The 57,671-nt window shown below is 47.3% G+C and carries 51 protein-coding genes (2 of these 51 cut by a window edge); 29 read left to right on the top strand and 22 right to left on the bottom strand.

Features of this window, described 5'->3' with window-relative positions; genetic code table 11:
• From MoGM_RS08515 to MoGM_RS08570, 12 genes are all read left to right on the top strand, one after another.
• On the top strand, positions 1-1,112 hold the 3' portion of the coding sequence (locus MoGM_RS08515; protein ID WP_371410521.1) for a calcineurin-like phosphoesterase C-terminal domain-containing protein. It extends 241 nt beyond the left edge of the window; the window shows 1,112 of its 1,353 coding nt (coding positions 242-1,353); its start codon lies off the left edge, out of view; its stop codon occupies positions 1,110-1,112.
• 19 nt (positions 1,113-1,131) lie between these two features.
• Positions 1,132-2,478, top strand: coding sequence for a Gfo/Idh/MocA family oxidoreductase (locus MoGM_RS08520; RefSeq protein WP_104369652.1), 1,347 nt, complete (start codon positions 1,132-1,134; stop codon positions 2,476-2,478).
• Positions 2,479-2,503: 25 nt separating this feature from the next.
• Positions 2,504-3,328 (top strand): phosphorylcholine transferase LicD, encoded by an 825-nt coding sequence (locus MoGM_RS08525; RefSeq protein WP_158249586.1) that lies wholly within the window; start codon positions 2,504-2,506, stop codon positions 3,326-3,328.
• Between the two features lie 5 nt (positions 3,329-3,333).
• Positions 3,334-4,068, top strand: a complete 735-nt coding sequence (locus MoGM_RS08530) for an SDR family oxidoreductase (RefSeq protein ID WP_104369654.1) — start codon at positions 3,334-3,336, stop codon at positions 4,066-4,068.
• A gap of 20 nt (positions 4,069-4,088) precedes the next feature.
• Complete coding sequence (locus MoGM_RS08535) at positions 4,089-5,273, top strand: CDP-glycerol glycerophosphotransferase family protein (RefSeq protein WP_104369655.1); 1,185 nt, start codon at positions 4,089-4,091, stop codon at positions 5,271-5,273.
• A gap of 60 nt (positions 5,274-5,333) precedes the next feature.
• Positions 5,334-6,302 carry an acyltransferase gene (locus tag MoGM_RS08540; RefSeq protein WP_104369656.1) on the top strand — a complete coding sequence of 323 codons (969 nt, stop codon included), beginning with the start codon at positions 5,334-5,336 and terminating at the stop codon, positions 6,300-6,302.
• A 3-nt stretch (positions 6,303-6,305) separates the two neighbouring features.
• Positions 6,306-7,064 (top strand): WecB/TagA/CpsF family glycosyltransferase, encoded by a 759-nt coding sequence (locus MoGM_RS08545; RefSeq protein WP_104369657.1) that lies wholly within the window; start codon positions 6,306-6,308, stop codon positions 7,062-7,064.
• Positions 7,065-7,393: 329 nt separating this feature from the next.
• Entirely contained in the window at positions 7,394-8,545 is a 1,152-nt protein-coding gene (locus MoGM_RS08550; RefSeq protein ID WP_104369658.1) for a nucleotidyltransferase family protein, read from the top strand.
• Between the two features lie 131 nt (positions 8,546-8,676).
• The gene (locus tag MoGM_RS08555; RefSeq protein ID WP_104369659.1) at positions 8,677-10,959 is read left to right on the top strand and encodes a DEAD/DEAH box helicase; all 2,283 of its coding nucleotides are present in this window, start codon (positions 8,677-8,679) and stop codon (positions 10,957-10,959) included.
• Positions 10,960-11,318: 359 nt separating this feature from the next.
• A complete protein-coding gene (locus tag MoGM_RS08560) occupies positions 11,319-11,783 on the top strand; it encodes a peroxiredoxin (RefSeq protein ID WP_104369660.1) in 465 nt (154 codons plus the stop codon).
• A 118-nt stretch (positions 11,784-11,901) separates the two neighbouring features.
• Positions 11,902-12,660, top strand: a complete 759-nt coding sequence (locus MoGM_RS08565) for a ZIP family metal transporter (protein ID WP_104369661.1) — start codon at positions 11,902-11,904, stop codon at positions 12,658-12,660.
• A gap of 69 nt (positions 12,661-12,729) precedes the next feature.
• Positions 12,730-13,122, top strand: coding sequence for a C-GCAxxG-C-C family protein (locus MoGM_RS08570; RefSeq protein WP_104369662.1), 393 nt, complete (start codon positions 12,730-12,732; stop codon positions 13,120-13,122).
• A 79-nt stretch (positions 13,123-13,201) separates the two neighbouring features.
• Here the strand turns inward: MoGM_RS08570 and MoGM_RS08575 are convergent, their stop codons facing one another.
• Entirely contained in the window at positions 13,202-14,218 is a 1,017-nt protein-coding gene (locus MoGM_RS08575) for a hypothetical protein (RefSeq protein WP_104369663.1), read from the bottom strand.
• Positions 14,219-15,240: 1,022 nt separating this feature from the next.
• Between MoGM_RS08575 and MoGM_RS08590 the strand changes: the two genes are divergently transcribed.
• From MoGM_RS08590 to MoGM_RS08605, 4 genes are all read left to right on the top strand, one after another.
• Entirely contained in the window at positions 15,241-16,110 is an 870-nt protein-coding gene (locus tag MoGM_RS08590) for an electron transfer flavoprotein subunit beta/FixA family protein (RefSeq protein ID WP_104369666.1), read from the top strand.
• A 24-nt stretch (positions 16,111-16,134) separates the two neighbouring features.
• The gene (locus MoGM_RS08595; RefSeq protein ID WP_104369707.1) at positions 16,135-17,157 is read left to right on the top strand and encodes an electron transfer flavoprotein subunit alpha/FixB family protein; all 1,023 of its coding nucleotides are present in this window, start codon (positions 16,135-16,137) and stop codon (positions 17,155-17,157) included.
• A gap of 82 nt (positions 17,158-17,239) precedes the next feature.
• Complete coding sequence (locus MoGM_RS08600) at positions 17,240-17,626, top strand: four helix bundle protein (RefSeq protein ID WP_104369667.1); 387 nt, start codon at positions 17,240-17,242, stop codon at positions 17,624-17,626.
• A 68-nt stretch (positions 17,627-17,694) separates the two neighbouring features.
• The gene (locus tag MoGM_RS08605) at positions 17,695-19,422 is read left to right on the top strand and encodes an acyl-CoA dehydrogenase family protein (RefSeq protein WP_104369668.1); all 1,728 of its coding nucleotides are present in this window, start codon (positions 17,695-17,697) and stop codon (positions 19,420-19,422) included.
• 125 nt (positions 19,423-19,547) lie between these two features.
• Here MoGM_RS08605 and MoGM_RS08610 read toward each other — a convergent pair whose 3' ends face one another.
• Complete coding sequence (locus MoGM_RS08610; RefSeq protein ID WP_104369669.1) at positions 19,548-20,720, bottom strand: mechanosensitive ion channel family protein; 1,173 nt, start codon at positions 20,718-20,720, stop codon at positions 19,548-19,550.
• A 78-nt stretch (positions 20,721-20,798) separates the two neighbouring features.
• The gene (dacB, locus tag MoGM_RS08615) at positions 20,799-22,064 is read right to left on the bottom strand and encodes a D-alanyl-D-alanine carboxypeptidase/D-alanyl-D-alanine-endopeptidase (protein WP_104369670.1); all 1,266 of its coding nucleotides are present in this window, start codon (positions 22,062-22,064) and stop codon (positions 20,799-20,801) included.
• A 423-nt stretch (positions 22,065-22,487) separates the two neighbouring features.
• Between dacB and nadB the strand changes: the two genes are divergently transcribed.
• Positions 22,488-24,077, top strand: a complete 1,590-nt coding sequence (gene nadB / locus MoGM_RS08620; RefSeq protein ID WP_104369671.1) for an L-aspartate oxidase — start codon at positions 22,488-22,490, stop codon at positions 24,075-24,077.
• A gap of 105 nt (positions 24,078-24,182) precedes the next feature.
• Here nadB and MoGM_RS08625 read toward each other — a convergent pair whose 3' ends face one another.
• Positions 24,183-25,193, bottom strand: a complete 1,011-nt coding sequence (locus MoGM_RS08625) for a hypothetical protein (protein WP_104369672.1) — start codon at positions 25,191-25,193, stop codon at positions 24,183-24,185.
• 253 nt (positions 25,194-25,446) lie between these two features.
• The gene (locus MoGM_RS08630; protein ID WP_146078695.1) at positions 25,447-25,695 is read right to left on the bottom strand and encodes a hypothetical protein; all 249 of its coding nucleotides are present in this window, start codon (positions 25,693-25,695) and stop codon (positions 25,447-25,449) included.
• Positions 25,696-26,116: 421 nt separating this feature from the next.
• Between MoGM_RS08630 and MoGM_RS08640 the strand changes: the two genes are divergently transcribed.
• From MoGM_RS08640 to cls, 5 genes are all read left to right on the top strand, one after another.
• Positions 26,117-27,736 (top strand): rhamnogalacturonan acetylesterase, encoded by a 1,620-nt coding sequence (locus MoGM_RS08640; protein ID WP_104369675.1) that lies wholly within the window; start codon positions 26,117-26,119, stop codon positions 27,734-27,736.
• A gap of 77 nt (positions 27,737-27,813) precedes the next feature.
• Positions 27,814-29,790, top strand: coding sequence for a DNA primase (gene dnaG, locus MoGM_RS08645; protein WP_104369676.1), 1,977 nt, complete (start codon positions 27,814-27,816; stop codon positions 29,788-29,790).
• A 113-nt stretch (positions 29,791-29,903) separates the two neighbouring features.
• Positions 29,904-30,236: a 6-carboxytetrahydropterin synthase gene (locus tag MoGM_RS08650; RefSeq protein ID WP_104369708.1), complete on the top strand. Its 333-nt coding sequence runs from the start codon at positions 29,904-29,906 to the stop codon at positions 30,234-30,236.
• Positions 30,237-30,298: 62 nt separating this feature from the next.
• A complete protein-coding gene (locus MoGM_RS08655) occupies positions 30,299-30,925 on the top strand; it encodes a 7-carboxy-7-deazaguanine synthase QueE (protein ID WP_104369709.1) in 627 nt (208 codons plus the stop codon).
• An 86-nt stretch (positions 30,926-31,011) separates the two neighbouring features.
• Positions 31,012-32,436 carry a cardiolipin synthase gene (cls, locus tag MoGM_RS08660; protein ID WP_104369677.1) on the top strand — a complete coding sequence of 475 codons (1,425 nt, stop codon included), beginning with the start codon at positions 31,012-31,014 and terminating at the stop codon, positions 32,434-32,436.
• On the opposite strand, the gene rsmD is transcribed toward cls, so the two are convergent.
• The 4 genes from rsmD to MoGM_RS08680 are packed head-to-tail and all read right to left on the bottom strand — an operon-like array spanning position 32,408 to position 34,854.
• Positions 32,408-32,959, bottom strand: a complete 552-nt coding sequence (gene rsmD / locus MoGM_RS08665; RefSeq protein ID WP_104369678.1) for a 16S rRNA (guanine(966)-N(2))-methyltransferase RsmD — start codon at positions 32,957-32,959, stop codon at positions 32,408-32,410. The genes cls and rsmD overlap by 29 nt on opposite strands.
• A gap of 27 nt (positions 32,960-32,986) precedes the next feature.
• Complete coding sequence (locus MoGM_RS08670) at positions 32,987-33,808, bottom strand: DUF3822 family protein (RefSeq protein ID WP_104369679.1); 822 nt, start codon at positions 33,806-33,808, stop codon at positions 32,987-32,989.
• A 31-nt stretch (positions 33,809-33,839) separates the two neighbouring features.
• Positions 33,840-34,334: a hypothetical protein gene (locus MoGM_RS08675; RefSeq protein ID WP_104369680.1), complete on the bottom strand. Its 495-nt coding sequence runs from the start codon at positions 34,332-34,334 to the stop codon at positions 33,840-33,842.
• A 37-nt stretch (positions 34,335-34,371) separates the two neighbouring features.
• Positions 34,372-34,854: a hypothetical protein gene (locus tag MoGM_RS08680; RefSeq protein ID WP_104369681.1), complete on the bottom strand. Its 483-nt coding sequence runs from the start codon at positions 34,852-34,854 to the stop codon at positions 34,372-34,374.
• 870 nt (positions 34,855-35,724) lie between these two features.
• Between MoGM_RS08680 and MoGM_RS08690 the strand changes: the two genes are divergently transcribed.
• The 4 genes from MoGM_RS08690 (at position 35,725) to dinB (ending at position 40,535) form a co-directional block, all read left to right on the top strand.
• Positions 35,725-37,149, top strand: coding sequence for an ATP-dependent RecD-like DNA helicase (locus MoGM_RS08690; protein ID WP_104369683.1), 1,425 nt, complete (start codon positions 35,725-35,727; stop codon positions 37,147-37,149).
• 84 nt (positions 37,150-37,233) lie between these two features.
• Positions 37,234-37,839 carry a 4'-phosphopantetheinyl transferase superfamily protein gene (locus tag MoGM_RS08695; protein WP_104369684.1) on the top strand — a complete coding sequence of 202 codons (606 nt, stop codon included), beginning with the start codon at positions 37,234-37,236 and terminating at the stop codon, positions 37,837-37,839.
• Positions 37,840-37,899: 60 nt separating this feature from the next.
• On the top strand, positions 37,900-39,261 hold the full coding sequence (rmuC, locus tag MoGM_RS08700; RefSeq protein WP_233210224.1) for a DNA recombination protein RmuC: 1,362 nt from the start codon (positions 37,900-37,902) through the stop codon (positions 39,259-39,261).
• Between the two features lie 146 nt (positions 39,262-39,407).
• Complete coding sequence (dinB, locus tag MoGM_RS08705; protein ID WP_233210227.1) at positions 39,408-40,535, top strand: DNA polymerase IV; 1,128 nt, start codon at positions 39,408-39,410, stop codon at positions 40,533-40,535.
• Positions 40,536-40,843: 308 nt separating this feature from the next.
• Here the strand turns inward: dinB and MoGM_RS08710 are convergent, their stop codons facing one another.
• The 13 genes from MoGM_RS08710 to MoGM_RS12800 all read right to left on the bottom strand — a co-directional run bounded on the left by MoGM_RS08710 (position 40,844) and on the right by MoGM_RS12800 (position 53,725).
• Complete coding sequence (locus MoGM_RS08710; RefSeq protein WP_104369686.1) at positions 40,844-41,335, bottom strand: hypothetical protein; 492 nt, start codon at positions 41,333-41,335, stop codon at positions 40,844-40,846.
• A 391-nt stretch (positions 41,336-41,726) separates the two neighbouring features.
• Positions 41,727-42,896, bottom strand: a complete 1,170-nt coding sequence (locus MoGM_RS08715) for an ATP-binding protein (protein WP_104369687.1) — start codon at positions 42,894-42,896, stop codon at positions 41,727-41,729.
• 206 nt (positions 42,897-43,102) lie between these two features.
• Positions 43,103-44,071: a hypothetical protein gene (locus MoGM_RS08720; RefSeq protein ID WP_104369688.1), complete on the bottom strand. Its 969-nt coding sequence runs from the start codon at positions 44,069-44,071 to the stop codon at positions 43,103-43,105.
• A gap of 218 nt (positions 44,072-44,289) precedes the next feature.
• Positions 44,290-44,814, bottom strand: a complete 525-nt coding sequence (locus MoGM_RS08725; RefSeq protein ID WP_146078696.1) for a hypothetical protein — start codon at positions 44,812-44,814, stop codon at positions 44,290-44,292.
• Positions 44,801-45,160 (bottom strand): hypothetical protein, encoded by a 360-nt coding sequence (locus MoGM_RS08730; protein WP_104369690.1) that lies wholly within the window; start codon positions 45,158-45,160, stop codon positions 44,801-44,803. Before MoGM_RS08730 ends, MoGM_RS08725 begins: the two co-directional genes overlap by 14 nt.
• 42 nt (positions 45,161-45,202) lie before the next feature.
• Positions 45,203-46,423: a hypothetical protein gene (locus tag MoGM_RS08735; protein ID WP_146078697.1), complete on the bottom strand. Its 1,221-nt coding sequence runs from the start codon at positions 46,421-46,423 to the stop codon at positions 45,203-45,205.
• A gap of 57 nt (positions 46,424-46,480) precedes the next feature.
• The gene (locus MoGM_RS13510) at positions 46,481-46,804 is read right to left on the bottom strand and encodes a DUF6804 family protein (protein ID WP_371410519.1); all 324 of its coding nucleotides are present in this window, start codon (positions 46,802-46,804) and stop codon (positions 46,481-46,483) included.
• A gap of 1,041 nt (positions 46,805-47,845) precedes the next feature.
• Positions 47,846-50,467 carry an alanine--tRNA ligase gene (gene alaS, locus MoGM_RS08750; RefSeq protein ID WP_104369712.1) on the bottom strand — a complete coding sequence of 874 codons (2,622 nt, stop codon included), beginning with the start codon at positions 50,465-50,467 and terminating at the stop codon, positions 47,846-47,848.
• Between the two features lie 424 nt (positions 50,468-50,891).
• Positions 50,892-52,073, bottom strand: a complete 1,182-nt coding sequence (locus MoGM_RS08755; RefSeq protein ID WP_104369693.1) for a hypothetical protein — start codon at positions 52,071-52,073, stop codon at positions 50,892-50,894.
• A gap of 68 nt (positions 52,074-52,141) precedes the next feature.
• On the bottom strand, positions 52,142-52,351 hold the full coding sequence (locus MoGM_RS08760; protein ID WP_104369694.1) for a hypothetical protein: 210 nt from the start codon (positions 52,349-52,351) through the stop codon (positions 52,142-52,144).
• A gap of 42 nt (positions 52,352-52,393) precedes the next feature.
• On the bottom strand, positions 52,394-52,684 hold the full coding sequence (locus MoGM_RS08765) for a DUF6804 family protein (protein WP_104369695.1): 291 nt from the start codon (positions 52,682-52,684) through the stop codon (positions 52,394-52,396).
• Positions 52,681-53,115 carry a hypothetical protein gene (locus tag MoGM_RS08770; protein WP_104369696.1) on the bottom strand — a complete coding sequence of 145 codons (435 nt, stop codon included), beginning with the start codon at positions 53,113-53,115 and terminating at the stop codon, positions 52,681-52,683. Before MoGM_RS08770 ends, MoGM_RS08765 begins: the two co-directional genes overlap by 4 nt.
• A 313-nt stretch (positions 53,116-53,428) precedes the next feature.
• Complete coding sequence (locus MoGM_RS12800) at positions 53,429-53,725, bottom strand: hypothetical protein (RefSeq protein ID WP_146078698.1); 297 nt, start codon at positions 53,723-53,725, stop codon at positions 53,429-53,431.
• A 455-nt stretch (positions 53,726-54,180) separates the two neighbouring features.
• Here MoGM_RS12800 and MoGM_RS08775 point away from each other — a divergent pair, with 455 nt between their 5' ends.
• The 3 genes from MoGM_RS08775 to MoGM_RS08785 all read left to right on the top strand — a co-directional run.
• A complete protein-coding gene (locus tag MoGM_RS08775) occupies positions 54,181-54,531 on the top strand; it encodes a MerR family transcriptional regulator (RefSeq protein ID WP_104369713.1) in 351 nt (116 codons plus the stop codon).
• A gap of 42 nt (positions 54,532-54,573) precedes the next feature.
• The gene (locus MoGM_RS08780; RefSeq protein ID WP_104369697.1) at positions 54,574-55,518 is read left to right on the top strand and encodes a DMT family transporter; all 945 of its coding nucleotides are present in this window, start codon (positions 54,574-54,576) and stop codon (positions 55,516-55,518) included.
• Between the two features lie 94 nt (positions 55,519-55,612).
• Positions 55,613-57,671: the 5' portion of a S9 family peptidase gene (locus tag MoGM_RS08785; protein ID WP_104369714.1), read on the top strand. It continues 182 nt past the right edge of the window; 2,059 of the gene's 2,241 nt are visible here — the first part of the coding sequence; the start codon lies at positions 55,613-55,615; its stop codon lies beyond the right edge, outside the window.

Below are 57,671 nucleotides of genomic sequence, written 5' to 3' on the forward strand. Positions count from 1 at the left end.
TAAAGAAATGGAAACAAGCGGATAAGAAATATCAATTATTGGCGATTGCAGATCCTCAACCTAAAGGAGATTTGGCTTTTAAAAGATTTAAGGACGAGGCCTTACCGGATATACGAAAATCAATGTCAACCAATAGGCCGGCTTTTGCCTTGTTTTTAGGAGATTTGCTTTGGGACAATCTGGATGAATACGAACGTTTGAAAAAGCTTCTGGCACAAATGGGAATGCCATATTATACGGTGATTGGTAACCATGATCATGATGCAAACATTGCTGATGACAATTTAAGCACTTCTACCTATCAGAAACATTTTGGACCGACTAATTATGCCTTTAATGTAGGAAAAGACTATTTTATCGTATTGGATAATATCATATATGGCGGTAACAAGAAATATACCTGTGGTTTTTCCACACAAACATTGAATTGGTTAAGTGGTTATTTGAAATACCTGCCTAAAGGAGCACATCTGTTTATAGCAATGCATGCTCCCGCTCATTATTATCAAAGCAATTATAAACTGCGTAATGCAGATAGGTTTATGGAGTTGTTGGAAGATTTTCAGGTAGACATTCTTAGCGGACATATGCATATACAGTCAAACTTTCTTATAAAACCCAATATAAGAGAATATAATATTGCTTCAATCGGAGGAGCATGGTGGTTATGGGACTGTAAATTGTGTAAAGACGGGACTCCTTATGGTTATCAAATTTTTGAGTCATCCGATAAAGGATTATTTCATTTTTACCATTCGGTTGGCAAGCCTGACACATTCCAATTCAAAATACTACCGTCTGGTTCGATAAAAAAATATGAGGATAAGTTATGTATTAAGGTATGGAACTGGGATGAGCGTTGGAAAGTAGAGTGGATCGAAGATGGCGTTCTTAAAGGTGAAATGCATCCGTTTAAGGCGACGGATCCTGAATACGGTTCATATCTGAATAAGAAATATGCGCAAGGCAAACATAAAGTTGATAAATTCAGACAGCCGGTCAATAATGTATATTTCTTCTTTTACGCACCGGTTACCAAAGGTACAAAACAGGTGGAGATAATGGTGACAGACGCTTACGGCCGGAAATACAGACAACACATAAATCTATAAATAAGAACTCATATTCCAAATGAAAAAGGTTATAACTTACGGGACATACGATCTTTTGCACCAGGGGCATATCAATCTATTGCATAGAGCGAAAGAATTGGGAGATTTTCTTATAGTGGGAGTCACCAATGACAATTTCGATCGTGAGCGTGGAAAACTCAATGTACGGAATAATGTATTGGAGCGTGTCGAGTCTGTAAAAGCTACCGGATTGGCAGATAAGGTAATCATCGAAGACTATATAGGGCAAAAGATTGACGATATACAAAAATACGGAGTTGATATCTTTGCTATCGGTAGTGACTGGAAAGGAAAATTCGATTACCTGAATGAGTTTTGCCAAGTTGTGTATCTTCCGCGTACTGAGGGGATTAGTTCAACCATGCTAAGGGCAGAGTCGCAAGAGACGGTAAGGATGGGTATTGTCGGAGTAGGACGGATTGCCCCACGTTTTGTTTCTGAGTCTTCGAATGTAAGCGGAATACATATAACATCTGTCTATGATATCGACTTTGCGAAAGCGGCATCTTTCGTTGTGGAACATAAGATATCGGATGTTTATCGGGAATATGGCAAAATGCTGGATAATATTGACGCTGTATATATAGCAACTCCCCACCTGACTCATTACCCGTTGATCAAACAGGCATTACTTTCCAATAAGCATGTTCTTTGTGAGACCCCGATGGTACTTGACGGTGATGAGGCACGTGAGTTATACGCATTGGCAGAGAAACAGGGAGTGGTTCTGATGGAGGCCAATAAAACCGCCCATTGTCCGGCGTTCAACCACTTGATGGTCATGATAAAAAGTGGGATAATCGGAGACGTCGTAGATGTGGAGGCGTCGCTTTCCAAGGTCTGGAACGATAAGTCTTTAAGGGAGTTCGATCACAAACAGGCCGGTGGCTCGCTGTTTGAATTGGGAAGCTATCCGCTATTGCCCATCGTGAAACTGATGGGATGTAATTATGAGAACCTGAACATCTACTCACGCATGGAGAATGGGGTTGATATTTATACCAAAGGGGTTTTCCGATTTCCAAATGCAGTATGTTCATTCAAAGTCGGTCTTGGCGTAAAGACAGAAGGCAATCTTGTAATATCGGGAACAAAAGGATATGCGTATGTGCACAGTCCTTGGTGGAAAACAGATTTTTTCGAGATCCGGTATGAGAATCAGAATGATAACAAGAAATTCTTTTATAAATGGGATGGAGCGGGACTCAGGTATGAAATCCAGGAGTTCATATCATGCGTGATAAACCATCGTTTTTCGTCAGCGCATTTACGACGGAGAGAAAGTGTTTTCATGGCCGAAGTCATGCAGCGGTTCAATGAGCGCAAGAACTTTATGGAGATATGAATTCGAACAAGTACAAAAGATGGATATGAAATTATTGAGTTTAAAAGAAATCCAGTCTGTCAGCCTTGAAATACTGAGAGACGTTCATGATTTCTGTGACAAGAATAATATAAAGTACACACTTCAAGGCGGAACGCTTTTGGGAGCCATCCGTCATAAGGGATTTATTCCTTGGGATGACGACCTTGATATCGCCATGCCACGTCCTGACTATGACAGATTTATAAAGACCTATAAATCACCCCATGGATTTAAGGTCTTTTCAAGAGAACAGCAAAAAGGTGGGAATGTATATATCGCGTATGCAAGAGTTTGCGACATGGACAGGACATTTGTCGACACGGCAACCATCCCATGGAATGATTGTCCTACCGGGCTGTGGATAGATGTCTTCCCTCTTGACGGAGCAGAAGATGACAGGAATAGTGTCGTTAAAAGAATAAGGAAAATGAATTTCTATTGGCTGGCAAGTCGTTATTTCAGAAGAAGCAAAGCCGGTTTTTCCAATGAGACAAGTATTGCTGGCAAGTTGAAGTTAGGGATTATTAAAATGTTTGCTTTCTTTTTGAACGAAAATATTATAGATACTCACATAGGTATGTGCAAGCAATGTGACTACCGAGATGCTGGTAAATACTGTAATTTCTCTTTAATTGAATATGGTATCAGGGAATACCACAGTAAATCAGTATTGGAAAAAGTCATATCGGTTCCTTTTGAGAACCATAATTTTTATATCATGGCGGGTTACGACGAGGCTCTTAAAGAAAAATATGGGGAATACATGAGACTTCCTCCTGTCGAGGAGCGTGTACAAAAGCATGGTTATAACACTGTTTACTGGAAATAATATATATGAAAAGGATTTTAGTCGTGGGCGGTGCGAACGGTATTGGCCTGAGCATAGCGGTAGAGCTGGCAGCCCGTAAAGAATGCGAGAAAGTATACATCGTTGATAAAGAACGGTTGGCAGATGAATATAATAGCCCGAAGATTGAAAGTCTCCAATTTGACTTGACATCATCCGATTATGGCTTTTTTGATAGATTTACTGACATAGACAGCCTTGTTATAACGGCAGGATTTGGAAAACTCTCTTTATTTAAAAATATAGAGGAGCAGCATATAATTGACAGTTTTCAGGTGAATACTATTTCTGTATTAAGGCTTATAAAACGTTTTTATGACAAATTGGAATCCTCAAAGGATTTCTATTGTGGAGTGATGGTAAGTATTTCCGGTTTTATGTCGTCTCCGTTTTTTTCTGTCTATGGAGCGACAAAGGCCGCTTTAAAAATATTTATAGAGAGTGTCAATGTCGAATTGGAGAAAGCCGGTACAGGAAACAGAATACTTAATGTAAGTCCCGGTTCATTGAAAGGTACCAGCTTTACGAAAGGAAAGACAGATTTAAGCCTTACGGCTCCGATGGCTAATGAGATTATCAGGCACATAGAACGAAAGGAAGACTTGTTTATCCCTCAATACGATGAAATTTTCAAAAAAGTTCTTGAACGATATCATAATGATTTTCGTGAGGAAGGCCGGCATTCTTATGAATATAAATTGTCAAGTGGTAGAATTAATTAAATCTAAATAGTTTTCTTTTAATGAATAGAAGGAAATGGGCATTGCCCATAAATATTATAATCTTTAATTTATCCAGGCTTATACCTTTCCGTAATAAGCGTTTATGGATTTATGGAGCCCGCGAGGGTGATAAATATGATGATAATTCTAAGTACATGTTTGAATACATGAATGAAAAGTATTCAGACGAAATCAGGTCTGTTTGGTTTACAGATAATGACGATACGTTTAATTTACTATGTGATAAAGGTTATGAGGTATATTTTAACAGCTCATGGAAAGGAAAGCTAATTCAAATGAGAGCGGGTGTCGCATTATATTGTCATGGGCTTATGGATTTTGGCAGTATTCCTTTGGTTGGAGGAACGGAGCTTGTCGCATTATGGCATGGATTAGGATTTAAAAGAATTTATAATGGTAAGTATTCAGGAATTAAATTAGGACTGAAGAAATTTTTAGATCGTTTTTTCTCATGGACTTATAGAACATTAACACCTGTAACATCTGAATATGCGAAAGAATGGAGTAATAGGATGTTTACGTTACGATATAACGAAATTAAAATAACGGGGCAACCACGTAATGATGCGTTTAAAAGCCTTTCGAGAAAGAATATATTAAATTCAATAAATATATCTACACACAAAAATGTAATCATTTATATGCCTACATATAGGATGGCATCATTAGGAAAAAATGCTATTAAAAATATTGTGGTAGATTTGTACAATAATAAATCCTTAGATAGAATATTGACAAGAACCAACTCTGTTTTTTTGGTAAAACTGCATCCATTAACTCCCCATATAGAGTTGCCTGTTAGAGAAAATTTTATCATATTTGATTATGCTGCGGTTGAGTCGAATCATGAATTAATGGGTGTTTGTGATATGCTTGTTACAGATTATTCAAGTTGTTTTGTAGACTATGCATTATTAAACAGACCAATTATCTTTTATACACCTGATGAGAAAGATTTTTTGACTAATTCAGAAAAAATGGAAAGAGATTTCTTTACTATTAGTGCACTTAATAAAGCTGTTACACCAGAAGAGCTTGCTGGTAAAATAGAAAATCCATCTTTGGATGTTGTAAAGGTCACTAATGATTTTTTTGAAGATCAATCAATAAAAGGGACATGTTATTCCGAAAATGTATATCGTGTTATTTCCAATAAAATAGGATTGAACAAATATACGAAATAATTTGAGGAAATAAGGAAAAGATTATAATAAAGAATGGTTATCGTATAAAACAATTTTAATATGACAAAACAGCTTGACATAGTGAATTTCCTTCGTGGATTTTCTATTACAACTATCGTGATAATGCACCTGTTACAGGGATTTGATTTATCCGATTTAATGATGAAAGCAACATCTTTTGGTGGTGCAGGCGCACATGTATTCATTCTTTGTTCCGGGTTTGGGCTGTATTTGTCATATCTTCATAAGCCGTCAGGATATAAAGAATTCTTGAAGCGTAGGTTCGGACGTATTTATTGGCCAATGGCTATTATTTGTATTCTCACCGCATTTTGGATGACATTTCAAGGCAAGGATGTTATGATGCCATTGCTTGGTAATCTGTTACTATTTAAGATGTTTGTGCCTGAGCTTGAGAATTCTATGGGTTGCCAAATGTGGTTTGTATCCACAATCATTCAGTTTTATATGGCATGGCCGTTGATAATCAGGCTGGTACGAATTCGGGGGGGGTATTGTAAGGCTCTTATTATCAGCTTGTTATGGTCTTCTCTTATTGGGATTATGGGTTATGCTGACGAGCGGGTTTGGAATAGTTTCTTCTTACAATATTTGTGGGAGTTTTGTCTCGGCATGAAGTTGGCGGAAGTGTATGTCAATCGCGGTGCGGATTTAAGTATTCCTAAATACAAGTATTTGTTGCTTGCATGTATTGTGGGAATGGCTGCAACCGGTGTCATGGGATGGATGGGATTTCCGTGGAAATTATACAATGACATTCCGTCATTGTTCGGCTATTGCTCATTTGCGCTGATAATATATAAATTAGGTATAAATTGGCTCAACAGTTTTTGGTGTTATACAAACAGGCTCTCATACGAATGGTACTTGGTGCATATCCTTGTTTTTCAGATAGTCATGTTTTTATTAAAGAGCATGATCCCTACCATAATTTTAATCATCATCTGCCTTACGATGTCATATTTTGTGGCGATGGGGTATGCCCGACTATGGAATAAGAAAAAATAAAAAATGGAACGAATTAAGATTCTTAATGCTGAGATACAGAACATAACCTCTTCCGAACTGCTTATGTCGTTAGAGCGCGGTGTACTTATAACACCGAATGTAGATCAATTGATAAAATTACAGAACGACAGAGCCTTTTACGATATAATCAAAAAAGCCGATTGGGTGGTTTGTGACAGCAAAATACTCTATCTCTTCTCCAAGATGTTGAAGCGTCCGTTGAGAGAGGCAATTCCTGGCAGCGGTTTCTTTCCTGATTTCTACATGTATCATAAGGATGATGAGAATTGCCGGATATTTCTGCTCGGGGCAATGGACGGTGTTGCCGTGAAGGCGATGGAGAATATAAATCGTAAGGCAGGCAGTGAGATTGTCGTAGGAGCATATTCTCCTACATACGGTTTCGAGAAGAAACAGGAAGAGAATGAAGCTATCCATAAGATGATAAATGATAGCGGAGCCAACGTCGTGTTGGTAGGTGTAGGATGTCCCAAGCAGGAGAAGTGGATTTTCGACCATAAGGACAATATGCCGAATGTCGACATTTGGATGGCTCTTGGCGCTACAATTGATTTTGAGGCAGGTAATGTTAAACGTGCTCCCATGATATTTCAGAAATTGGCTATGGAGTGGTTTTATCGTTTTCTTATGGAACCGAAAAGGATGTTCCGGCGTTATTTTGTTGACGATGTAAGGTTCTTTTGGTATTTCGGTAAGCAGTTACTCGGACTTTATAAAAATCCGTTTGAGGAAACTGTATAAAAGATTTAAGATTAGCAGGGGGATACTGATAAGTAATGTGAGTATCCATACAATGGCATTGATTGAAAGAAGTAAATATCCTTTGAGACGGTTCATGATGGCAAAGGTACATTTTTTTGATGAAAGACACGAAAAACAACTGTTTTACTTTGTGATATTGAAGTGACAGCGCCATTTATGGTAAAGGTAATAAGGATAGTTCCGTATCATTGATATTGTCGGATGTCAATTTATTTTATCGGTATCATTACGTATGGAGATACTATGTGGTGTGGTAAAAATCATGATATATAGTACGTCTGATGCCAAAAATATCCTATCGGTGAAGTATGCCGGACAGTCGTTTCTTTGATTTTTTACAATTGGCGGTGGGTCAAACCGCCATCTTCCCGTACTCCCTTATAGAGGAAGATTGGCAAAATCTGTTTGATCTGTGTAGAAAGCATGCTTTAATCGGTATAGGCTTTTGTGCCGTTGAGAGACTGCATGGCCTCGGGGTTGAGTGTCCTTATGCGTTAAAGATTCGGTGGATGTCGCTTGTGATACAGATCGAGCGAAAGAACGGATACATGAATGCCGCTTGCGGGAAAGTATCTGCGAGATTTGTCAGGGACGGTTTTGATTGCTGTGTGCTGAAAGGTCAAGGTAATCTGTTGAATTATCCTAAGTGTTTGGCATGCAGGAGGCAGGCCGGTGATATTGATTTATGGGTAATGCCACATTGCGGTCGTAATATCGTAAAACCGGTAATATCCTATGTACGTAAGTGTTCGAAGCAATACCAAAGGGCAGTCTGGCATCATATAGACATGGCTTTTCCGGATATGGATATTGATTTGGAGATACATTATCGGCCGGGTTATCTTAGGTCTTTTATCCGTGACATGCGTATGCGGCGTTGGTTCCGTAAAAGAGCGGATGAGTGTATGGGTAATAATACATCGTTGGGATTTGCCGTTCCTACTTATTCTGTGAATGTTGTGTATCAAATGTCACATGTCTTCTCACATGTTTTTGAAGAGGGGGTAGGCCTGCGGCAACTCGTGGACTATTACTTCGTCTTGCTGTCATGGGATAATGCGCGCAAGGAGAAATGTATGCTTCGTGGTGCCGGTGATGAGAACACAGACTGCCGCATTCTCCAGGCAGATGAAATAATGCGTGTTGTAAGCAGCTTCGGCATGGCCAAATTCGCCGCTGCGGTGATGTATGTATTGCAACAAGTGTTTGCCATGCCCGACGACCGGCTGTTATGTGCTCCCGACGAGAAGCGGGGCAAGCATTTGCTTGACGAAATAATGCTGGCCGGAAATTTCGGACAATACGACCGTCGTGATGAGAAAATGAGATATGGCGGAACTTTCTCGCACGGAATGTGGAAGTTGAAACGGGTAATGCGGTTGTTGGAATACTATCCTGAAGAAGCTTTGTGTGAGCCGTTTTTCCGTGTGTGGCATTGGGGCTGGCGGTGTTTCCATTGACGGTATCGGCGCTTTCGCCGGAGGTATATAAAAGAATTTTGTTGATATATCCGGTCGTCAACTTTTGATGACAAATGGGCGGCATGTAGCCTTTGTCTTAAATCATATATAATTTCCCAAATACGATTGGTATGGCGGTTCCTGTTCGTCTGCACGACTATCAGAAAGATATTAAATCGCGTCTTTTTGAGGCGTGGCGTGTTCATCGCAGCGTGATGATGCAGATGCCGACAGGCACGGGCAAGACGCATGTGCTGGCTGCCGTTGTGCGTGATTTTATCACAGCCGGTAATGGTACGGTATGGATTATAGCCCATCGCCGCGAGTTGGTGGCGCAAGCCGAGGAGACCATTGCGCGCTATGGGATAGATAAGACCGACGGCCGTGTTAGGGTGTTGGCAATCCAGTGGCTATCACGGCATTGGGATGATGAGATTTCACGGCCGTCGCTGGTTGTCATTGACGAGGCGCATCATGCGCGGGCGAAAACCTATCGTGTGCTTTGGGACAGATGCCCCGGAGCTAAGTTCCTCGGTCTTACGGCCACTCCATGCCGCATGAGCCGCAACGGATTTACCGACCTGTTCGATACCTTAATCACGTCGTGGAGCATCGCCGGGTTTATAGAGAAAGGCTTCCTGTCTTCTTTCGATTACATATCCATACGTCAGGACAGTAGCGAACAGCTGTTGATTGACAGTCTGGAGAAACGCGGTGCCGACGGCGATTATCAGATAAAGGAGATGAACGATGTTCTCAACAGGCGTCCGAGTATAGAACGGCTTTATGCAAGCATACGGAAATTCGCCGCCAATAAGAAAGGCATAGTCTATGCCATAAGCATCGGCCATGCAAGGGCGATAGCCGGGTATTACGGCATGCAAGGGGTGAATGCCGTGGCTATTGACAGCAAGACACCGATGGCCGTGCGTAAGCGGTTGGTTGAGGCTTTCAAGGCGGGTGAGATACAGGTCCTTGTGAATGTGGATGTGTTCAGCGAGGGATTCGACTGTCCTGATGTCGAGTTCGTTCAGATGGCTCGTCCCACGCTGTCTTTATCCAAATATTTGCAGCAGGCGGGACGTGGACTGCGGAAATCGGAAGGCAAGAGCGCTTGCACTCTTATAGACAATGTCGGCCTTTACCGTGTGTTCGGTCTTCCTACCGTGTCATGGGATTGGGAGTCGATGTTCCGCGGATATGAGACCGGCAGGGGGTACCGTGCAGGCCGTATTCAGGGCGAGGCGCGTTCTGTCGTTTCTTCATCGGAAATCACTGTGCGTGACAGCGATATGGAGGTGGTTGTGTCTCACGATAATCTCCTTTCCGCTCTTTCGAAACAGAAAATATCGCAACCTCAACCTATGCACGCTTCGGTTAAAACCGAATTAAAGGCATGGAAGGATGGGGGCACCGGTCTTTGGGGGCTTAGGCGGGGGCGCCGACATATTACCGGGGCACAGTATATCACGGTGTTCGATATTCGTAATGATATGGCGGCTGTCAGGTTTGCGGATAACAGTTGCGGATTGATAGACGACAGCGGCGGGACAATCTGGAAGAGGAGACATTGTAAAGCGATGAAATTCGGCAGAAATCATTTTCTTACCGTTACATCCTCTACCGGACATGCTTCTTATCTGGATCTGCACAGCTTGCGGACGTATGACTGTAAGCCTGAGATTAAGCGCTTTGGAGATATCGAACTGTTGAAGTCCGGCAACGTTTATTACAGCCGGACAAGGGTGGTATATACAAACAACAGTAATATGACCGCGGATTGCATCTTCAATTGTAAGTCTTATATCGTGATTTTCGATTATCATGCCCATGCTCCTTTCTTCGGAGAAGCAACGGATATGCGTGACAGTACATCCGGATATGTCTGCATTCTCCGTGATGATTACGATAGTTTCTATCATATTTATAAACGACTTGCTGACAGAAGCCTCATAGTATATGATGGCGACAAGCGGTTTTACCATGTCGCGGAGGGATGTGGGAAAAGGTATATAGGCTGTCGCTCTACGGATTCCGATGCGGCCGATGTCGAAAATGAGATAGACCTGCTGGACCGGGACGCTTCGAGGCAATACTTGGTGTCTCGGGCGGAGGCGGAGCGGAAGAGGCAGTTGATGCTTGATGATTTCAGGAACGCCATGCCGTTCAAGGCCGGGCGGAAATGGGGACTGAAAAAAGGAGACCGCGTCACCATACCTCCGATATACAGAAACGTGATGCCTCCGGTCGGCAAATATTGTGCCGTTGAGAAAAATTACAGCCAGTGGGGAGTGTTTGCCGTTGACGGTACGGTGTTGGTAGAGCCTCTGTATCCTAATGTGGAGATTGGCGAGCACGGTGTGGTTACGGTCACAAAGGTTACCGGAAACAAGGAATACATGAAGTTGCCGTGACGTATTGCCGACAGCGTCGCATGGTCTCCTGTGCGGCTTGCAGTCAGAATAGCCGGTATGCAGGAACTTCTTTTTTAGATTAAAAAAACGGGACATGTATGTTGAATCAACTGCATGTCCCGTTTTTTTGTATAGGCATTTGTGTCTTGCATATAGTTTAAAGACTTTCGGACGGTTTGTGTGTTTGTTATTTTCATATCAATATCCATTTAAACCGCGGCGTCCTTCGCTATTTTTTCGTAAATGCGGCTAATAATAGTAAAAAAATATCCGATGAATATACATAAATAAGTAACTTTGTCTGCCGTAGGTAAAAAACGGAAAATAACTATAAACCGAATATAAAATAAATTACGATTATGACAGTAGGAGACAGAATTCCCGATGTTCTCGGCACAGACCAGAACGGTAATGAGATAAAGAGCGGCGACTATCGCGGTCGCAAACTGGTGCTTTACAGCTATCCGCGCGCCAATACTTCAGGATGCACGGCTGAGGCCTGTTCGTTGCAGGCTCACAAGTCTGAACTTGAGGCGGCCGGCTATGCTGTTGTAGGTGTGAGCAAAGACAAGCAGGCGGCGCAGAAAAAGTTTGCCGACGCACACGGTCTCGATTTCCCGTTGATTGCCGACACAGAGACCACGTTGCAGCAGGCTCTCGGTTGCTGGGGCGAGAAGGTGGCCTGCGGGCGCCGTACCATAGGTACGCTTCGCACCACATATCTGGTTAACGAGGATGGTGTCATCGAAAAGATATTCACTCCAAAAGAGATAAAGACCAAGATACACGCCGAGCAGATACTCGACTATATCAACGGTAAGTAAGGCCCATGTCGGGTTGCCGTGGCGTGATGGCATTTAAAAGTGCTTGCGGTGTGGTATCGTAATGCCTGTATCGTGGATACAGGCGGCTTGTAGACAACATTAAAATAAGGATAACGGGATGACACAAGTATGGATAAGTGCCGCCGGACTGTGCGGCGCGTCGATTTTCGGAGCCATATTGGGCTTCTTGTTCAAGGAGTTGCCCCGCAAGTGGAATGACACCGTGCTGGGCTATTGCGCAGGCGTGATGCTTGCCGCCTCCACGCTCGGGCTGATAGTGCCTGCGTTCGATATGTGCGGTGCGGGCAGTTGCTGGGTGGTGGTTGCCGGTGTCATGGGCGGGGCGTTGTTTCTCAATGTGCTTGACCTTGTGACCCCTCACATGCACCATATCACGGGGCTTTCGCCCGAGGAGCATACCAGCAACAAGCGGCTTAAAAACATATTGCTCTTCGTCATGGCCATTGCCATACACAAACTGCCCGAGGGTATAGCGGCCGGAGTGAGTCTCAGCGATATGTCAGACGGCACGTCGTGGACAGTATCGTTTGGAATTGCTTTGCAGAACGTACCCGAAGGCATGGTCATCATAGCCCCGTTGCTCGTGGCCGGTGTTACCCGGTTGCGCACTTTCGCCATATCCGTTGCCATCGGTCTGCTCGAAGTGGCGGGTGTTTGGCTCGGGTTTGCTCTCGGCAGCGTGTCTGAGGTTTTTCTTCCGGTCATGCTCGGTTTTGCGGGTGGTGCCATGCTGTATGTCACTTCCGACGAGATGATACCGGAGGTACACGCCAACGGTTGCCAGAAGCAGGCCACATACGCTTTGCTTCTCGGTTTCATGACTATGATTGTGCTTGAAAAGATTTTCGATTTATAATCTCTTTAACGTTATGGTGACAGTTTTTTCCGGGCGGCATGTTACCGGGAATTTTTTAATAAAAGACAGATGAAAACAAAGATAGGACAGGCCGTGGAGCGAAAGGCTTCCGGCAAGTACAATTGTGCGCAGGCCGTGGCCTGCACTTACTGTGGGGAGGCCGGCATTGATGAGGTTGTCATGCGGGATGTCACAAACGCTTTCGGCGTTGGTATGGGCAATATGGAAGGCACTTGCGGCGCTATTGTGGGTGCGGGTGTGGTTCTGGGGTTGAGATATGGCGATCGTGCGAAGTCGATGAAAGCCATGAAGCGGATTATGAACAGGTTTCAGCACCGTAACGGCTCTACCGTCTGCAAGATGTTGAAAGGAACGGAAAACAAGTGCGTGCTCCGTGAATGCAATGACTGCGTGGCTGATGCCGCTGAGTTTTTGGAGGAGGCTCTCGAAGCGAGTGAGTGAACGGCCGCAGGCCTGATGCCGGTGTGATAGACGGATCCGACGCCTTTATGGCGGTATGCCGCCATGATGTCGGCCGGTGTCAGAACGGTATGGAATAACCTATGCCTGCGTCAATACATTTTTCCGTTTCGCATCCCGATAAGTGCCTCAGGCCGTATTCGGCCTTTATAGTCAGGTTGCTTATCGGCGATATGTTTATTCCGAATGTCCATTTTGCCATATCCGGTTCGGCGGTGTGGGCTGTCCTGTCGTGGCGCACAAACGGTATTGCCGATATCCGTTCCGCTGTCATCAGGCTGCCGATGTCGTAACCTATTTCCGCTCCAAACGAGCGTCCGCCGTCAGCACTTCGGTATATAAGCGACCCGTCGGCCGTGATGCCGTTGTTTTCGTAGTCGGCAGACAGGGCGCAATAGAATGTCGTGCCGTTCTGCCGGTCGAAACAGTCGGCAAAGGCGTGTATCATGCCGTGGTGCGGTTTTCCAGCAAATCCTCCGATGCCTATGCGCAAACCGTCGGCCGGCCGTAAGTCAGCCGTGACGGCCGAACCTAACATTGTGGTGTTGCTCAACGTGAAGTCGGAGTATGCCAGCAGGGCCACCGACCATGACACGTTCTTATACTGTCCGTGTAGAGCCGCTCCAGCCTCATGCCATGTCATGGGCATTATCCTTGATTCGCTTTCCGGATCGTATATGGTCAGCGCCGGACCGCCGGCGTTCGTTATTCCTATTGGAATGTCCACTATTCCGAACTTGATGTTCAGCGCGTCGCTCCATCGCTTATTGACATACAGTTTGTTGGACGAGAAATTGTCTTTCAGGTCGTTGCACCATTCTCCGTCTTCATGGATGCGCTCGTATTCCAGTTCAACCTCAATGCTCCACCCGCGGCCAAACTCAGCCGTGGCCGCACCCACGATGTGCGGAAAGTCCCATATCGTGCGTTCGTTTCCGTAGTATCTGTGGCCGTGGTTCACCTCGGTATATATTTCTCCCGATAACCTTTTGCTGTCTGTGATGTCTTGTCCGGCCGCTGTTGTCGCGACGGCCATGTTAATGACGCAACTTGCAATGATGGTTTCTATTCTTTTCATCTGTAACTGTCGAAATCTTGTTTGGGCATGCAAAGATACGGAATTTATTTATATTTCCGTTTTATCCGGGTTTGTGGTATGTCTGTCCAAGGGCATGTGGCAGTTTGTGGATGTGTTGTGCTTTGTAAATAAAATATCATGCGTGTTTGTGTGCGGCAGGATGGCCGGCCGTGTGATTATTGCCGGCCTTGCGGTGGTGAAAACTTTGAATTATGATACGTTTCGGGGCGGTTTGCCGTCTTTTATGCGTTTGTTCGTTCGCTTTGTCGCAACGGGATACCCGTTGGGTTCCATTTAGCCGCTAAACGGAATGCGTTTAGCGGCTAAATGCAATGCGTTTAGTATCCCGTCGCATTGTAACGGGTATCCTAATGCAGACGCAAAAAAGGCTTCCGATGTTGTTTTCGGAAGCCTTTTTGCGAGTTCGTGGTATCAGGATGTGCCGGTGTGTGCCGGCTGTGTATGCAAACATCACATGCGGATGGTTTGCATTGCGGATGTCGCCACCGCATATTGGTATTTATCCGGTATGTATAATGCCGGGAAATACTATACATACCATATAGTGAAGCCTTGTTTTTCGATGCGAATTTGATGATGGTTGCGGCATGTTGAAGTCCCGGATGTCAAAAAGTGATGTTTCGAGACGTCTTTTTTTCTTGTGCTGTGAGTGGATTGTAGTATGGGTATTGTATGTTGTTTTGTAAAATATTATCATGGTATTTGTGCTCTGTTATGGTTTTGTCTTTCACAAAGTTATGTTTTAAACCGCCATGTCGCAAGCGTTACCGCGATACACTTTACTATACATCAGTCGATATTTTACGGCATATAAACTCTTTGTCGTACCGGCGTTTGTATCTTTTTGTATGCACATTAAATCAGGAAATGCGCAATTTTAATGCTTTTTTCTTTGTCATGAGCGAGAAAAAGATTACTTTTGCATATATTACTATGGTGTGCCCCGCCGCCCTGTGGTGACGGGGCACATTCTGACTGACTAACAATACAATATAATTTTTATGAGTTTGAAAATCGTAGTACTTGCAAAGCAAGTTCCTGACACACGAAATGTGGGCAAGGATGCGATGACAGCCGAAGGCACGGTCAATCGCGCTGCGCTGCCCGCAATCTTTAACCCCGAAGATCTGAACGCTCTCGAACAGGCGCTGCGCCTCAAAGAGCAAAATCCCGGCTCTACGGTCGGAATACTGACTATGGGCCCGCCCCGCGCTGCCGAAATCATACGGCAGGGGCTTTATCGAGGCGCCGACACCGGATGGCTGCTTACCGACCGCCTGTTTGCCGGAGCGGATACGCTGGCCACATCGTATGCGCTGGCCACGGCGATAAAGAAAATCGGTGATGTGGACGTGGTTATCGGAGGCCGTCAGGCCATCGACGGAGACACGGCCCAGGTGGGTCCCCAGGTGGCCCAGAAGCTCGGTCTCAACCAGGTGACATACGCCGAGGAGATATTGAAATGCGAAGACGGCAAGCTGACTATCCGCCGGCAGATAGACGGAGGAGTGGAGACAGTGGAGACACCGATGCCCGTAGTGGTGACGGTGAACGGAAGCGCGGCTCCATGCCGCCCGTGCAACGCCAAGCTTGTGATGAAATTCAAGCGCGCCACGGCTCCGATGGAACGTACCGACGACATGCCTTACAAGGAACTGTATGCCGAGCGTCCGTATCTGACGCTCAACCAGTGGTCGGTGGCCGATGTGGACGGCGATCCGCAGCAGTGCGGACTGAGCGGTTCGCCCACTAAGGTGAAGGCCGTGAAGAACATCGTGTTCCAGGCCAAGGAGTGCAAGACCCTCACGGGAGGCGACGCAGACATCGAGTGCATGATAAAAGAACTGCTCGACGAGAAGATTATCGGATAATTACGAATAATGACAGACGAAATTATGAATAACGTTTTTGTTTATATAGAAATAGAAGGCATTGAGGTGCAGGAAGTCTCTCAGGAGCTGCTCACCAAAGGCCGCAAGCTGGCTGACGAACTGGGTGTGGAGCTGCATGCCGTCGTTGCCGGAACAGGAATCAAGGGAGCTGTTGAGGAACAGATACTGCCGTATGGCGTGGACAAACTCTTTGTCTTCGACGCCGAGGGGCTGTTCCCGTACACATCCGCCCCGCATACTGATATTCTCGTAAACCTTTTCAAGGAGGAGAACCCGCAGATATGCCTCATGGGCGCCACGGTGATAGGCCGTGATCTCGGGCCACGCGTGTCGTCGTCGCTTACCAGCGGACTGACGGCCGACTGCACAGAGCTTGAAATAGGCTCGTATGAAGACAAGAAGAGCGGCAGGACATTCGAGAACCTGCTCTACCAGATACGTCCGGCGTTCGGTGGAAATATCGTTGCTACCATCGTGAATCCCGAGCACCGTCCGCAGATGGCAACTGTGCGCAGCGGCGTGATGCAGAAAGCCGTATATGAGGGCGACTGCCGCAAGGAAGTTGTATATCCCGAGGTCGGCAAATATGTATCGCCGGAAGCTTTCGTCGTGAAAGTTCTCGACCGCCACGTGGAGGCGGCCAAGCACAATCTCAAAGGTGCTCCCATCGTGGTGGCCGGCGGTTATGGCGTTGGCAGCAAGGAAGGGTTCGACCTTCTCTTCAAGCTTGCCAAGGAACTGCATGGTGAGGTCGGCGCGAGCCGCGCCGCGGTGGATGCCGGTTGGGCGGATCATGACCGCCAGATAGGGCAGACCGGTGTCACCGTTCACCCGAAAGTGTACATCGCCTGCGGTATCAGCGGACAGATACAGCATATCGCCGGCATGCAGGACTCTGGCATCATCATCTCTGTGAACAGCGATCCGGAGGCACCAATCAACAAAATCGCCGACTATGTGATCACCGGTACGGTGGAAGAGGTGGTGCCGAAGCTGATAAAGTATTACAAGGCGAATAACAAGTGATTGTAGAACAGGAGTTGAGAATAAGAAACTTAGGAAGTTAAAGAAGTTAGGGGAAGTCAAGGAAGTTAAAGGACAATACCTCATGACATATAGCTTTGAGAATATTATAGCCTGGCAGAAAGCACATGCGTTTGTGTTGTCGGTATACAGAGTGACCCGTCATTTCCCGGAAGACGAGAAGTACGGACTGATATCACAGTTTCGCAGAGCGGCCGTTTCGATAGAAGCGAATATCGCTGAAGGCTATAAGCGATTGGGAAAAGTTGATAAATTGAGGTTCTTCAATATCTCACAGGGCAGTCTTGAAGAGTGCAGATCATATAATCTTCTTTCAAGAGACCTTGGACTTTTGCGTCCGGGAGAGTTCGAATTGCTGCACAGCAGCATAGAGGAAACAAGTAAATTCCTTAACTCATATTGCAGGGCGATAGTCAATGACAACGCCATGAGGGATGAAAAGAGTAAGTAAAGGTATTGTCCTTTAACTTCCTTAACTTCCCGTAACTTCTTTAACTTCCGTAAAAAATAAAGAATAAAATGGCAAATTATTATAGCGATCATCCGGAACTTGAGTTCCATCTTCATCATCCTTTGATGAAGCGTATAGTTGAATTGAAAGAGCGCGGCTATGCGGATAAAGATAAATTTGAAGACGCGCCGGTCGACTATGAGGATGCGATAGAGAACTACAAGCGCATTCTCGATATAACCGGTGATGTGGCGGCGAACATCCTCGAGCCTAATTCGGAGAGTGTGGACCTTGAAGGTCCTCATCTGGAAAACGGCCGTATGATTTACGCCTCGAAGACAGTTGAGAACATGGATGCCACCCGCAAGGCCGGGCTATGGGGCATAAGCATGCCCCGCAGGTATGGCGGACTGAACCTGCCGAACACCACATTCTCGATGCTCAGCGAGGTGATAGCCGCCGCTGACGCCGGTTTCCAGAATATATGGAGCCTCCAGTCATGCATAGACACGCTCTATGAGTTCGGCAGCGAAGAGCAGCGAGAAAAATACATACCCCGTATATGTGCGGGCGAGACCATGAGCATGGACCTCACCGAGCCTGATGCCGGTTCGGATTTGCAGCGTGTGATGCTCAAAGCCACATACTCGGAGAAAGACGGTTGCTGGCTTCTCAACGGAGTGAAGCGCTTTATAACAAACGGTGACAGCGACATACACCTTGTGCTGGCACGTTCCGAAGAGGGCACACACGACGGCCGCGGACTGTCGATGTTTATCTACGACAAGCGTCAGGGCGGTGTGGACGTGCGCCACATAGAGCACAAACTCGGCATACACGGCTCGCCGACATGTGAGCTTACATACAAGAACGCCAAAGCGGAACTTTGCGGAAGTACCCGTATGGGACTTATAAAGTATGTCATGGCTCTTATGAACGGCGCCCGTCTGGGCATCGCCGCACAGAGTGTTGGTGTGGAGCAGGAAGCGTACAACGAGGCTCTGGCATACGCCAAGGACCGTGCCCAGTTCGGACAGAAGATCATCGATTTTCCGGCGGTATACGATATGCTCAGCCGCATGAAGGCCAAACTCGACGCGGGACGCTCGCTTCTCTATCAGACAGCACGCTATGTAGATATCTACAAGGCTCTCGAAGATATTGCCCGCGACCGTAAGCTCACTCCCGAGGAGCGTGCGGAGCTGAAGAAATACACGCGTCTGGCAGATGCCTTCACGCCGCTTGCAAAGGGTATGAACTCCGAATATGCCAACCAGAACGCATACGACGCAATCTCGGTGCATGGCGGTTCGGGCTTCATCATGGAGTACAAGTGCCAGCGTCTGTTCCGCGACGCCCGCATATTCTCTATATATGAGGGTACGACGCAGCTCCAGGTGGTGGCAGCTATCCGCTATATAACCAACGGTACGTGCCTTGCTATCATTAAGGAAATGCTCGAAAATGCCGTGGCTCCCGAGTTGCAGGCTCTCAAAGAGCGTGTCGTTCCGATGGTTGCGAAGCTCGAGGGGGCCATCGAGACCGTCAAGGCGGCCGACAACCAGTGTGTGCTCGACTTCCTTGCACGCCGTCTGTATGAGATGACGGCCGACATAATAATGTCTCTTCTCATACTCGATGACGCCACACGCGCTCCCGAACTCTTCACAAAGAGTGCCAACGTGTACGTGCGTCATGCCGAGGCCGAGGTCGAGGGACACTTCGGTTTCATTAAGAACTTCCGTCCGGAAGACATCGAGTACTACATCGCACAGCAGAAAGCGGCAGAGGAATAAGCCGCTGTTCGAGATACGACAAAAAAGAGGCAGACGCTCGTCAGCGAGCGTCTGCCTCTTTTTTGTCCCATTTCCTTGACGGTTATATCGTATTCGGCATTTCTTTGCGTTGCATTCGGGTATTGTCACGCCTCTCTGCCGATGTACTGCTGATATATTTTCAGGCCGAAATCAGGCGTTATGGCATATATGTATTCGAAAATGTCGTCACGGTTATGCTCGTAGTTCAGCCACTCCTTGTCGCTCAGGAAGAAATAGAACTCCACGGGAAGTCCCAACGATGCCGGCTCAAGCTGGTGCACCATTATGGTCATCGAGCTGTTGACCTCAGGATGTCCGGCAAGGTATCGTTCGGCATATCGGCGGAAAAGGGTCAGGTTCACAGTGTCGGGCGTAATCTCTCCGGCGTTGAAATAGCCTTTCTCCACAAGCCTGTCGCACAGTTCACGACCGGCCGGGTGTATGTGGTTGAAGTCGTAATATATCTTGCGGGCAACCCTGCGGCCGTCGCTGTTCTGCATGCCAATCCAGTTTTTGAACGAGTCGTCGACGAGGGTTTGCGGTGTCACGGTAACTATCGTGTTGTCGAAATTGCGCACCTTCACCGTTGTCAGCGTGATGTCTTCCACCGTACCGTCCGCTCCCGCCTTGGGCACCGTTATCCAGTCGCCTTTACGCATCATGTTGTTGCTCGTAAGGCGGATGCCCGCCACGAGTCCTGATATTGTGTCTTTGAATACCAGCATCATGATTGCCGATGTGGCACCGAGTCCGGCAAACAGCTTTGTCGGGCTTTTGTCTATTATTATCGCCACCACGGCGATTACGGCAATGAATATCATTACGATTTTCAGTACGCCGCAAAACGAGTGGAAATACTGTTGGGTTGACGAGTTGATGTTGTTGCCCAACAGTTTCAATGAGTTGATGAACACTATCGCCAGGTTTACTGACATGACCGTGATATATACCGCCGTGGCTCGTTCGAGTATTTCATGCACGGTGTCGAAGCGAGTGAAAATCATCGGGAGCAGGACCCATACCACTACTGCTGGCACGATGCGGCTTGCCGCTTTCAGTATGTCATCGCCAAGGAGAATGTCGTCCCATGTGACTTTGGTCCGTGCGGTGATATTCCGTACGATGGGAGTGACAATTTTCCTGAACAGTATTCCGGCTACGGATGCCAGTACCACGGCGACCAGTACGAGCAGGATGAAGCGTGCCACGGTGACCGACATGCCCGTAAGGCCGCACATCTGGATGATTTTGTCAACGTAATATTCGATTTTTATCATTGCATTTGATTTTTTATTGTTTTATGTTTTGATTTACTCTTTGGTGTCTTGCCGGATCGGATGTGTTGTTTATGAATGTCAAGGTCGGCACAACGAGATACACACCTTGTCTTGAAATGCCTTTCCGTTGTTGCCGTGCATCACTCCCTGGTTTATTATCGCGAAACAAAGCATGTGTCCGTTGGCTGCCGTGCAGTATCCCGCTAGCGAACGGATACCTGTCAGTGTTCCTGTCTTTGCGTGTACGTTGCCGTCGGCAGCGCTGCCTCTCATGCGGTTTCTCAGTGTACCGTCTTCTCCGGCTACGGGCATGGAGTGGTATAGGTGGTTGAATATCTCGGCGTTCTTGTAGGCATATCGCAGCAGAGCCACTTCAAGCTCGGCCGATACATAGTTGTAGAGTGAGAGTCCGCTGCCGTCGGCAATCTTGTATACGGATGGCGTCAGGCCGCTTTTTCTTATCACATTGCGTATCGTCGTGCGTGCATGAGTTGCCTTTGCGGGCCTGCTTCCGCAGGCTGCCGCAATCTGGTAGAACATAGATTCGGCAAAAAGATTATCGCTGTCTTTCATCATACGCATCAGTATCTGGTCGATGGTGTGGAAGCGTGTGCAGACGGCGAAAGCCCCATCGGGCAACTTACCCTCGGTGTTGAAAGCCTCAACCGTCACTCCGGCTTCTCTAAGTTCCTCGATAAAGCGTTCGGTGAATATGTCTTTTCTCGATATCAGGAGCGGTGACAGGGTGGGGTTCTTGTCGTCCCAGCACCATCCTTCACCCAACCTGTCGCTGTCTTTCATGCTTTTATCTGCCACTATGCGGCCCCTGATGGTGTCTACGCTCATTTGCCTGATGCTCTCGACAAAGGCTTTCATGTCGTCGCTGTTGAACAGCGGGTCGAAACCTCCCACGCAGTATATGTCACCGGTAAGCGTGTTGTTGTTTATCTTGCCTGTATAGTAGAGTGAAGTGCGAAACTGATAAGATCCGCCGAGCCTGTCGAGAGCAGCCACTGCCGTTACCACCTTCATGGTGGATGCCGGACGCAACATCTGTTTCTCGTTGTGGCGGTAGATTATGCTGTCGGCCGTGAGGTCGTAGACCATCAGCCCCACTTGTGAGGTCTCGAACATGCTGCCTTCGAGCAACCTGTCTATCTCTGTCTGTGCACCCGTAGGCCACGGCAGTTCCGGAACAGCCGTGGCGATAGAGTCTGTTTCCGTGCCGTATGCCGCGGCTTCCGTTTCGTTGTCTCTTTCCCTTTCGTCTGGTTCCGTTTCAGTCTGCGACCAGGCATGTATAGACAGAAAGGAGATGATGATAAAAATATAAAACCTGTTCATTGAACTTACAAATAGACGCACAAAATTACTTTATTTCGCCGAGAATTCCAAGTGTTTACGGTTTGTTTTGCCTGTTTTTGCATAACGATGACCTGAGTGTGCCGGCATATATGGTGTTCTTCGGTCGCATATTGTGTATAATCCGGATGATGACAGAGACAGTGAGAAAGAAATGAAGGTGTTTTTAAGTGGCCCGCCATGAGTGCTCCGGCTTTCGTATTGCGGTAATATCTTTGCCGTGTTGTGCCGTCGGAGCTATCGGCAGGTAATGCGGCCGTTGCATGCCGATAATGTATTTTGCACGGTGTCCGTATTGTGCATGGTACCATGATTAAGTGTCTGTAAAATCAAATTTTCGTCTGCTTGCTTGTTCATTGTAAATAAAAATAGTTACTTTTGCATCGTAATTAAAACAACGTTTTTATGGTTTTTAAATACGATTTTCTTGTGATCGGCTCGGGGGTGGCCGGTATGAGTTACGCCCTGAAAGTAGCGAGAGCGCATAAAGGCAGGGTCTGTGTCATCTGTAAGACATCGCTCGACGAGGCAAACACCTCGTTTGCCCAGGGCGGAGTGGCTTCGGTTACAAACCTTGCGACAGACAATTTCGAGAAACATATAGAAGATACGATGATAGCCGGCGACTATATCAGCGACCGGAAGGCTGTAGAGCAGGTTGTGCGCAACGCTCCTGAGCAGATAAAAGAACTCGTTGAGTGGGGCGTGAACTTCGACCGTCGTGATGACGGAGAGTTCGACCTGCACCGGGAGGGCGGACACTCGGAGTTCCGTATACTGCACCATGCCGATGACACAGGCGCGGAGATACAGCGCGGACTGATGGCCGCCGTGCGTGCCTGTCCCGATATAGACATAAAGGAAAACCACTTTGCGGTGGAGATTATCACCCAGCACCACCTCGGAGCGCGCGTCACGCGCCGCACACCGTATATCCACTGCTATGGAGCATACGTGCTCAATCCCGATACCGAGAAGGTGGACACGTACCTGAGCAAGGTCACCCTGATGTGCACGGGCGGTTGCGGGGCGGTGTATCAGGCCACCACGAACCCCGTCATAGCCACCGGCGACGGAGAGGCCATGGTGTACAGGGCCAAGGGAACGGTGGCCGACATGGAGTTCGTGCAGTTCCACCCCACGGCACTCTACCACCCGGGCGAGACTCATCCCGCCTTTCTCATAACCGAGGCCATGCGCGGATATGGCGGAATACTGCGCCTGCCGAACGGTGAGTCGTTCATGGAGAAATACGACGAGCGGCTGTCCCTCGCACCGCGTGACATTGTGGCGAGAGCCATTGACAAGGAAATGAAAATCCACGGGCTCGACCATGTGTGCCTCGATGTGACGCACAAGAATCCCGAGGAGACCCGCCGCCACTTTCCCAACATCTACCATAAGTGCAAGACGATGGGCATCGACATCACGCAAGATTATATCCCCGTGCGCCCGGCCGCCCACTACATGTGCGGAGGTATCAAAGTAGACCTCAACGGGCAGTCGTCCATCGAACGGCTCTATGCCATCGGTGAGTGTGCCTGCACCGGACTGCATGGCGGAAACCGCCTGGCGAGCAACTCTCTGATAGAGGCTGTCGTATATGCCGATGCCGCCGCACGTCACTCGCTGGCTCATGTGGATGAGTATGACTTCAACGACAAGGTACCGGAATGGAACGATGAGGGTACGCTCACCAATGAAGAGAAGGTGCTCATCACTCAGAGCGTAAAGGAAGTGACGCAGATTATGAGCAACTATGTGGGAATAGTGCGCAGCGACTTGCGTCTGCACCGTGCGTGGAACAGGCTCGACATGCTGTATGAGGAGACGGAGAACCTGTTCAAGCGAGTGAAGGCGAGCAGGGATATATGCGAGCTTCGCAACATGATAAACGTGGCGTATCTCATCACCCGCTGGGCGATAGAGCGCAAGGAGTGCCGCGGACTGCACTACACCACCGACTACCCGCTGCATGCCTACGACAAGAACTGACCGGCCTGCGGCAGTAACCGGCGACTAAGAAAACGAAAATCCGTGCCACACGACCGAGAGTCATACGTGGCACGGATTTTCGTTGTATATAAATATAGGTGTGTTTTATTGTGCGAAAGAGAGCATCAGCGATACACCGACCGGCATGTTGTACATTGCGTCGAACATCACTATATACTGTCTGGCACAGTTTTCCATGAATTGCGCCGATGCGCCGTCGTTGTCATAACCGCCGTGGAAGTCGAGTACGGATGTTACTTTGTTGCCGTTCAGCGTGAAACCGTCTCCGTCGTTGTCGCCGTCTTCGCCGTACACGAATTCCCATGCAAGGCGTTCCGTACGGAAAGTGAGCGTCTGGATGAGTTTGCTCACGCGGTTGCCGGCATCGCGCGTCACGTTAATTTCGGCCTTTGTGATACCACCGAAATAGTAGACCGACGCGCCCGTGATGTCGCATTGATAGTTGAGGGTGCTTTCGTTCATGTTGCCGAACACCGGTTTGGCAGGCAGTTTGGCCACGTTGTAATATCCGGGTTCGCTGTTGCTGAGGTTCGGGTCGTATGTAAATCCGATGCGGTCTGTGGTGAAATAGAAATCCATCAGCTTTTTCATGTCCGACATTTTCTTGCCGATGACATACATTTGGGCAACGATAGTGTTGCCCTTTTTGCTCAAAGCACTTTCAATGCCCATCGGCCGGTCGGCTCTCGTGCTCCGCATTGTTTTGATCATCTTGCGTGTCTGCTTGTTTGCGGGAGCGTAGTCGGCATCGTCATCATCGCCATTTATCATGTAGTCGTACAGTGCGTCGGCAATCTCGCGGCTTCCGCATTCAAATCTTGCGTCGGCCTTTGTGCATACTCCGCCGGCCGCCTCGAACCGGCAGACCACCGTAACGCCTGTTTCCTGGCCCGCAGACTGTTGCGGGCAGAAGTAGGATGTGCCGTTTTCCGTATCTCCCGACCAGCCTGTTTCTACCGGGTCGGGACCGTTTCCCGGGCCATATCCGCCGTTGTCTCCTTCGTCATCGTCGCTTGAACAGGCCGTGAACGACATCATTGCGCACAGCATCATCATGCCGGCAATCATCATTTTCGTTGATAAAAACTTTTTCATAAATGATTTTTTGTTTTTGTAAAGTTGGCAGGTCCTTTGTTTTTGTTTATTGTTTTTATGCGTGTTCCGAGTCTTGCCGCAAGGCGGACCCGTTGCCCCGGGGGTGACTTGAACATGATGCAAAGGTGATAAAAAAATCGTTACGCCGCATTGTATCGTTCAAAATATCGTGAAGTGTATCGCGATGATATTTGCGTTTCATCGGTTTTGGCGGTATTTTTGTTTGTCCCGAAAGCGATATAAAACGATAAAATCATGATAAATATTTACAAAAGAACCTATTGCAACAGTCGTGCCAAAGTGCCTTTACATGCTGTCCTGCGGCTATGAACGACTGCAATATTTGATAAATGCCGGTGGGGCGGCAGCGTGCGGTATTGCCGCTATATAATATGTGGTGGGCCGTGGTAGCCCGACAGGCATCCGGTTTGTCGGTAAACCGCTGCGGCGGGGTGCCCGATGTGTATTCATCGGACACCCCGCCGCTTTTTTGTTTGTACATAAACGGCCTGAAACGGGGTGCTTGTTGCGCTGCATCCGGCAGCTCGTCACGGTACAACGGGTATCTTAATGCACGGCATTCGGATGCCGAATGCGGCGCAACGGGTTGCCGAACGTGATGCAATGCCGCTCCGGACGCGCAAACACGGCACGGGCGTCGCTTGTCGTCCGTGTTTTTATCAAAAAACAAAGTAAAAACCATCGTCCAGCAATCGGTTTCCGCATGACTTTTTATCGCAGTCCGGACAAAGGATGGTTGATATTTTATTTACAAAGCATGGACGTTGAAGCGCATTCCGTTCAGTGCCGGCATGCCGCTTTTTGCGCCATTGTCAAATAAAGAGGTGAAGCGTTATCGTTTTTCGTCACTTATTTATTATCTTTGCATAGCTATTTACAACAACAATAATAACTACTGAAAAATGAAAAGACTGCTATCCGCCATTATCGTATTCGGAGCGTTGGCCGTGCCTGCGGCGGCTCAGAAACTGAAACCGGTTGAAGACGTAAACAAAGTGATAGACAACACCCCCGACAGCATCAACAAGGCTCTCATGGCCCGTCCCGCTCCGGGCACGACCCGGAAGGGCGGCAATCCGGTGCTATTTCTCATCGGCAACTCGACGATGCGCAACGGCACGCTGGGCAACGGCAACAACGGACAGTGGGGCTGGGGATATTTCGCCCACAGGTTTTTCGATGCCGGCAAGATAAGCGTCGAGAACCAGGCTCTCGGCGGAATGAGCACACGCACGTACTACAACAAGCTGTGGCCGGCGGTGCGCGAGGCCCTCAAACCCGGCGACTGGGTGATAATATCTATCGGGCACAACGACAACGGACCGTTCGACGAGGGCCGTGCGCGCGCCGTGATAAAGGGCACGGGACACGACTCGCTCGAAGTGACGATAAAGGAGACGGGCGAGAAAGAGACCGTCTACACATACGGCGGATACATGCGCAAGTATATAGCCGACTGCCGTGCCGCCGGGGCGCATCCTATACTGATGTCGCTAACGCCCCGCAACGCGTACGGCGAGGACGGGAAGATAGTGCGCAAGCCCCACGGGGCATGGCTCGAAGAAATCAGCCGCGAGCAGGGCGTGCCCTACGTAGACCTCAACGAAATATCGGGCGCAAAGCTCGACCGCTACGGCAAGTGGAAAGAGAGCTACCACTTCTATAAGGACAACATACACACGAGCCGCTTCGGGGCGGAGATGAACGCCCGTTCGGCCGCCGAGGGAATAGCCGCAAGCGCCGACCCGGCATTGGCGCCGCTGCAAGCGATGATGATAAACGTGGTTCCGGATACTGTGGCCGTGAGGCGTGAGAAAGGCAAGCCGGTGGTGTTCATCACCGGAGATTCTACAGTGAAAAACGAAGACAAGGACGAGAACGGCATGTGGGGCTGGGGATCGCAAGCCTATACAATCTTCGATGATAGGAAGATCACATGTGTTAATTGCGCCCATGCTGGCCGCTCTACCCGTACATATCTCAACGAGGGACGATGGGATCGTGTGTACAACAGTCTGCAACCGGGTGATTTTGTGCTAATACAGTTCGGACATAATGACATAGGACCAATCAACAAAGACCGTGCGCGCGGCACGATACCAGGTACGTCTGACTCAACCCGTGTATACAAGATGGAGAAAGGCGGAAACTATGAACTTGTGTATACGTTCGGCTGGTATCTTAAAAAGTTCATACAGGATGTTCGCGAGAAGGGCGCCACTCCGATACTTGTATCCCTAACACCTCGAAACGAGTGGCCGAAAGGCAGGATTGAGCGTCGCAACGACAGCTATGGAAAGTGGTATCGTGAGGTTGTCGATGCGACCGGCGTCGAATTTGTGGATATGCACAACATTACCGCCGACTATCTCGACAAGAAGTGCGGAAGCAAAGAAAAGGCGATGAAATACTACAACCGGGACCACACTCACACCTCACTTCTCGGTGCCAGGACCAATGCTAAGAGTATGGCGAAAGGCTTGAAGGCCAACAGGAGCAAGCTGGCGGGGTATTTGAAGTGAGATTTGTCTTTAACTCCAGCAGACGCAGTCCGCGATAATTCCCTTAACTCCTCTAACTCCTTGAAAGAATAAAAAAAATGATCGACCGCCCTACCGTAGAACGAATACTTGATGCCGCAGAGATTGTAGACGTCGTCTCAGACTTTGTCACCTTGCGCAAGCGTGGGGTAAACTATGTTGGTCTGTGCCCGTTTCATGACGACAAAACGCCATCGTTCTATGTATCGCCAGCCAAGGGGCTGTGCAAGTGTTTCTCATGTGGCAAGGGAGGAACACCCGTTCACTTTATCATGGAGCATGAGCAACTGTCTTATCCGGAGGCATTGAGGTGGCTTGCTAAGAAATACAGCATAGAGATAAAAGAGCGGGAACTGACCGACGATGAACGGCGCGAGGCCAACGAACGTGAGAGTATGTTCATAGTCAATGAATGGGCGAAAGACTATTTCATGGACATAATGCACAACAACGAAGACGGACAGGCCATCGGAAAGCAGTATTTCCGCAGTCGTGGAATACGAGACGACATCATGAGGAAGTTCCAGCTCGGCTATGCTCCTATGCGGCGCGATGCCATGTCGAAAGCGGCCATAGCCAAAGGATACAAGGAGGAGTTTCTCGTAAAGACCGGACTGTGCTATAAAAAGGAGAGCGGAGAGCTGGTAGACCGATATTCGGGAAGGGTGATTTTCCCATGGTTCAATATCAGCGGAAAGGTAAACGCTTTCGGAGGACGGCTTCTCGATTCGCGAACCAAGGGCGTGCAGCAAAAGTATGTCAATTCGCCCGAGTCGGAGATATACCATAAGGATCACGAGCTTTACGGACTATATCAGGCCAAACGCGCGATAGTGAAAGAGGATTGTGTGTATATGGTGGAAGGATATACCGATGTGATAGCAATGCACCAGTGCGGCATTGAGAATGTGGTGGCCAACTCTGGAACGGCTCTCAGTGTGTATCAGATACGCATGTTGCACCGCTTTACTGCAAACGTAGTGCTGTTGTACGACGGTGATGATGCAGGCATTCATGCCGCCATGAGGGGAACAGACATGCTGCTTGCCGAGGGTATGAACATCAAGGTACTGCTTCTGCCCGACGGAGACGACCCCGACAGTTTCTCAAGGAAGCATAGCGCGGATGAGTTTGTGGCATATATAGACGGTCATCAGACCGATTTCATACAGTTCAAGACAGACCTTCTGCTTAAAGGTGTGACTGATCCGGTGAAGCGTTCGGAGGCGATAGGCAGCATAGTGCGCAGCGTCTCGGTCATTCCGAACCAGATAACACGCGATACTTATATCCACGAGTGCTCGCATAGGCTCGGCATGAGCGAGCGGACGCTTATCAACACTATGAACAGTTTTATCCGCGGTGACGTGGAAAACAAGGCCAAGGAGGCTGAGCGCGAGCAGAGAAGGCAACAGCAGGGCGATGAGGCAGACGGTCAACATGCTGTGGCCGTGTCCTCGCCGCAGCCCCGGATAGGGCTGCACACCGTGGCCGAACAGGCAAGTGAGGTGGAGCGTATGCTGATACAGAGCGTCATCAAGCATGGCGAGGAGATAATATTCGACGGGCTTGAAACGGAAGACGGACAGGCCGTGAGCCTCTCTGTGGCACAATATATTGACTACGACATGGCACAGGACGGTCTTGTGTTCGGCAACGAGCTTTACAACCGCATATTGGCTGAGGCCGTTGAGCACAACAATGACGAGGGCTTCCGCGCCGAGACATATTTCATGCATCATCCAGATGTGGAGATAAGCAGGCTTGCCGGACAGCTCGTCATAAACCGGTACCAGCTCAGCCGCAGTCTCGAAATGAAGCATAAGCCCGAGACATTGCGGCAGCGTGTGGTTCATCTGATACTCGATTTCCGGATGGACATAGTCAAACGGCGCCTTGCCGACATTCAACAGCAATTGCGGCAGGCGGGCAGCGACATGGACCGTATAATGCAATTGATGCAGGAACACAAGGACACGCAGATGTTGCGGGATGCCCTTGCCCGACAGCTCGGTAGCGACATAATGGTGAATTGATACCTTACAGTGGCGCGTGTTAATAGTAAACGGTATTGCCAGGGAGATGATTGAAGTTGGAAAATAAGGATAATGACCGCAAGGCGTGGTTAATTATAAAATCAAAAAACAGTATGTATTATATTCAAAAGACAATAGAAATATCGGCTTGTCACAGTCTTACGCTTGACTATGAGAGCAAATGTACGCACAGGCATGGACATAATTGGGTTATAACGGTATTCTGCAAGTCGAGGGAACTGAATGCAAACGGCATGGTATGTGACTTCACTGAGGTGAAAAACAAGATTAAAGGGTATCTCGATCATGGTGATTTGAATGAACTGTTGCCTTTCAATCCCACTGCGGAGAACATAGCAAAGTGGTGTACCGAGCAGATACCGCAATGCTATAAGGTCTCGGTTCAGGAGAGTGAGGGCAACATTGCGACTTACGAGGAAGACTGACGGTATGCCGAAATCGGCAGGATAAGGTTTAAGAAAAAAGAAAGAAATAGCGTATGAGAGGGATTAAAAAGGTTAACGAGATATTCTATTCATTGCAAGGCGAGGGGCACAATACAGGTCGTCCGGCTGTCTTCGTGCGCTTCTCGGGGTGCAACTTGAAGTGTCCTTTCTGCGATACGGAACACTCCGCGGCGTATGAGATGAGTGATGATGAGATACTTTCGGCTGTCAGCCGCTACCCGTCCCGCTTTGTAGTGCTCACCGGCGGCGAGCCGTCTTTGCAGGTCGACGATGCTTTTGTGGCGTTGTTGCATGATGCCGGCTTTGAGGTAGCCATGGAAACAAACGGTACCCGCCCCGTTCCCTCAACGATAGACTGGCTTACCGTATCCCCGAAAGAGGCTTTTCTCGGCAGTGCGGGTCGGCCTGCCATAACACGTTGCAATGAGCTGAAGTGCGTGTTTGGCGGCAAGGCGTTTGACAGTACCACCAGTGGCTTATCGTTGTCGCTGTCGTGCCGGGATGTATCCGATTATGGAATAGAAGCCGATTATTATTATCTGCAGCCCTGCGATACGGGTGACAGGGAGTCGAACGGCACGATAACAGCCGCTTGTATGGAGTATGTCAAAGAACATCCGAAATGGCGGATGTCGCTTCAAACCCATAAGCTGGTAGGTTTCAGATGAGTGACCGGGCCTATGGCAACAACGGGTAAGTCACGCTGCCACTATAAACAAGCAACATCACTGAAACAAACAAATAACATACTGCGATGCACGAACTATACCTTACGCTCGTAATTCTCAATGACATAGTCGTCATTCTCGCCATTATACATGTGCTGATGGACAATCGTCTGCCGGCAAAGACAATGGCGTGGGCGCTCGTTATATACTTTGTGCCGGTGGCAGGCATTGTGCTTTATGTGTTCTTCGGTGTCAATACGCGCAGAGATAGGCTTGTGAGCGAGCGTAGCATGAACGAGATCACAAGGCGGTCGATGCTCAGTTTTGTCGGACAACAAGACCTGCGGTTGCCGGAAAACCACAAACAGACCATCGATTTGTTTGTAAATCAAAGCATGGCACTGCCTTTCAAGGATAATACCGTAGACATATATACCGACGGTTACGGATTCTTTCCGGCATTGCTAGCCGCCATTCGTAATGCTACGTCACACATACATATCGATATTTACATTTTTGCCGATGACGCTCTCGGCCGTCTTGTGTCCGACTCGCTTATCGACAAGGCGAGACAGGGAGTCGAAGTGCGTGTCATTTACGATGATGTGGGCTGCTGGAACGTGAGCCGCCATTTCTTTGAGCGTATGCGTGAAGAGGGTATCGAGGTTTGTCCTTTCCTGCCTGTGCGGTTTCCATCGTTCACCAGCAAGGTCAATTACCGCAACCACCGCAAGATAATCGTTGTAGACGGCAAGGTCGGATTTATCGGCGGAATGAACATAGCGCAGCGCTATGTGAAAGGTGTTGAAGGCAGGCCGTGGCGCGACACGATGACAAAGATAACCGGCAGTGCGGTCTATTCGCTGCAAAGAGAATTTCTTGTAGACTGGTATTTCGTGGATCGCACGCGTCTTTCAGACCGAAAGTACTATCCCCCTGTGGTATCGTCAGACTATGACGACTGTCTGATACAGATTGTGACGGGCGGTCCCGTGACCCCGTTTCCCGAGATTATGCAGGGATATATGCGCGTGATAATTGCCGCCCGTAGATATATATACATCGAGACGCCCTATTTCATACCTACCGAGCCGGTACTTTTCGCCTTGAAGACAGCCGCGCTTGGCGGCATAGACGTGCGTATTATAGTGCCCGAGCGCAGCGACGCACGTTTCGTGGAGTGGGCCGGCAGGTCATATCTGCGTGACATGACGGCCTCAGGTGTGAAAGTCTATCTGTATGAGAGCGGATTTCTGCACAGCAAAATCCTTGTCTGCGACGACTCTCTTGCCACGTGCGGATCAACAAATGTCGACTCGCGCAGTTTTGAAAACAATTTCGAGTCAAATGCTTTTTTCTATGACGAGACCGTCGCCCGCCGTTTCAGGCGTATCTTCCTTGAAGATCTCGGCCGTTCCGTTCCGTTGTCGGAAAAGCCCGGTCGCATGAATCCAGGCTTTTTTCCGCGTCTTTGGGAGAGTCTTACCCGGCTTCTTTCGCCGCTTTTGTGAATAGCGAGAAGTTTACGCTTCCGTAGGCACGGTGCTCCACGAAATGCGTGTTTGTGCTGAAATCATATTCCTTTCCGTGTTCGAGTACGAACATGCCGCCGTCTGCCAGCAGTCCTTTCTCGAATATGATATCAGGTATTTCACCCAGATTTTTTAGTGCGTAGGGCGGGTCTGCGAATATGAAGTCAAACTGTTGCTTGCACGATTTGACAAACCTGAACACATCTCCGCGGACAGGCAGGCAGGTGTCTGTGCCGAGTTTTTTGAGGCATTGCAATATAAAGGCGTGATGATCCCTGTCCTGTTCCACGCTCACCACCCGTTTGCACCCACGGGATACAAGTTCGAGCGAGATGCTTCCGGTGCCTGCGAACAGGTCTAAAGCCGTGCTTCCGTCGAAGTCGGTGTATGCGTTCAATACGTTAAAGATATTTTCTTTCGCGAAATCCGTCGTCGGTCTTGCCTTGAACGAACGCGGCACATCAAATCGTCTGCCTTTGTATATTCCTGTTATTATTCTCATTTTGCCGTATGTCCTTTTCTGCTTCGCTTATCTTCCTTTTACGTATAGCGTCATCAGGTCGTATGGAATGTTCTTTATCTGTGTCACCTGCGCACGGTTGAAATCGCCCGACGGGTTGATGATATATGTACGTCTGATGAATTTTTTCAGCTCTTCGGTTATCCAATCGCTGTCCGGAATGTTTCCCACGAGGTGTATCTCGTCCCGCTCCTGGTCGAGCATCAGTTGTTTCCATACGTAGAGCAGGAAGTATAGAGAGTCGTGTGCGTTTGTTGTGTCGAACGTGTTACAGTATTTGAAGCGGTGCTGTGTGAAGCTGAAAAGCTCCAGCTTCCCGTCGTGGAAGTAGCCGTACAGTTTGTTTCTGTTGCCCGTGAAACTGCGTTGGTGAAGATAACGCCACACGGGAGCCATGGCGCACATGAACGTGGGATGCTTGAAGTTATCCTCAATCACGAGTTTGAGATCTTTGTTTACCGAGAACAGGGCCACTGCGTTAAGGTCCGGCAGCACATTGTGCATCACGGTGTCGCTTCCGTTTGTCGTGTACGCGTGTCTGTACAGCATGTCTTTCTCGCCTTCACTGAACAGGTCGGTGGGTATCAGCATTACCGGAGATACGATTACCGCCGTCACTCTTTGAAATCCTTCGGCAGGCATGTCGGCCGTTTTCAGCGCTTCCCTGAGGTTTGCGGCCATTGATATCCCGCTTTTCACGGTATAGGGTTCGTATACGACGGAGTTTCCCTCGGCCGTGCTTCTCACGGTTGAGAACGAGAGTGTGTGGCTTCCGACCCTTATCGTCAGTCTCTTATTGTTGGTCGTAGGGGCTGTCCCGGTGGTATTCATGATTGGGTATTGCGATGTAATTGTGAATTGTTCATTTTCCTTTTTCCCAGTTTCCGGCATTGCCGTTGTTCTCTGTAAGGCTGCCTATGCGCAGTCCGGGGAACAGTCCGGCGCTGTTGGCCTCGTCTGTTATGGCGTTGATGGAGTTTTTGTCGAGGCCTTCGAGATAGTCGGCATACTCGGCTCCGCATTCCATCAGCGGCACAATTTCGCCCGCCCGGGACATCGTGGTGCCGGTGGCGAGCCTGAACTCCTTGTTGGCGCTGTGCGGAATGTATCTCAGCGAGTCGGCCATCCAGCCGCCTCTTACAAGCGTTTCGAGCGACGGGCAGTAGTGGCCGTTGGCCTTTCGGAAAGACTCTTCGGAGCGTCTGATTTTTACCAGCCGCCGTTTCACGTCTTTCTCGCGCTCCGTGCGCTTGCTGTCAAACCTCATCGGAGCCTGTATGCTGGCCACGCAAAGATATGCCAGCAGAGCCACAGCCCCTGCCAGGACGATGTTTATGGCGTTGCCTTTTATCTTCATCCGCTGTCAATGTCGTTGTTACAGACTGCAAAGATAATCAATAATTCTCAATAGCCTTGATTCTCTTCTTTGTTTTCTTGCGCTTTTTCCATGTGAAAAGGTCTACAACATCAAACGTTGCCGTTGCCGTTTGCCTCGGCGCTGAGAGTGCGGCGTCTTTTATCGGACCCATCACGAACGGTGAAATCTTTGGTCTCTTGCCTTTTATCACCACCTCGTTGAGCCTGTTCATGTTGGGCAGCAGTTCTATAGTGTCTTTCAGCTCGTGCCTGTCCATTATCCTGCCTTCGTATTTGGAGTGTTTGAATGTGAGTGTGCGGGCCGAGTCGGGACAAGTGAAAATACCTGTATATTCGGTTTTCGTCCGGCAAGAGTCGATATTGTTGAATATGATTGTGACATCCCTTATCGGTGTGCCTGTCTCCATGTCGGTCACCACATGGCTGGTCTGCGCCATGCCGTATGTGCAGCATAGTGTCACGGCCGTCAGTATGGCATGTTTATGTGAAAGGGTTGTCATGATGTTTTTACCGTATTGTCATCGGTTGCTTGTTGTTTCAAAATTATTAATAAAAATTGATAAGTGCTGTTTATAAATACTTTTTTTACTGTTAGATAACCATGATTAACAGTTTTATTATCCTTTTCGGCTATATCCGTTTCGTCTGTTATATCGCGAAGTGTATCGTGAAAATTGTTGTTTCATGTCCGGTTTTGTGCTATCTTTGTGGCATATTAAATAATTTGACGATATGAATTGTATGATGTTTTTATTACAGGCGGATGCTCTTTCGCGTATGTTTATGCACAAAAGAAATACCATGAAATATGATATTTCCATGTTTCGGGCATTTTGATGTATCGAATATATATTAATTATTGTTTGGCTGTCTATGCCGGCATGTGTGTTTGCGGAACTTCACAATGGCGTGAAATTCCGCATTTTTTTATGTTTCGATATGTATATTTATGCAAATAAGCCTTCCCGCAGGCTTTCGGCGGGTATCCCGTTGCGTTGCGTTTAGCGGCTAAACACAACGCAACGGGTGTCTAAACGGAAGGTAACGGGTATCCGAATGCAGTGCAACGGGTATCCCGTTGCGGAATATCGGTAATTCGGGCACATGACAATGAAAAATATATCATTTCTTAAAGTCTTTATACTCGTATAATGCTTGATTTTGCATAAATATGCAGTCGGAGACGTAATACTGGTGGTATGAATAATATTTACAATATTGATGGTCTTATTCCGTTCCAGGCTTGTGCCTTTCATGTCTTCACCCGCTGTATTGCTGCCGTTCGTCGGCATTGTCGTTCTTCATGTACACCTGTTTCCTTGTTGGTGAAAAATTTGTCCGTTCCGCCTTTTCTTCTTACCTTTGCGTTTATGATAGGCGAAGAACTTACATACAGGGTGCGCCTGGCGCTCGGCGTGGAGCCTACGGCCGAACAGGCCGCTGCCATAGACACGTTTGTCCGTTTCATGACGGATGCCGGCGAGCGGGTGGTCATGGCAATGCGTGGAGCGGCCGGTACGGGAAAGACCACCCTTGCGTCGGCCGTGGTGAAAGCCCTGACAGCGCTCGGATGGAAGATAAGGCTGCTCGCCCCGACCGGTAGGGCGGCGAAGGTTCTTTCGCTCTATTCCGGTGTTCGGGCCGGTACTATACACAGGCGGATATACCGACAGAAGGCGTTGTCGTCCGACATGTCGGGCTTCCGGCTTAGCGACAACCTGTATTCCGACACGCTGTTCATCGTAGACGAGGCATCGATGATAGCCGATGGTGGCGGTGGTTTCGGTACCGGGCGGCTTCTCGACGACCTTATGGAGTATGTATATGGCGGGCGTAACTGCCGGCTTATGTTTATCGGCGACCGTGCCCAGTTGCCGCCCGTCGGTGAGACGGAGAGTCCGGCACTTTCGGCCTCTGCACTTTCAGCGTATGGTCTTAAGGTGTATGAGGCCGATTTGAGCGAGGTTCTCCGGCAGAGTGCCGAGTCGGGCATATTGTATAACGCCACCGTAATACGTCGGATGATGGCCGATAGCGGCAATGTGTCCATGCCTCGGGTGAGATTTGCCGGATTTGCCGATATTGTTTCTGTGTCCGGCGAAGAACTGATAGAGACTCTTGCCACAAGCTATGGCGAGGTGGGAACAGACGAGACAATGGTAGTCACGAGGAGCAACAAGCGGGCGAACGTGTACAATAAAGGTATAAGATCGATGGTGCTCGGCCGTGAAGAGGAACTGGCGGCAGGCGACATGGTGATGATTGTGAAGAACAAATATCTCGGGGAGACCGAACGCAGGGAGCACGGTAATATAGAGTTCATTGCCAACGGCGATCGGGCGCGGGTCGGAAAGGTGCGCAATGTGCATGAGCAGCATGGTTTCCGATTTGCCGACGTGACTCTTGAATTTCCCGATTACGACGGAATGGAGCTTGTATGCACGGTGGTTCTCGACTCGTTGCACTCAGAGGCTCCGGCGCTTACGCTCGAGCAGAGCGGGCGGTTGTTCGATGCCGTGATGGCCGATTACGCCGATATACCACGAAAGGCCGACCGGTTGAAGAGTTTGAAGACAGATAAATACTATAATGCCATGCAGATAAAATATGCATACGCCGTGACGTGCCATAAGGCGCAGGGCGGGCAGTGGGCGCATATATATGTGGATCAGGGATATATGACAGACGAGATGCTCACTCCCGACTATATCCACTGGCTTTATACGGCGTTCACCCGGGCTACGGAAAAACTCTTTCTCGTCAATTGGCCGAAGGCTCAGACAGAGTATGTATGACATGCGGCAAATGTATGCAGGCACATGGACAAGTTTTTTTCTTTAATACATTAATCATATAAATAAAAAACAGAGGCGTAAACAATGCTTTATATCACAGAGGATATTCACTCGTTCGACCTGTTGCGGGCTATCGATGCCTTGCCGCCGCAACGGCGCCTGAAGGCCATGGCATTCAGGCACGAGACCGATCGCCGTGCGTGTACGGCGGCATATATGCTTCTGAGCAGGGCTTTATATCAGGAGTACGGCATCGACGAGCCGGTGGAACTCGGCTTACATGAGGGCGGCAAGCCGTTTATCGTAGGCCGTGAAGATATACATTTCAACCTTAGCCATTGCCGGTCTGCGGTGGCCTGTGCGGTTGACGGTAACAGGGTGGGGGTTGATATCGAGACCATCCGTGCGTTCAATGAAAATCTTGCGCGCAGGGTTCTCGGCGAGCGTGAATACTTGGATGTGATGGCGGCCCAACGGCAGGATATTTCCTTCATACGTTACTGGACAAAAAAAGAGAGCTACCTTAAAATGACAGGCGAGGGCATCCGCCGCGACCTGCGTTCCATACCGTTGGAAGAGGCGCGCTTCGATACGGTGGAGAGTGATGCCGGAGGATATGTATGCACGGTATGTGCCGACCTTTCGTCCGGCTCCCGTCCGCTGGCTGTAAACAGAATATCGCTCTTATAGGGCAGGGCGGAAGGGAAACCGGCAAATAATATAAAAACAATATACAGACAGAGCATAATCATGGCAATACTTATTGCAATCATTTCAGCCGTGACAGGCATTTGCGTCACATACGCATTAATGCGTCGCGGCATGTCAGAGAAAGACAAGGTTATTACCGCGCGTTCGATAGAAATGGAACGCACGGCCACCGAGTTGGGTATAAGAAACGAGCAACTGGCAAGGCTCGCCGAGCGTGCGACCGCCCTTGAAGCCGAAAACAAGACTCTCGGCGCACGGTCGCAATCGCAGGCACGTGAGATAGAGTTGTTGCGCAAGCATGCCGACGAGGAGGCCAGGGTGCGCCGCGAGCAGTTTGCCGAACAACTGCGCACGGCAAAAGAGCAGATAGCCAACATGGCTACACGGATAATGGAGCAGAACGCCGACAAGCTGAAAGAGCGCAATACGGAGAATATCGGCCATATCACCCAGCCGCTGAAAGACGCCATCAGTGAGATGCGCAAGGCCATAACGGACAACATCAAGGACTCAGCCGAGCACTCGGCGTCGTTCCGCGAGCAGATATGCCGCATGATAGAGAGCAACAGGGAGATAGGAGAGAAGGCCGAATCGCTGGCAAACGTGCTCCGGCGCGACAACAAGGCGGCGGGAAACATGGGCGAGATAATTCTCGGAGACCTGCTCGCAAGTCAGGGACTGACCGAGGGCATACACTATGAGGTGCAGGCACGACTGCGTGACGAGACGGGGCGTGCGCTGAAAAATGACGAAACCGACCGTGAGATGCAGCCCGATGTGATCCTGCATTATCCGCAAGGGCAGGACGCCATCATAGACTCAAAGGTGTCGCTCGTGGCGTATCAGCGTTATGTGAACGCGGAGACGGCAGAGGAACGTGACCGGCACTTGCAGGACCACATAAAGAGCGTGCGCCGACATGTGGGCGAACTGGCGAGAAAAGATTACAGCAAGTATATCCGTGCGCCCCGCGAGGCAGTGGATTTCGTTATAATGTTCGTGCCGTTCGAGTCGTCGTTGCAGCTTGCTCTTGCCAACGACCCGACGCTGTGGCGCGAGGCTTTCGAGCGTAAGGTGTTCATCACGGGCGAGCAAAACCTGCTCGGCATCCTGCACATGATACATATAGCGTGGGTGCAGAACCAGCAGGCGGAAAACCAGGAGAAGGTGTTCGGTACTGCCGAACAGCTCATAGACCGTCTCGGTGACTTCATAAAGCGTTACAACGACCTCGGCGACGCACTGGAAAAGAGCAGGAAAGCATACGATTTCGCAAACAACAAACTGGTGACGGGAGCGCAGAGTGTGGTCAAGAAAGGCAGGGAACTTGTGGATCTCGGCGCAAAGGAGAATCCGAACCGTCGCATACCGAAGCCCGATGATGTGCCCGGGATAGAGTGATGCGGATGTATAGGTGATATGTTTCGATACGTGGCATGGATTTGGTTTTATTATTATACGATGGAAACAAACGGTATCGACGGCGTGTTTTGAAGTTTAGTATGCGGTGAGATTGGTGTAGCGAAAAACGAAAGGATAACTGCCAGATGATGGACAAACCAGTTGAAGACATTAATATATATGGCGAACGAAAGATAATACATGTTGACATGGACGCTTTTTTCGCCTCCGTCGAACAGCGTGATCATCCGGAGTTGCGCGGTGTTCCCGTGGCAGTGGGCCATGACGGGCCTCGCGGGGTGGTGTCGACGGCCAGCTATGAGGCTCGGCGGTTCGGTGTTCGCTCGGCAATGCCTATGGCAAAGGCCAGGCGCCTGTGCCCGGGGCTTGTCGTAGTGCGTGGAGATCATGCGTTATACAAAGCCGTTTCGAGACAAGTACACGGTATATTTGCCGAATATACCGATATAATCGAGCCTCTTTCGATTGACGAGGCCTTTCTTGACGTGACCGAAAACAAGCGCGGTATGCCACTCGCTGTCGACATCGCGAGGGAGATACGGCAACGTATACGTGCCGAACTGTGTCTGACGGCATCGGCGGGAGTGTCTTACAACAAGTTTTTGGCAAAGATAGCGTCGGAGATCCGTAAGCCTGACGGGCTTACTGTCATTCATCCTGACCGTGCGTCGGAATTTATATCGAGGCTTAAAATAGAAGATTTCTGGGGTGTGGGGCCTCGCACGGCCGACCGTATGCACTACATGGGAATATTCACCGGTGCCGATTTGCGCCGCTGTTCGCTTCGGCATCTGTGTGAAGTGTTTGGCAAGATGGGGCGTGTGTATTACGATTTTGCCCGTGGCATCGACATGAGGCCGGTCGAAACGGAATATGTCCGCAAGTCGCTTGGATGCGAACAGACTTTCGCCGAAGACTTAAAAACATTGTCGGCGGCGCTTATCGAGTTGTATCATGTGGTGCTCGAGCTGGTGCGTCGCATTGAGAAAGGCCGTTTTGAGGGTCGCACTCTGACGCTGAAAGTAAAGTATTCCGACTTCAATCAGATAACGCGCAGCATCACGCAACACAAAATTTTACAGACAAAAGACGATATTCTGCCTCTTGCCAAGCGATTGTTGAAGGAGGCCGGTCACCCTGCCGAACGCCGGATACGCCTTATCGGCCTGTCCGTTTCAAACCCGTCGATAGACGCAGGCATGCACCGCGACGAGTGGTTTGAGGGCTATCTGGAATTTGACGAGTGGGAATGAGTATAAGAATATAGTTTTATTGATATCTATTCACAGGCAGTGTAGGGACTTATTCTTGTATTTGTCCGCAGCCCGTAAGGGCTAAGACGCAATATAGAATATGTTTTGGACATATAATAATAAAGTAAAGGCGATAGTAATGACTTAGCCCTTGCGGGCTGCGGACAAATACAAGAATAAGTCCCTACTTGCTGGCTGATATTTTGTTATGCCAAACTGACGTTGTGAAAATGCTTATTTAGTGTTTGTTTTGATATAATAAATAATACAGGCGGGGTGATGCTGCCTGTATTATTTTGCATTAATTATCAAATGGTTATTGTTGTATTAGATGCTACTGTCGCATCAACCTCATATCCGACTTTCATTACTGCCTTGCCACCACAGGGGAAAGGAAGACAAGTTAAACAGAAAACAACAACCGATACAGGAGTTCTATTATTTCCTTTTATGTAAATGTCAGATGATGTGAAGTTTACAATATCCCCATTGGGAGTAATTAAATTGCGTATTTTTATTCCAAGACGGCCTCTTGTTCCAAAACATGTCGACCGCTTCGCTTCATATACAACACCTTTAGCTAATGAACCGGCGGGTATGGCAATTCTACCATCAACGATAATATCTCTTGTAACTTGAAAGTCTACAGGCTCTCCTTCATGCGCTTTTGCTCCTCTGACTTCTTTGATAGCTTCTAATGGAACGATTGTACCGGCTTTAATTGTGACTTGTTCTTTTTGTGCAAAGCACGACAAACTTGCAGACAGCAGAATTGTCAATGATAATAAAAAGTTTTTCATTTGTTTTATTAATTTGTGCCATAAATCCCCTGAAGCGGCTGTTTATATTTTAAAAGCGTGGGGACTATTGGATATTGTTTCTTCGAGGTTGTGGAAGGACCCGCATACAAACAATAAACAATAACTCACGCTATTAGATATAATATACCATTGGCATGGATATAATAATAATAATCATAAGCGTGAGCATTATTGCTATCACCCCTGTATGCTTGAAACTTCCACATTTCGAAGAGGGATAATATCTTTAACGCTCTGTTTACTAATCAATCCGTATATAATGTCATCCCTATGACATATCGGATATATGCTGTAAAGATAATAAAAAGTATATTACGAAGTGCAAAGAGTGCTATGAAATATGTTGATGTAGTTCAAATTTATATGCAAATCAGTAGTTTAATCCGAACATCCAGAGAGGTATTACGTTCCCATATCCATACTCTATGTCGTCTTTTACGATATAGGCATGTTCGAGACCGTCTATCTGTTTCTGTCCTTTCTTTCGCCCGCCGATTTCGAATGTGATGCCGTTTATCTCGAAATCGGATACCTTTGAGGCTATAACAGGATTGTTTACACGCATCTGGTTGTAGAAAAACGTCTCCCTTATATTACCTATATTGACATTGTCCCGCCCCAGATTATATGCTATATTGGTGTTGTCGAGATATACTTTTTCCGTTTTTCCCAGTCCTCTTATTCCTCCGGTAGTGTCTTTCACCTGTGCAATCATCCCCGCTCTTTCTATGTAATACAGGTAGTCGCTTAGGCTGTTCCTGCTTATTCCTATCATCTCCGCCAACTTGCTGGCATTCGGTTTGAATGGTACGCTTTCGGCAATGATGGCCAACAACTGTTTAAGTTTCTTTCCGGTAGACACGTTCATCTCGGCATAAGTGGGTATGTCGGTCTCCATTGTCTGGTTGATGACCTGCTGCAGCTCTATCTCAAAGGCTGCATCGAGGCCGAAAGGATAATATCCCCGACGTAGATAATCGTTGAAAAGGGGCAGGGGATGGTCGGTGCCCGGTATCCTTACTTCCCCTTTCAGTATGTCGTCGAGGGTGTAGGTGCTTGCTTCAATGTCGTGGAACAGGTGCAGATACTCTCTGAACGACAGTCCCTGCATCTCATATATAGGAGCTCTTCTGCTGAGGTCGGCCGCCCCTTTATATATGTCCAATACGGAGGAGCCGGTGAAACCGACGGTCAGTTCCGGCATGGTGTCGTATATTTGTTTAAGCTCTTGCGACCAGTTCTTGTATTTATGAACCTCGTCTATGAACAGGTTGCGGCCGTTCTGCTTTACAAATCTGTCGGCCAGCCCGATCAGACTATGGGTCGAGAAATACATATTGTCCGCCGAAACATATAGCGTTTCGGATATATTCAGATGCTCTTTGATGTATTGTAATATCATCGTTGTCTTGCCGACACCTCGCGGTCCCACAATCCCAAACATCCTTTTGTGCGCTCCTATCTCTTTGAACTTATACCTTTTGAAACTTAACGAGGTATAGTTCAGCAACACTTTCATTGTATTATATAACTGTTCCATTATCTTGTTTCTGTGATTGTCGATGCTGCAAAGATAATGAAAAAATGCACTATGAGAGTGCAAAAACAGCGAAAAAATGCACTTTTGGAGTGCAATTTTCGCAAAAATCGAGTGAAAATGATGATTTTTTTACTCTATTAACAAACTGTTATTTTTTGCTGGCTGGTTGACTTTTGACATCAAAACACCGGATTGCAACATGGAAATCACAGTTTCATAACATCGCGCCAATAGGTCTTTTTAACTTTGTGCGTTATTGTTTTACTATTTTCTTCAATATCTATTTCTGTCCTTCCATATTCGTCTTTGGCTCCATCAAAGTCCATGAAAGAGATGGATGAACCAAAATTATCTTTGTAATTGAATTCTCTCTCGTTGGCAGAACCGTCTGTTGTGATTGTGCCGAACAAGATCTTATCGGGTATGTCGGATGCTTTACCACCTTTCTTGTATTTTAATAGTCGTGAAGTGGTGGTACTGTGATACTCGTAGCTATTGTCTTCTTTAACGTCAATACGGATGATACTGTTGTCTGTTACATCGAACAGACAGGCATAAGGAACCCATTTTTCTGCTTGTAATGACCGATGCAAGCTTTTAATCTCTTCTTGCTGCAATGCTCCGAGCATTTGTTTCTCTCTGTCAGAGTAATAGTTTACGGCGGTTAATATATCATAAACGCTAAGTTCGCTCAGTGTACCGCGGCGTTCTCCAAATCCATATCCTCGCCAACCGCAAGAATACCAATTGTCGATTGTTGCTCTTTTTATTCTTTCCCTGAACTTATTATCAAACATGATGTCGAAATATTTGATAAGTTGTTCGGAGTTTTGAATGTCGTAAAGCGGGTATTTGCGTTCCAAAGGGAAAAGACATAGTGAGGCTAATTTGCGCTTATTACCATTAGCAATGCTCGTCATTATTACGCTTAGGCTATCCTTGCTGCCGCTGATTTCGTTATAATCCGTACACTGATTAGTCGCTTTTTGTGCAGCATAATTACCGTCTTCGCCGGTACTTATGCCACTGTTATCAGTGTAGTTATTCATGTCCGGTTCATATTTTTCGTGTGGTTTGCCTGTTGGATTGTTATTGCAAGATACGGCCGTAATGCCTAAGTACAGCACGGCTTTTAATAATAGGCTGATGATTCTTTTGTGATTGATGATTCTCATATTCGTTTTAATCCGTTATCTTTGCGAAAGTTGGCGTAACGATAGTGTCTCTTATACCCAAACTAAGAGTATTTCCATTAGTGTCAAAATATTGATATGCATAATGAATAAGAACAATACCTTTTTTTCTTCCTCCGGTTCTGCAACTTCATAACCTGACATTCTAAAAGCAACAGGAGTATCAAGATAATCCGTAATTTCAACTGGCAAGTGCAAAATTAGTGTTTCTTTTTATGATATATTACCCACAAAAGGTCATCAAAATATTTATTTATATGTTCTTCATGTAAAACATGATTAGGGCATTTTTCCATTTGCAATAGACTTTCTTTTACAGAACTCATAATAAATACGCCATAAGGATATGCAATCTTTATTAAAAAATATATGTAAATACCATAGCATGGATATAGTATAATGTTTATAAACAATTCTATATCTTTCATGAAATCGTTAAAATAACCAATTGACCACCAAAAAAATATAAACTCAAAAATTCCAAATAACACACATGCTACATTTAGTCTATTGGAAAAGACTTTTTCTTTATATTCAATTCTTTCCCTTTCTTTTTCTATAATAGCTATATACGAATTGATGTCATTACGTGTGATACCATAATCAGAGTATTTCAGGGTGTCTTCTCCATTATCGTAGTATACAAAATCTAATGGAGTTTTATAGAAATCAAAACGGTGGTAATGATTTTTATTGTAGAGAACTTTACTATTATCTTCCATCATAATCAATGAATATAGGGTCAAACAATGCTGGAATACTTCCTGTTAATATACTTATTAGTATTACAAAAACAGGAAAAGGTAAAATCGTTGCTAATGTAAGCTTGAATATAACATTTTCAACATAGATGTAATTACAAAAGCTTTGGATTGCCCACAAAGTCATTATTCCTGCAAAAACAAACAATCCTGTGTAAAAGCAAATAAGAATTATCGCAGCAATTATGCTCCATCCGGAAGCAGATGAAATTGTATTTATGACCATGTTAATCCAAAAGAATATGAGTTCAATACCAGTCGGCCATATCCATACAAAAAAATTATCTTCTTTATTTTTATTTTCCTCCATATATATGATTATTTTAAAACAAACCTATTTCTTTGCCGTTGTTTACTCCCATATAATCAAATCCTTTGGTAGTGTGATTCGTTTGGGTTCTCCCTTTTTTCCTGTTATGAAGTATTCTTTGGCCAGTGTTTCTTGGAAACGGATTAAGAAAGCCTCTTTTATTCTAGTACACTTCTCATTAATGGAATTTTTAAGCGGGTCGGTCACATTAATAATACTATCATTATAAGTTTGAACGACTGTTTGCTGATTCGATGTTTTTATTCCTTTAATATCGTTGTATATATACGATAACTCTTGTCTGTAATCCACTAATTCCTTAAAGAGGATGCCCTCGGGATGACGCAAGAACAGTAAATACACTGCTTTTACCAACGGAGTCATTATTATTTCTATGTTATTATAGTCGGGGAGAACAATTCGATAGTCCTTACTTATGACTATACGGCTGAGCTTAACGTTCTGCTCTACCAACTGTTCTAGTATTATCTGGCTGATGCCTTTGCTTCTGAGAAAGTCAATTTTTGTCTTTACTTCATCAAGCAGGCACTGTGTTTCTTCATCAAAATTATCATCGGCATTATATAAAATTTTCTTTGTCGCATCATCGGAATACTCTTGTTTACGATTAATGGCTGGATAGTTGTTTCTTTCTAAGAAGTAGCTTTTTGTAGAATCAGCTATAAAATCTGCCATGTTATAAAAGAAATCTCCGGGAGATGTGATATTATCTATGTCAAGTTCATATAGGGAGTATGTAATATCTGATTTGGCACTTTTATATATTGAAATACCATTTATATATACACAATAGTGTATTGCAAAGCAAGGCTTAATATTGTCTCTTTCTTCTGGATGACTCATATAGTCGAGCAGGAAGCTGTTTTCCAGACTTGTTAGGTTTGAATTAGATCCTTTATCGTAGTGAGGCATCCAATAACGGATTACTTTTTCCTGCTTTTCTATGTTTTTATTGAGAAATGGCAGATAGATAAAAGTCAAATCTCTTTTTGCAAAACATTTAACAATAGTATCAAGATTGTCAATAATAAACCTGTTAAATTTTTCGTCATACCCATTCTCCACAAAAATGACCTCGTCTTTTTGGGGTTCAAATGGCAGATGATTCAATGACAACAGTTTGGGACTTTCTTTATATGTATTTGGTTGTTCGGGCATATCGAAATCCGATGGAGGATAATGGCAGATAATATCTTCTCTATTAATTATTTGTTTGAATAATCTTTTTATAAATGACAACATAGGTTGAATGATTTTTTATGGGTATTAATCTGTGGCAGGATTGATTGTATTGTCTTGCTATATTGTTTCTTTTTTATCCTTTTCCATAAAGTAAAGAACTGTGATGAATATAGCGACAAGCACGTCGACGACATTCCATATAGTACGTCCTAGTGCAATCTTTATAAACGGTTGAAACAATATTGCTAATGCGCTGAACGTGATGGCAAGGTTTTCTTTCTCTTCTTTATAATAATTATATGCCATTATCGAAAAAACTACCACCGACACAAATCTTATTAATTCATAATAGCTATATGGCATTTTTGTGAGGCAGAGTAGGAGCATTAATGCTAAAATAAGTTTTAGATACTTCATAATTAATACTTTTGTTTTAAACATTTGTAATCTGATTTATATGAGATTACTTTATGCAGCTTTGGAGCTTGCTTTATTATTCTAATCATGTCTGCTTTTTTATGACGGATATGAACACGCTTATCTGTAATATCTGTTATTCCCTTTTTCACCAAATATAAATGATATAGTTAAAACAATAGTTGATAACCACCACCATATATTATACGCAGTAGTATAATATTCCGCTTTATAAAGAGTGTTACTGTGTAAACTTCTGAGGAAATTAGGAACGAAAAACATTCCATGCCATATCCCCGAATACCATGAATATGTCTCATTCGGGGTTATATCGCATAGCCAATAACTTATTAGCATCCAGAGTAGGAGCTGGATGATTAATCTATATCCAAAAATAATATATAGAATAAATAGAAGAATATAAAATATTGTTGTAAGCATATATAAAATCTTTTAGTTGTTAATACTGTTTGCAAATATAATAAGAAGTAAACTCAATTTACTATAAAATCTTTCTGCAAGACTTGCAGAATAATGAAATATTATTTTGTTTTTGCATTACTGTTTCTTTTTCATAGGCTTATTCTTTTGCGACTATAAATAGCAAAAAAAAGGTGTGATACCATCCTGTTGTTACTTTCCTGGTATCGCCAAACACCTGTACACATACAACAGCGACGCTCACACCATACGATGCAAGCATTCGCTTCTTACTGCTGATGTGTACTCTAAATTTGGCGATTTTGGAAAGTACATCAAGTAAAAGCAAACACTTTCTTTTCTCTCTATGTCTTTGTTAAATTTCTATATCATTCTCTCTATCTTTATTACGTCATTAATTTAGAAGCCGCTTTAAAATTATGCAAGGCTTGTATTTTTTGCAAATATACTTATTCTTTATGAAAATAAGCATCCTTTCTATATAAAAAAACCACTAAATTATATTTGCCTTCTATCTACTTATTATTATATAAAAATTTGGCGGATTACACGTGAAATGAAAAATATCTCTCGTATAATCCGCCAAATAAATAGTATATGCTTATATTTAAAGTCTTGACGTGCTTAGAGTTTCGCCAGTTCGATAACCTTGTCCACAGCGGCGCTCAGTCCGTCGGCGTTCTTTCCGCCTGCTGTCGCATAGTGGGGCTGTCCGCCTCCGCCTCCTTGGATTAGTTTTGCCGCTTCACGGACAATCTGGCCTGCGTTCAGTCCGTGGCCGCTCACCATGTCGTCGCTCAGCATCACGCTCAGCATCGGTTTGTCGGCGGCCACCGTTCCGATGACGCAGAGCAGGTTTTCAGGCACTGCCTGACGTATCTTGAACACCAAATCCTTGGCTGCCGTGGCCTCCATGGGCAGTACGGCTGTGATTACCGTTGTGCCGTTGATGTTGCGTGCCTTCTGCACGAGAGTCTCTTTGGCGCGCTCCACGGCCTGGGCTTGGAAGTGTTCGATTTCCTTTTTCATCGAGTCGTGCTCCTCGATATACTTTCCGATGACGCCGCGCAGGTCTTTGGCGTTGTTGAACAGCGCCTTGATAGACTTAATGATGTCTTCAAGATTGTACATCATCTCCTCGCATTCCTTGCCCGTCTTGGCCTCGATGCGGCGTATGCCGGCGGCCACGCTGCTTTCGCTTATGATCTTGAACATGCCTATGCGGCCTGTAGACGAGGCATGGATACCTCCGCAGAACTCGCAGCTGGGGCCGAAGCGCACCACGCGCACTTTGTCGCCATACTTCTCTCCGAAGAGGGCGATGGCTCCGAGCTTCTTGGCTTCCTCTATCGCGATGTCGCGATGCTCGTCTATGTGTATGTCCCGGCGTATCATGTCGTTCACCATCCGCTCCACCTTTCTGATGTCTTCGTCGCTCATTTTCTCAAAGTGCGAGAAGTCGAAGCGCAGCGTGTCGGCGCTTACGTAAGAGCCTTTCTGCTCCACATGGTCGCCGAGCACCTGTTTGAGGGCGTAGTCGAGTAGGTGGGTGGCAGTGTGGTTGGCTGCGCTTCCGTCGCGCTTGTCGGTGTCTACGCACGCCATGAAGTCAGCCTCGATGTTCTTCGGCAGTTCTTTCACTATGTGTACGCTCTGGTTGTTCTCTCTCTTGGTGTCTATTACGGTCACGGTCTCGGTCTCGCTCACCAGCACTCCGCAGTCGCCTACTTGGCCGCCCATCTCACCGTAGAATGGCGTGTGGTCGAGCACCAACTCGTAATATGTGTTCTTCTTCTGTGTCACCTTGCGGTAGCGCAGTATCCTGCACTCGTGCTCAGTGTAGTCATAGCCCACGAATTTCTGTTCGCCGGGAGCCAGTTCCGTCCAGTCAGAGCTTTCCACCTGGGCGGCATTGCGTGCCCGCTCTTTCTGTTTGCGCATCTCCTCGTCAAACTGTTTTCCGTCTACCGTCACGCCGTTCTCTCGGCATATCAGCTCGGTGAGGTCGAGCGGAAATCCGTATGTGTCGAAAAGGCGGAAGGCCTGTGCGCCGTCAAGCTCGCTCTTGCCGGCCGCTTTCAGATTGTCCATGGCTCCGTTGAGCATGCTGATACCCTTGTCAAGGGTGCGGAGGAACGAGTCTTCCTCTTCCTTGATAACCTTGCCGATAAGCTCGCGCTGTGCTTCCAGTTCGGGATATGCCCTTCCCATCTCGCCGATGAACACCGGCAACAGGCGGAACATGAATGCTTCTTTCTGCCCGAGGAACGTATATGCGTAGCGCACGGCACGGCGCAGTATCCGGCGGATGACGTAACCGGCCTTGGCGTTGCCCGGCAACTGACCGTCGGCGATGGAGAACGCCACGGCACGCAGGTGGTCGGCAATCACTCGCATGGCCACGTCGGTGTTCTCGTCCTTACCGTATTCCATGCCCGAGAGGCGTGCAATCTCTTTTATTATCGGTTGGAACACGTCGGTATCGTAGTTGGAGTGCTTGCCTTGCAGGGCGCGCACCAGACGCTCGAAGCCCATACCGGTGTCTATCACGTTCATGCCGAGCTTTTCAAGAGAACCGTCAGCCTTGCGGTTGAACTGCATGAACACGAGGTTCCATATCTCTATCACCTGCGGATCGTCCATGTTCACCAGCTCGCGTCCCGGTGTCTTGGCTTTCTCCTCAGGTGTGCGCGAGTCGAGATGGATTTCCGAACAGGGACCGCAGGGGCCTGTGTCGCCCATCTCCCAGAAGTTGTCGTGCTTGTTTCCGTTGATGATATGGTCGGCCGGCACGTGCTTGGCCCATATCGCCGCAGCCTCGTCGTCACGGTCGAGACCCTCTTCTTCCGAGCCTTCGAAAACTGTGACATACAGGTCTTTCGGGTCGAGTTTGAGCACGTCCACGAGATATTCCCATGCCATGTCTATGGCACCTTCCTTGAAATAGTCGCCGAAACTCCAGTTTCCGAGCATCTCGAACATAGTATGGTGGTACGTGTCGTGTCCCACCTCTTCGAGGTCGTTGTGCTTTCCGCTCACGCGCAGACACTTCTGAGAGTCTGCCCGGCGGCGCGGTTCCGGCTCGCGTGTGCCGAGGATTATATCTTTCCACTGGTTCATGCCGGCGTTTGTGAACATCAGCGTCGGGTCGTCCTTAATCACCATCGGTGCGGACGGCACGATGGCATGTCCTTTCGACTCGAAGAACTGCTTGAACGAGTCGCGTATTTCGTTTGCTGTCATCATAATTATTTCGTGATTATAAAATTTATTCTTGTTCAAAACCGACTGCAAGGATTATGCAAATCGGATGCAAAGATAATGCAAGCCTGATGCGTCGGGAGCTTGTTCCCGATGCCGGGGCACCGCTTATCTTCTGCAAAGATACTCCGTTTTTGCAATATCTGCAAATCTTTTCTTTGTTTATTAATGTGAAACAGCTGCATTGCAGGCTATCTGCAATATATGTGTTGATGCAATTGTTTTTTTCTCACAGGCAGGTATAGTGAATATATAGCATAATGTATAAGATATAGTTCTGTGTGTTGTTGGTAATTGCCTGGATATGAGCTAAAGCATCATCAGTCTTGCACAACTATGCAAAACGTATTGTTATGGAAAATAATGATACTTAATTCATATTCAGATTGTAGATTGAATGGGAGTTGGGTCAGTCTTCCCATACTATCAGATTCTGCGGCAGTGCAATCTTTTTCGATTTGCCGCGCTCGCCTGTTATAAAATAGTTGCAGGCCTGTGACTCATGGATTTTCAGGAGAAAAGCCTCTTTTATCCTCGTGCACTTTTCGTTTATGGAATTGTTTAGAGGGTCGGTAACGTTGAGAATGTTGTCGCTATATTTCCTGATGCCCATTATTCTCTTTGACGAGCCGGCGCATCCTCTTATGCTGTCGTATATTACAGACAACTCTTTCCTGTGGTCGGGCAAGCTCTTAAAGCGTATCCCTTCCGGGTGTTTGAGGAACAGCAGGAACACAGCCTTTACGAGCGGAGTCATCGTTATTTCCGTATTGTTATATTCCGGTAGTGTTATTCTGTAGTCTTTGCTGATGATTATCCGGCTTAACTCAATGTCCGGCTTTACCAGTTCGCTCAGTATGACGTCGCTGATGCCTTTCCGTCGGAGCAGTGCGATCTTGTATCTCACGTCTTCAAGCAACTTCATGGTTTCGTTGTCGAAGGCGTCGTCGGCATCTTCATATTCTCTTTTGCCCCACGAACATAGGCCAGACCACCAGAACAGTTTTCCAGCGATGTGCTCGCTCAGGCATTCAAAGTAGTCTTTTACATCTTTTGCTTCGCTTATGTCGAATTCGAAAGTATCGAAAAAATCGGTCCATGATGTTTCTGCCTTGCCCCCGTAAAACTCCGTTTCATTGAAGGAATAGTTGTATCTTACAAAACAAGGCTTTATCTTTGTCCTGTTTTCAGGCCGCTTCATGAAGTCGAGAAGATAGTCGCTTTTTAGTGCCGGCAGTTCGCCTTTCTCTCCTGTTTCCCTGTCCGGATAGTGATAGCGCCATATACTTTTGTCCATAAGGTCTTTGCCGATGAGCGGCAGATATATGAACATGAAGTTTCTCTTGGCAAAGCATCTGCGTATCAGGTCTATATTGTCGCAAATGCACCTGTTGGCCGCTTCGTCATATTTGTTCTCAACGTATATCACTTCCTCGTGTACAGGCTCGAATTTCAGGTCGTGCACTCTGACGGCATTGTGCATTACTGTGTATTTGCATTTGGGCTCATCGTTCCTTGTCATGCTGTAGTCGAAGACTTCATTGTATGGCAATGGCTCGTATTTCTTGCGTCTGAATGGATTTTTAAACATTTATGTAATAGTTTCTGTTTGCTGATTATTATGAACGGTGTAGCTATGCGGATTGTTTCCCTTTCTGTTTAACCGAACAGGAAGCCGAATAGCGCTACAAATGCTGCTATGGAAAGGCCGATTAGAAGAACATGGAGTATCAGGTAGCCGCAGCCGAGAGCCCCTCCTAAGGCTCCTGCAAATGCACTTGAACCTCTTTCTCCCTCATTGCCGGAGAAGAAACCGATAATTCCGCCCAATACGGCAATTATCAAAACAATTATTAACCAGTTTGGCATATCCTTTTATTTTTATTGTTGTTAATAAGCATCCTGTTTATGTCAAGCCTTCTTCCGCTCTTTCATCCATATCATTATGAGCAGTATCGCTACGGCAATGTCGACCGTATTCCATATAGCGCGGCCAAGCGCTATCTTGAAAAAAGGCTGGAACAGAAGGGCCAGGGCGCTGAATGTAATCATCAGATTGCCGTTCTCCGCTTTATTATACCGATACGCCATGACGCCGAAAGCCACCATGGCTGCGAAACGTACCAACTCGTAATACCAATAAGGCATCGGTGCGAGACAGACGACGAGCATTGATGCTAAAACCGGAAGTAGTGTCTTCATATTGTTGTATTATTCTTGTTTGATTCTTCTTTAGGCGTTTTGTTTATCCAGATCATTGCGGACAGGGTTATTACTAATAGTACAAAGAAATCTACTATGAGCGATAACATGAAATCATTGACGGCATAGAAGTAAATGGAGAGAATATAAAATATGAATAACAGTGGAATTGAAATGCAGGAAAGTACAGTTCTTTGCTTTCTTTCGCTCCATTCATTCTTCATTATACCACTTCTTTCCAATAGCGATAGCAGCAGTATCTCTTTGAAATCAAACTTTTTCTTGACTGATACATAATATCCGAATATAGTGATATAGATTAGAGCGAAGGGAAAGGAATAAATCCCTCTCACTCCACGTTCACTACCCATAATACACACGTTTACAAGCGATATGCCAGCAATAAGAATCAACCAAAGAATCTTTTTCATTGTAATAATAAACTGTTTGTCGGTTATGAATTGACCGCAAAGTTAAGCATTAATACCGAATGACGCAAATTTTACCGTCTTGCAAGCCTTGCAGATGCCGGTATTGTTCTGCAAGTACAGCTGTATTGCCTGGCATTTAAAGATAGTAGTGCTGTTCGTATTTTATATATCTGCAAATCTTTTCTTTGTTTATTAATGTGAGATTTCCCTGTCACGGTGTGCCGTGGGCGGCCGTATATATGCCGAAGTATATCTTGATGATGCTTGTTTTCACCGGTTTTTCATTGTAAATTTGTTCTGTTTACAACCGTTTTTAATCGTCAAGACTATGATAAATATTTACAAGACACCCGCTCGCTTGTGTGCGGCAGACATCGGAAACCGTATATTTATGCACTTCGTGGCAACCGTGATATTTGATAAACCGCCGGCTCCCGGCCTCGCATGACATTATGTTATGTGACCGGCGGAGTACGCTTTGCGCTCCGCATGCGGCGTGTCGTGCATCCCGATGTGCGATGACTCCATGTCCGAGCGGCGTGCGCAGGCTCCCGACCATTGTGTCGGGAGCCTTTTTTGTTGCTCTGTCGGGCATGTTGCCGTGTTTCATCAGGATACCTGTTGTGTTTCATTCGGATACCGAATGTAGCGCAACGACTATCCCATTGCGCTGCAACGACTATCCCATTGCGCTGCAACGACTATCCCATTGCGCTGTAACGGCTATCCCGCTGCGGAACATTGGGAAAATGGCAGTCCGGCGATGGAGCGTTTGTCAAAAAACGAAGTTAAACCGCCTGCTTTTTGTTCGGATATTGCATAAATCAGAGGCCGTATTGCATAAAAATACGAAAACAGACGCATCGCTTTTATATGACGTTTTGTTTACAGATTCATCGCCCGACGATGCTCTTCCGTGCATGCCGCGGAAGCAATAAATGGATGCCGCGCCTCAAAATCCTTTTGAAAGTCTTGCGTGTACACTCCGTTTTTTCTACCTTTGTAGAAAAGAATTTGCATCCCGGCAATTACTTTTATAATCATGTTTCATTAAAACGGCGAATTATGGCGCTTAATCTGAATAAAAACCTGAAATTGTACTATTCCATCAGCGAGGTGGCACGTATGTTTGAACTCAACGAGAGTACGTTGCGTTACTGGGAGCGTGAGTTCCCGTATCTGCGACCCAAGACCACGGGACCGAGCAATGTGCGCCAGTATACCGAGAAAGATATAGAGCAGATAAAGCTTATATATAATCTCGTGAAGGTTCGCGGTTTCAAACTCGCCGCCGCAAAGAAAATCATCAGCAACAACCGTTCGGGAGCCGACAAGACAGCTGAGGTACTCGAGCGCCTTGCCGGTATCAGGGAAGAGCTTCTCGCACTGAAGCGTCAGCTCGATTACCTTGAATAGTATTTCATTTGAATAGAATATTCTTTTTGTTTATATAGAGATATGAACACCAAAGTCATCGGATATTTGCTCGGCGCCTTGGCCGAGATTTCATACGGTACCAATCCTCTGTTTGCCTTGCCTCTCTATCAGGCTGGCATGGATCCGGATTCGGTCTTGTTTTTCAGATATCTTTTTGCCATACCCATTATAGGTGTGATGCTGAAAGTGCGCGGACGGGGTTTTGCCGTGCGGCGCGCTGAGTTGCCGCCTCTCGTCATGTTGGGGTTGCTTGTGGCCGTGTCTTCGCTCACTCTGTTTGAGAGTTATAACTATATGGACGTGGGAATAGCCTCGACATTGCTGTTCGTGTATCCTGTGATTGTGGCTTTGATAATGACGTTGATGTTCAAGGAGCGTCTTACCGTTCAGACTGTGGTCAGCATTGGCGGTGCGCTCGTGGGCATCGCTCTGCTCAGCATTGGTGAGGGTGGTATGGCACTCAGCGGTACCGGTACGGCACTTGTGTTCGGTTCGGCACTGTCTTATGCCATATATCTGGTGGCGGTGAACCGCAGTTCGATAGGCGCCATGCCCACATTGAAGGTCACTTTCTATATGCTTACGTTCGGTTTGAGTCTGTTTGTGGTGCGGCTATGTATCGGCGACGGTCTGCATGTGCCGCCGTTGGAAGGTTGGTATCTTTGGGCCAACTTAATAGCGCTGGCCGTTTTCCCCACAGCCATCTCTTTTTTATGCACCACAGCCGCCATCAAGCATATCGGCTCTACGCCTACTGCCATTCTCGGTGCTCTCGAACCGGCCACGGCAGTGTTTTTCGGTATGGTCGTATTCGGGCAGCAGATGCTCCCGCGGGAGTGGTGCGGTTTTGTGCTCATCATCCTGTCGGTGTCTGTTGTGGTGGCGGGCGGCGGAGTCACGCGCTATCTCTTGCGCATGAAGAGACTCTTTCCCAGAATAAGGCGCAAGCCCTGCCGGGACGAATGACGGACAGACTGTGCGTCAGGCTCATGGCGTGCATGCCGTGACGGGGATAGGGTTTATATATGAAAGAACCGATAACGATATAAAACTGTTTGTTATGAGAACGAGATTGACTGCTGTTATGCTTCTTGTCTGCTGTATGCTGGCAGCGCAAGGCACGGTTGAAGACTATAAGCGTGCTTATGCGCTACGTGGCAAGTACGGGCACGGAAAGGTGTTTTACTCTGATGTAAGGCCGCAGTGGATAGGCGGAAGTCATCGGTTCTGGTACGTGAGGACAACCCCGGAAGGTAGGGTGTACGTGACGGTGGACGCCGCAAGGAAACGGCGTGGCGAGTTGTTTGACCACAAGAGACTGGCGAAAGCGCTTGGGGAAAAGACCGGCAGGAGCGTTTCTCCCGGTGGCATGTATCTCGAACGGTTGTCGGTGAGCGACAGGCTCGACACGCTACGGTTTGCTTTTGCCGGCCGCCGGTGGGTGTACGATACGAAGAGAGACCGGCTTACAGGCCGTGGCACGGTGACGCCACCGCAAGGACAGCGTCTGTGGAGTGAGCGTGACGACGAGAAATGGGCGGCACCTGCCGTTTCTCCCGACGGTAAATATACCGCCTATATCAAGGATAATAACATTTTCGTGCGTACTGTGGCGGGAGGAAAGGAGCGGCAGTTGAGCGTGGACGGCACAGAGGGTAATTACTATTCGGCATATATATACTGGTCGCCTGACAGCAGAAAGGTGGCGGCTTGCAAAATTCGAGATACCGAGAAACGGTATATTTATTACGTTGAGTCTTCTCCGGAAGACCGCCTTCAACCGAAACTTCACAAACAGGAATATGCAAAGCCGGGCGATGAGCTGCCCTTTAAAGTGCCGTGCGTGTTTGATGTGGAGAGCGGACAGGCTGTAATTCCGTCTACAGAGCTTTTCGACAGGCAGTACTACTTGTGGGGACTGCGTTGGGACACAGACGGCGGTGGACTCACTTTCGAGTATAACCAGCGCGGGCATCAGGTTTACAGGGTGCTCGGCATGTCGGCAGAGACGGGCAAGGTGAGCACCATTGTGGAAGAGACATCAGACAAGTATGTGAACTATTCACGCCGTTTCCGCCACGACCTTCGCGATGGTCGGCGGATGATATGGATGAGTGAGCGGGACAATTGGAACCATCTATATATGTTCGACCGTGCATCAGGAGAAGTCCTGCGGCAGATAACGAAAGGCGAATGGTATGTGAGACAAGTGGTGAGGGTTGACGAGGATAATGAGTTGATTTACTTTTCGGCCAATGGAATGCGTAAAGACGAGGACCCGTATCTGATACGTTATTACCGGATCGGTTTCGACAGCGGTGGGCTTACGTGCCTCACTCCGGATGAGGGGATGCACAGCGCATGGTTCTCGTACGACATGAAGTATCTGGTAGACGTGTATTCGAAAGTAGACAAGGCACCTGTGGCTGTGCTGCGCGATGCTGCCGACGGCTCGGTGGTGATGCCGTTGGAGACGGCAGACATAACGGCCCTGCTGGCAGAGGGCTGGAAAGCGCCAGAGGTATTCGCCGCGAAAGGGCGCGACGGCAAGACAGACATGTGGGGAATAATAGTACGCCCGTCAAATTTCGATCCGAAAAAGAAATATCCTGTTGTGGAATATATCTATCAAGGACCGGGCAACCACTATGTGCCCAAGACGTTCATGCCATACGATTATAATATGTCGGCTATGGCGGAGCTTGGTTTTATTGTGGTAATGGTCGACGGAATGGGAACTTCGTTCCGTTCGAGGGAGTTTGAAAACGTGTGTTATAAGAACCTGAAAGATGCCGGTCTGCCCGACCATATAGCGTGGATAAAGGCCGCAGCGGAGAAATATGCCTGCATGGACACGTCGAGAGTGGGCATCTTCGGATGTTCGGCCGGCGGGCAGGAGGCCATGGCCGCTGTGCTATATCATCCTGATTTCTATAAGGCGGCCTACTCGGCGTGCGGTTGTCATGATAACAGGATGGACAAGATTTGGTGGAACGAGCAGTGGATGGGCTATCCTGTGGGTGAGCAATATAAGGACTGCTCGAACGTGGAAAACGCTCATTTGCTTACCCGGCCTCTGATGCTCGTGGTGGGAGAGTTGGATGACAATGTGGATCCGG

Origin of the sequence: Prevotella sp. MGM1 (genome assembly GCF_002933775.1) — a bacterium.
Taxonomy (GTDB): domain Bacteria; phylum Bacteroidota; class Bacteroidia; order Bacteroidales; family Bacteroidaceae; genus Prevotella.

Excerpts from the sequence above, each read along its gene's own strand:
- MoGM_RS08720 (WP_104369688.1), bottom strand. The coding sequence starts at position 44,071 with ATGAGAATCATCAATCACAAAAGAATCATCAGCCTATTATTAAAAGCC.
- MoGM_RS08555 (WP_104369659.1), top strand. The coding sequence starts at position 8,677 with ATGGCGGTTCCTGTTCGTCTGCACGACTATCAGAAAGATATTAAATCG.
- MoGM_RS08535 (WP_104369655.1), top strand. The coding sequence starts at position 4,089 with ATGAATAGAAGGAAATGGGCATTGCCCATAAATATTATAATCTTTAAT.
- MoGM_RS08595 (WP_104369707.1), top strand. The coding sequence starts at position 16,135 with ATGAATAACGTTTTTGTTTATATAGAAATAGAAGGCATTGAGGTGCAG.
- MoGM_RS08600 (WP_104369667.1), top strand. The coding sequence starts at position 17,240 with ATGACATATAGCTTTGAGAATATTATAGCCTGGCAGAAAGCACATGCG.
- MoGM_RS08670 (WP_104369679.1), bottom strand. The coding sequence starts at position 33,808 with ATGAATACCACCGGGACAGCCCCTACGACCAACAATAAGAGACTGACG.
- MoGM_RS08625 (WP_104369672.1), bottom strand. The coding sequence starts at position 25,193 with ATGAAAAAGTTTTTATCAACGAAAATGATGATTGCCGGCATGATGATG.
- MoGM_RS08680 (WP_104369681.1), bottom strand. The coding sequence starts at position 34,854 with ATGACAACCCTTTCACATAAACATGCCATACTGACGGCCGTGACACTA.
- MoGM_RS08565 (WP_104369661.1), top strand. The coding sequence starts at position 11,902 with ATGACACAAGTATGGATAAGTGCCGCCGGACTGTGCGGCGCGTCGATT.
- MoGM_RS08765 (WP_104369695.1), bottom strand. The coding sequence starts at position 52,684 with ATGAAGACACTACTTCCGGTTTTAGCATCAATGCTCGTCGTCTGTCTC.
- MoGM_RS08560 (WP_104369660.1), top strand. The coding sequence starts at position 11,319 with ATGACAGTAGGAGACAGAATTCCCGATGTTCTCGGCACAGACCAGAAC.
- MoGM_RS08550 (WP_104369658.1), top strand. The coding sequence starts at position 7,394 with ATGCCGGACAGTCGTTTCTTTGATTTTTTACAATTGGCGGTGGGTCAA.
- MoGM_RS08755 (WP_104369693.1), bottom strand. The coding sequence starts at position 52,073 with ATGTTTAAAAATCCATTCAGACGCAAGAAATACGAGCCATTGCCATAC.
- MoGM_RS08650 (WP_104369708.1), top strand. The coding sequence starts at position 29,904 with ATGTATTATATTCAAAAGACAATAGAAATATCGGCTTGTCACAGTCTT.
- MoGM_RS08575 (WP_104369663.1), bottom strand. The coding sequence starts at position 14,218 with ATGAAAAGAATAGAAACCATCATTGCAAGTTGCGTCATTAACATGGCC.
- alaS (WP_104369712.1), bottom strand. The coding sequence starts at position 50,467 with ATGATGACAGCAAACGAAATACGCGACTCGTTCAAGCAGTTCTTCGAG.
- MoGM_RS08770 (WP_104369696.1), bottom strand. The coding sequence starts at position 53,115 with ATGAAAAAGATTCTTTGGTTGATTCTTATTGCTGGCATATCGCTTGTA.
- MoGM_RS08730 (WP_104369690.1), bottom strand. The coding sequence starts at position 45,160 with ATGGAGGAAAATAAAAATAAAGAAGATAATTTTTTTGTATGGATATGG.
- MoGM_RS08630 (WP_146078695.1), bottom strand. The coding sequence starts at position 25,695 with ATGTACAAACAAAAAAGCGGCGGGGTGTCCGATGAATACACATCGGGC.
- MoGM_RS08545 (WP_104369657.1), top strand. The coding sequence starts at position 6,306 with ATGGAACGAATTAAGATTCTTAATGCTGAGATACAGAACATAACCTCT.
- MoGM_RS08710 (WP_104369686.1), bottom strand. The coding sequence starts at position 41,335 with ATGAAAAACTTTTTATTATCATTGACAATTCTGCTGTCTGCAAGTTTG.
- cls (WP_104369677.1), top strand. The coding sequence starts at position 31,012 with ATGCACGAACTATACCTTACGCTCGTAATTCTCAATGACATAGTCGTC.
- MoGM_RS08610 (WP_104369669.1), bottom strand. The coding sequence starts at position 20,720 with ATGATAAAAATCGAATATTACGTTGACAAAATCATCCAGATGTGCGGC.
- MoGM_RS08760 (WP_104369694.1), bottom strand. The coding sequence starts at position 52,351 with ATGCCAAACTGGTTAATAATTGTTTTGATAATTGCCGTATTGGGCGGA.
- MoGM_RS08530 (WP_104369654.1), top strand. The coding sequence starts at position 3,334 with ATGAAAAGGATTTTAGTCGTGGGCGGTGCGAACGGTATTGGCCTGAGC.
- MoGM_RS08640 (WP_104369675.1), top strand. The coding sequence starts at position 26,117 with ATGAAAAGACTGCTATCCGCCATTATCGTATTCGGAGCGTTGGCCGTG.
- MoGM_RS08590 (WP_104369666.1), top strand. The coding sequence starts at position 15,241 with ATGAGTTTGAAAATCGTAGTACTTGCAAAGCAAGTTCCTGACACACGA.
- MoGM_RS08715 (WP_104369687.1), bottom strand. The coding sequence starts at position 42,896 with ATGGAACAGTTATATAATACAATGAAAGTGTTGCTGAACTATACCTCG.
- dinB (WP_233210227.1), top strand. The coding sequence starts at position 39,408 with ATGATGGACAAACCAGTTGAAGACATTAATATATATGGCGAACGAAAG.
- MoGM_RS13510 (WP_371410519.1), bottom strand. The coding sequence starts at position 46,804 with ATGTTTAAAACAAAAGTATTAATTATGAAGTATCTAAAACTTATTTTA.
- MoGM_RS08675 (WP_104369680.1), bottom strand. The coding sequence starts at position 34,334 with ATGAAGATAAAAGGCAACGCCATAAACATCGTCCTGGCAGGGGCTGTG.
- MoGM_RS08695 (WP_104369684.1), top strand. The coding sequence starts at position 37,234 with ATGCTTTATATCACAGAGGATATTCACTCGTTCGACCTGTTGCGGGCT.
- MoGM_RS08780 (WP_104369697.1), top strand. The coding sequence starts at position 54,574 with ATGAACACCAAAGTCATCGGATATTTGCTCGGCGCCTTGGCCGAGATT.
- MoGM_RS08540 (WP_104369656.1), top strand. The coding sequence starts at position 5,334 with ATGACAAAACAGCTTGACATAGTGAATTTCCTTCGTGGATTTTCTATT.
- rmuC (WP_233210224.1), top strand. The coding sequence starts at position 37,900 with ATGGCAATACTTATTGCAATCATTTCAGCCGTGACAGGCATTTGCGTC.
- MoGM_RS08605 (WP_104369668.1), top strand. The coding sequence starts at position 17,695 with ATGGCAAATTATTATAGCGATCATCCGGAACTTGAGTTCCATCTTCAT.
- MoGM_RS08775 (WP_104369713.1), top strand. The coding sequence starts at position 54,181 with ATGGCGCTTAATCTGAATAAAAACCTGAAATTGTACTATTCCATCAGC.
- MoGM_RS08570 (WP_104369662.1), top strand. The coding sequence starts at position 12,730 with ATGAAAACAAAGATAGGACAGGCCGTGGAGCGAAAGGCTTCCGGCAAG.
- MoGM_RS08735 (WP_146078697.1), bottom strand. The coding sequence starts at position 46,423 with ATGTTGTCATTTATAAAAAGATTATTCAAACAAATAATTAATAGAGAA.
- dacB (WP_104369670.1), bottom strand. The coding sequence starts at position 22,064 with ATGAACAGGTTTTATATTTTTATCATCATCTCCTTTCTGTCTATACAT.
- MoGM_RS08725 (WP_146078696.1), bottom strand. The coding sequence starts at position 44,814 with ATGATGGAAGATAATAGTAAAGTTCTCTACAATAAAAATCATTACCAC.
- nadB (WP_104369671.1), top strand. The coding sequence starts at position 22,488 with ATGGTTTTTAAATACGATTTTCTTGTGATCGGCTCGGGGGTGGCCGGT.
- MoGM_RS08520 (WP_104369652.1), top strand. The coding sequence starts at position 1,132 with ATGAAAAAGGTTATAACTTACGGGACATACGATCTTTTGCACCAGGGG.
- rsmD (WP_104369678.1), bottom strand. The coding sequence starts at position 32,959 with ATGAGAATAATAACAGGAATATACAAAGGCAGACGATTTGATGTGCCG.
- MoGM_RS08525 (WP_158249586.1), top strand. The coding sequence starts at position 2,504 with ATGAAATTATTGAGTTTAAAAGAAATCCAGTCTGTCAGCCTTGAAATA.
- MoGM_RS08690 (WP_104369683.1), top strand. The coding sequence starts at position 35,725 with ATGATAGGCGAAGAACTTACATACAGGGTGCGCCTGGCGCTCGGCGTG.
- dnaG (WP_104369676.1), top strand. The coding sequence starts at position 27,814 with ATGATCGACCGCCCTACCGTAGAACGAATACTTGATGCCGCAGAGATT.
- MoGM_RS12800 (WP_146078698.1), bottom strand. The coding sequence starts at position 53,725 with ATGAAACACGGCAACATGCCCGACAGAGCAACAAAAAAGGCTCCCGAC.